Genomic DNA, 57,671 nt, shown 5'->3' with positions numbered 1-57,671 from the left:
GCCATTTCGTAGCATATGTGATAACAACATCTAAATAAGCAAGCATTTGAAGGGAAAGTCCATAATAAACTTCAACTAAGTCAATGTCTCTGTCGCTTGATTTATAGTCAATAATCCGAAGAAGAAGGCCTTTTGAACTCATCGCTTTGTCGATCCTGTCAATTCGGCCAACAAGTTCCATTTTTGTTCCATTTGGTAATGTAATAGGAAGCGATGGTAACGTTTCTTTCGGACCAAAAGCAAGCTCAAGTCCTATCGGTGCAAATCCGCTTGCTTTTGCATGTTCACTTAAAATAATTGTTGCTCGCTCTACTGTTTGCTGAAGTTTTCGTTTTAAGTACCGATGACGATGCGAACTTAATAGAATCTCATTTTGCAAATTTAAGGAAAGCTCGTCAACGCTAAATGCAGCAAGCTCATGACATTCCTGCCTTGTAAGCTCACTCCACTCTTTTCCTTCATGCTGTAATCTCTCTGAGATCCACTTCAACGCGCCATGAAATAGTTCACCGATATCAGGAGCATTGAGTTTAAAAACGCGTCGTTCTTTTAATTTTAGCCCATGCGCCGCAAAGTGAGAGTATGGACATGCATTGAATTTTTCCATACGTGAAACGCTTGTTTTAATTTTTTGGCCATAAAGTTTTTTAGTAATTCCTTGTGAAAGCATTTTAGCTTCATTTTTATAGAATAAACTGCTTAAAACTTGGAGGCTGTATAAACGATAATTTTCATCTTTTATAAAATAATTATAAACATCCCACCATATTGGACTAATCGGGTAGCCATTCCTCCACGCTTGCAGTTGATATGCTAAGTTTGCAAGGGATGTATAAGGACTCTGAATATAAGCGAGCTGAGCCTCTTCAGGAAGCTCTGCTGGATTTGCTGCAAGCCACTCTTCCTTTAAAAGTGGGAACATTTCACGCAAATGATTAATAACCCTTGATGGAAGCAACGTTTTCCCTTCTTCGTTTGCAAGAGGATAGGTAATGTAGAGGCGCTCTTTTGGTAAAACAAAAGCAAGATAAATTAGGAAATCTTCGTCAAAAAGCTGATCCCTTGTACTTGGGGCAAGAGAAGCACCCATCCGCTGCAAATTTTCACGCTCAGAATCTGATAAAAGGCTGTCTTCTACAGGAAGTGCCGGAATAACCCCGTCATTTGCTCCAATAACGAAAACAGCTTTTATATTTGTTAAACGAGAACGCTCAAAGTTCGCTACCATCACTTGGTCAATTGCTTGAGGAACAAGCGCAAATTTCAGGCTATCAAATCCCGTATCTAAAATAGAGCTAAAGAGTGTAAAAGATAGCTTTTGTTCTCCCATCATTTCTACAAATTGATCAAGTAAGTGAATAACTGCTTTCCATACTTGATGATGCTCATCAGCACGCTGTAAGTCTCCATTTTCATTCGCTTCTTCTCTAAGCTTCTCCATCTTTTCAGGAATATTTAAAGAAAGAAGAAACTCATAGATTGCTTTTCCATATTCGAAACCTGTTTTTGCTTTCTTTAAACTTTTTTGCAATGAATAGATAGGATGAACAACAATGTCTCTTAATTCATTTAACTTTTGTTCTATCTCTCTTTCTTCGTCTGTTTGTCCTGTTTTCACATCTTCAAGGGAACGATAACGTCTATAGGTCCATTTTTCCTCACTTGTCCACCTAGAACCTTGAATACCATAAGAGAGCACATAGTTCTCAAGCTTGTCCATCTCTTCTCTTATCTCATTAAGAGAGACGTGGATTGGAAAAAGCAGGTCTGTTTTAATTGCTCTAAAAATAGGTTCGTAGCGCCATGAACCTCCTGCTATCTCAAGGCTTGAACGCAACAATTCGATAAGCGGATGATGGGCCATTGCTCGTTTTTGGTCCATAAAGTGCGGAATGTCATAGTCTTGAAAAAGCGCTCTTATCGTATCTTCGTACTCATTTGGATTACGGACAATAACAGCAATATCTCGATACCTATACGTTCCTTGTGAAACAATCTTACGCACCTCTCGTGCAACACCTTCTATTTCAGCTCTCCTATTTGCGCTCGGAAAAAGCTTAATATCGTCTACTTCTTGCTCGAAAGTTGGGACAGGGCGATGCTCAAAAAATTGTTCAAGATGACGAAGTGATGAAGAATTGTTGTACCTTGCCCCACCTTTTAAAACGAGGGGATCTATAATTTCGATGCTTTCTTCACCTGCTCCATTTTTTAGCGTTTGATATGTTTCAGCTGTTGTTCTAAAGAGATAAGAGCTTTCCTTCTCTCCTGTTAAACAAATCTTCACATCTTTGGCTTCCTTCATTAAAGAAAATAGAATGTTAAGCTCTTGAGGAGTAAAAGTATAAAAACCATCAACATAAACAGTTGCATTTTTTACATAAGAAGAGTAAGGAAGCTTTTCTGCTAAAAGTTGCAAATAGTCTTCCGAATCTACGTATTTTGTGAACAAGTATTCTTCAAAGCTCTTATAAATGACAAGCAAGTCTTGAAGTTTCTCACCTAGTGCTCCTTCTTCCGATTTTGTTTCCTCAACTAATTCTGTTAATGCTTCTGGTTCTAAGCAATATCTTTTAAGTTCAATAATCATACTTTCAAGCTTATCCACAAACCCTTGCTTCTCAGCAGCATTTTTAAAAATAGATAGCTCGTCTCTCTTTTCTTCGATAATCCGGCGAAGCAACATATGAATTCCAGTATCATCAAGATGTAAACGCGTCATGCCTCCTACTTCTTGTAATACTTTCCATGAGAGACGTGTGAAACTTAATACTTGCGCTCTAATCATCCCAGCTAATCCTTTAGTTGAGACAAGATTGTAATCTGATTGGAACGTCATTTGTTCCGGAACTAAGTAAATAATAGGATCTCCAAGTGGATCTGAACGGAGTTCTGAACGAATTTGATCCAAACAGTACGATGTTTTTCCACTTCCAGACCGACCAATTATAAATTGAAGTGCCATTGTTCTCCTCCTACCTTCTTCTAAGCTGATTATGTAATTTGTAACCGGCTCTTTTTCTTTATTATAACATCGAAGCCATCACAAAACATCCGTTCGGTTTTTGCTAATGAATGAATTTTTTTCTTTAGCAATTTCTTCTGTTTTCATTTTAAAATAAAAAAAAGTGCCTTAAAAAAGGCACTCCCTTAACCAAAATTCTTGAATTTTACTACATCATAATCCCACCATCAACGTGCAGAGCTGTTCCGTGAACATATCTTGCTTCATCAGAAGCAAGATAAAGATACGCATTTGCAATGTCTTCAGGTTTTCCAAGCTCCTGAGCTGGAATTGTTTTCACAAGATTATTAATGACCTTTTCGGGCATGCTCTTGACCATATTTGTTGCGATAAATCCAGGCACAACAGCATTCACATTAATTCCTTTTCGAGCAAGTTCTTTTGCCCATGTTTTGGTCATTCCAACAACAGCTGCTTTTGATGCGGCATAGTTTGTTTGCCCAATATTTCCATACACCCCTGATACAGATGAAGTGCTAATGATTTTTCCTTTTCCTTTTTCAATCATGTAAGGCACAACAGCTTGAGTACAATGGAAAACACCCGTTAAGTTCACATCAATAACTTTTTGAAAGTTTTCTACAGACATCTTTGTTAACATAGCGTCTCTTGTAATACCTGCGTTATTAATCAAAATGTCCACTGTTCCAAACTTGTCGACTACGTTTTTTACCATGGAGTCTACGGAATCACGGTTTGCGACGTCTACTTTAAAAAACTCGACAGTACCGCCTTTTCCTCGAAGTATTTCAACACTCTCATGCCCAATTTTTTCATCAAAATCAGCGAGTGCTACCTTTGCTCCTTCTTCCATAAAACGCTTGGCTGCTTCAAATCCTAACCCACTTGCTGCTCCTGTAATGATCGCTACTTTGTTTTCTAATCTCATTCTTATTCACCCCTCTTTTTCATTTAGAAAGTGATTCATTTGATGGAGAACTTGATCAAGTGCATCGACAAGTGGAGAATGTCCACACTTATTTAATTCCACATATGTGCCAAATTCACCTAGGTCAACAGTAATTTCCCTTGTCATTTTTTGTGTAATGACATAATCCTTGTCTCCATAAAGGATTAAAACAGGTATGTGAATTTTTTGAACTTCATTACTTCCTTCCTTAAGCCCGTTATGATCGTTACTTAAATTGAAGGAATTTAAGCTATAATAAATGTCTGCTAAATTGCGCTGTGTTGTCATATCTTCTAAATAAGATTGATACCGCTCTTCTTCCGGTTTCTCATATACATAAACGAGCGAATCCCATACAGCTCGGAGAAATGGATAGTTTTTTGTCTCATAAGCTGTTACCATTGGAGCAATCCGACTATCTCCCTCAACTTCTTCTCTAGTTGAAAGACGATGATTCACATTAGGCCTTCCTAACTCGTCCATCTCATACAGTGGATATCCTCGAGTCGAGACCGATGATATTAAAATAAGATGATGACAGTCATCTGGATAAAGTGCCGCATACTGCAAGCAAACTCCTCCACCAAGTGACCACCCAAGAAGTGCAAAATCTTTCAGATGAATTTTATCAACAAAAAGTTTTACATCTTCCGCAAAGTCACGTATATCTTCAACTCGTGTATTATAAGTGGATTCACCAAACCCTCTTAGATCAAGTGCATAAATCTTATATTTCTCATCCGCTTTTTCTAAAAAGGTATCAAAATGCTTCGATGATGTCATATTTCCGTGGATGAGTAATAAAGGTACGGATCCTCCTTCCCGCTCTCGGTATCCTAGTGTTTCTCCATTCGAAAGCGTTATCTTTTTCAGCAGTACTTTCTTCATAAGCATCCCCCTATATTCCCATATAGTTAATAGGTTTATACTTTTGTTTACCCCTTTCCTCGCCCTTTGAACTAGTTTTAATAGCTAAAGCTTCACTTTTTCTGCAGAAGACCTTCTACTTTTACATTATTCAATATTCTTCCTTTTCATGATTGCAAGATTGATTTAATTTGTTTTTTGAACAAAAAAGAACTGTCATAGGACAGTTCCTTCAATGCTTAATATTTTACAAGTATTTTATCCTCTTTCTCGCTTTCGTTGCTTATATCCCGTTTTCGTATTTAGATGAATTTCAATTCGCTTTCCTATAATCCACAGTATTACGATAACAGCGAGTACAATAATTGTTTTAAGAGGCTCTCTAAAAAATGATCCGATATCTTCTCCAATATAGCTTATTGCAAAAATCATAACCATTTTTCCCGCCATAACGGCTAAGGCAAACTGAGCCATACTAACGCGAGATAGGCCTGCAACGACATTGATGGCTGCTGAAGGAGTAAAAGGAAAGCATAGCATAATAAACAAAGGACCAAAGCCGTGACGCTCAAGCCAATCCATGACGCGGCGCACTTGCTGATGGCGATGTAGAAAATTAAAAATGCGTCGCTGTCCATATTTCCTGACAAGTAAAAACACGCAAAGTGCTCCTCCTACTGCTCCAAGCCATGATATAAGAAACCCTAGCCACAGTCCAAATGCCGCAGAGTTAGCTACAACAAAGACAAACAGCGGCAAGATTGGAATAAAAGCTTCAAGGAAGGGTAGCAAAATACCAGGTAAAAGACCAAATGACTGATACTTATTAAGCAAGTCTAAAATGTTCTCTAGTGTAAAAAAATGCTCTACTTCATTCAATGCCCAAGCTTCCTCCATCTCTTCATAACTTTCATACTTGTTCTTATTTTATCCCATTATAGATTTTCTTGTACAGTTTGTCCTCTTTTAAGGATATAAGCCTGTTTTAATTCTTTTTTAACCGGGTAAAGATTATCAAAATAAAAGGCTTGGTTGCTCTGTTACAGTACAGAACAAATAATTTTTTCAAAAATTATAAATTCTAGTTGTATTTTCGCTTTTTCGTTTATATACTAAAAAAAAGGCGCAGGGGTGATTCTCATTAAAAACGAAAATTCTTACACTGAGATGATGAAGTCGCTAGCCCATTCACGGAGAAACAGAAAGGACGAAAACCTGTTACAGATGTACATCCAAATGGTTATTGATGATTCCCTTTTCAAACGCAAAAAAGAGATTTTGGAAACAGAGATTAATAATGCTTTAGACACAGGTGATCAGCAAACGTTCTACAAGTTAGCCGATAAATATGCAGACCTTATGAAAAGCACAACATAACGTATAAAGCCCTTCATTTCTTGAAGGGTTTTTTTATATCTGTTTTCACATAAAAAGAGGAGAAGCGTTAACGCTTCTCCTCTTTTTTATGCTTCAGTAAACTGTGATTCTTCTGTTGATCCTTTTAAGGCTGTTGTTGAAGACGTACCACCTGTAACAACCTGAGATACTTGATCAAAATATCCTGTGCCAACTTCACGCTGATGTCTTGTTGCACTATAGCCATGTTTTTCACTTGCAAATTCTGCTTGTTGAAGCTCTGAATATGCTCCCATACCGCGCGTTTTATATTTTCGCGCTAGCTCAAACATGCTGTGATTTAAAGAATGGAATCCTGCAAGAGTCACAAATTGGAACTTGTAGCCCATTTTTGCAATTTCACGCTGAAACTCTTCAATTGTTTCTTGATCTAATTTCTTCTTCCAGTTGAAAGATGGCGAACAATTGTAAGCAAGCATCTTACCTGGGAATTCTTCATGTATTGCTTTTGCAAATTTTTCTGCTTGTTCTAAACTTGGTTCAGATGTTTCACACCATACTAAGTCAGCATATGGAGCATATGCTAAGCCCCTTGCGATTGCTTGATCAATGCCTGCTTTTGTGCGATAGAAACCTTCTGGTGTTCTTTCTTCGCTCGCAATAAATTTTTGATCAACAGGGTCAATATCACTCGTAATTAAATCAGCTGCATCTGCATCTGTTCGTGCAATAACAAGCGTTGGTACTCCCATTACATCTGCTGCTAAACGAGCTGATATTAAATTTTTCACAGCTGTTTGAGTTGGAAGGAGGACTTTTCCACCAAGGTGGCCACATTTCTTTTCTGATGAAAGTTGATCTTCAAAATGAACGCCTGCTGCCCCAGACTCAATCATTCCTTTCATCAATTCGAAAACGTTTAATTGTCCACCAAATCCTGCTTCTGCATCTGCTACGATAGGAGCAAAGTAATCAATTTCCCCTTCTCCTTCAAGATGTTGGATTTGATCTGCACGCTGAAGAGCTTGGTTAATTCTCTTCACAACACTTGGTACACTGTTTGCTGGATATAAACTCTGATCTGGATACATATGTCCTGAAAGGTTTGCATCAGCAGCAACTTGCCAGCCGCTTAAGTAAATAGCTTTCAATCCTGCTTTTACTTGCTGTACAGCTTGATTTCCTGTCAAAGCTCCTAAAGCGTTAATAAATTGTTCTTCATGAAGACCTTTCCAAAGCTTTTCGGCTCCGTTCTTTGCAAGCGTGTATTCAATATCAATTGATCCTCTAAGCTTAATAACATCTTCTGCTGAATATGGGCGTGTAATACCTTCCCATCTTTTATCGTTTTTCCAGCTTTGTTCTAATTTTTGTACGCGTAAATCTTTCATTTCTCCATCCCCTTATTGATGAATTTTTCATAAAAGCATCTGCGACATTCCAAAACGAAAAGCTGTTCACCTTCTGTTATACTACAGTTTGTATTTATGTTAATTATTATATAACAACAGATTAAAAAACGGAACTACTTTTTTGAAATTTTTTACTGTCTATAGCTTCTTTTATTTTTCAAAATTTATCATACTTATTTATGTTGTTGAATATATTGCATCCTTTCTAACATTGGAGGATGTGTGTACTGAAAAAATTTCACAAGAGATGGTGGATTAACTTGGCTAAGACCTGCTTTTGAAAGCTTTTGAAACGAACTTACGGCCGCTTCTTTATCTTCAACAAGTTCGATAGCGTACTCATCTGCTTTCTTCTCGTGAACTCGTGATACATAGTTTGTTAAAGGACTTGCAGCAAAACTAAGCATCGAAATAATAAGAAGAAGTAAAGGAACTGTTGCCAGCGAACTAAGAGAAGAAATCCCTGCTTTCTTCTTATAACGCACGTACAAACTCCCCATTATTTTGTGGACAAGATACAATCCAACAAGCGATAAAACGAGCGATCCAAGCAACCCGTAATAAACATGCTTCATTGTGTAATGACCCATTTCATGTGCCATAATAAATAAAATTTCATCATCTGTTAAACGTTCTAGCGTTGTATCCCATAACACAATTCTTGAGTTAGAGCCAATCCCTGTGACATATGCATTAAGAGCATTTGTTTCCTCAGATTTATTCACCTCATAAACATGATCTGCTGGAATATTTACTTTGTCTGCTAATTGGAGAATCTTTTCTTCTAATTGTTTATTTTGAAGTGGAGAAAAGTCATCATAAAGAGGAGCAATAACAACCGGTTGAATAAAAGTTAAAAATAATGTAAATGGAATTGATAAAACCCACGTGTAAAACCACCATCGTTTTTTCGTATAACGAATAAGCATATAGATGACGTGAATAATGATAATCATCAAAACATAATTAAACCAAAAATCAATAAATTGCTCTTTGATCCAATCATGCAAAGATTGAACAGAAATCCCGTATTTTAATGACAGTTTATAGCGAATCCATTGTAAGGGAGCACTTAAAATAAGTGTTGCAAGTGACAACCAGAAGAGATAAATAACCGTTTGCATAAAATTGCGTTTACTTATCTTTTTCGCCCAAACATTGAACGTCCTTGACCACCCACACATAAGCAAAAAGAGCATAATAAGCCATTCATATGGTGCTGATAAAAGTGATAAGAAATTGCGGATTGTTGAATATTCCTCGCTTAACAGCAGTTCTTTTGATGTCATAAATGTTTGAGGATCAGCGCTTGTTCCTTGTAACTCACGTGGAATTTCTGCACTTGCTCCATACAGATACCCCCACAGAGCAAGTCCGTAAACAATAAAAAAAAGAAAAACAATAATAAACTTTTTTTTCACAAATATGCTCCTTCCTGTCCAACTTTCTATTATTTAGTTTAAGTCTTTTTTTCTATTTTAGAACTACAACTCCTTTCTGCCTTTTTCCATAAAAAAAGCCTTCGCCAAGTGGAGAAGGCTGAAGGGTAGAATTATAAATGAGTTGCTTCCTCTTCTGAAAGCTTCTTTTTTAAAGCTCTTCGTAAAATCTTTCCTGTCGTATTCTTAGGCAGTTCATCTAAAAATACAATATTCCGTGGAACTTTATATGGAGCAAGATGTGTTTTGCAAAATTCTAGAATTTCTTCTTCTGAAACGACTTTTTTCGTTACAACATACGCTTTTACAACTTCGCCATATGTTTCATCTTTTTCCCCTATAGCAGCGGCTTCAACGACAGCTTTATGTTCGTACAAACGTTCTTCAACTTCTCTTGGATAAACATTATATCCACCAACAATAATTAAATCTTTTTTACGATCAACAATATAAATATATCCATCTTCATCCATACGGGCTAAGTCACCTGTATATAGCCAGCCATCTTTTATAATGTGCCTTGTTTCTTCTTCAAGCTTATAATAGCCTTTCATGACATTGGGTCCTTTCACAACAAGCTCGCCTATTTCCCCAAATGGTACTTCTTCACCTTGTCCATCTACAACTTTATTTTCTACATTTACAATACTAACTCCGACAGATCCTTCCTTTTGTATGTTGCTTCTAGGAGGGTTAAAACAAGTTACAGGCGAAGCTTCTGAAAGTCCATATCCTTCTCTAATCGATATTTGAAACTTCTCTTCAAATTCACGTAGCAAAGCACTAGGCATTGATGATCCTCCAGAAACACAGAGACGTAGACTTTCCAATGCTTCTCTTGTGCCATTTTCATATTGACATAGAAAGTTATACATTGTTGGTACTCCCGCAAAGATGGTTGCTTTTTCTGCGCTAACATACGAAAAGACTTGAGAGGGACTGAATTTTGGAAGAATCAAAATTGTAGCACCCGCTATAAGCGGTGCGTTAATGCAAACTGTTAAACAGAAAACATGGAACATTGGTAAAACGGCGATAATACGATCAGCCTTCGCTATATTTAAGTATGTGGACGTATCTCTCGCATTGCTGTAGATATTAGTATGGGTGAGCATCGCTCCTTTTGGTTTCCCGGTTGTTCCAGATGTATACAAAATCATTGCTACATCTTCCCCATCGATTGGAACAGGCAGCAATGTACGTTCAAGCAGATGCAGAACTTCTGTGAACGTATGTACCTTTCCCTTAAGTCGTTTAGATACATGAAAAGAGTCAGCTTCTGCAAGTCTTTCTGTTGGACAAACAATGATATTCTTCAAGTAGGGTTCTCGCTCTAAGGAGTTCAGTAAACTATCGATTGAAATCACTGTTTTTACATCACTGTCTTGTAAGATATATTGAATTTCACTTTTCGTATAAAGTGGATTAATAGGCACAGCAACAGCCCCTGCCCGAAGTACTCCATATAGTGACACAATAAAATGATATGAATTATTTAAAAGAAGTGCTACATGGTCACCTTTTTGAACTCCAAGCGTTTGAAGGCCTGAGGCAAACTTTGTTGCTTGTTCATCTAACATCTTATACGAAACAACATAATCTTTATATTTGTAAGCTGTTTTCTCGCCATCTTCTTGTGCTTTTATTGATAAATTTTGTAATATATTCATTTTCTCCCTCCCTTAAAATAAGTATTCTTACCTCTTGGTCTCTCCCCCTGTTACTCATCCCCCACTTTTTTTATTTTATAATTAATTTTCTCAATTTTCAAAATAAAAAAACCTAGAAGAAACAAAATGTTTCTTCTGGGCTTTTTAGTACACAAGATCAATAAATTCTTCTTTTGTTACATTTCCAAAATAATGTTTAATATCAACGTCATCGAGCACTTTAGCAACCTCCTGACGCTCATAACGGATCCCTGTTAGCTTCTCTTCAATTTCCTCCACATTTCCAACGCCAAAGAAATCTCCAAAGATTTTACATTGCTCAACTTGGCCTTTTTTCACTTCAAGACGAACATCAATTTGTCCAATTGGAAAACGGTTTGAATGTTGAAGGTTGAACTTTGGTGATTTGCCGTAGTTCCAATCCCAATTTTGGTAACGTTCTTTTGATATTTCGTTAATTTTTTTCCAATCTTCTTCAGTAAGTTCATAGCGCTGTATGTTCTCTTCTCCATCGAAAATATAGTTTAGAATAAGCTGTTTAAATTCTTCCGTTGTTAACTTTTTCTCTAAAAATTCACTTATATTCGCTACTCGACTTCTGATGGATTTGATTCCTTTTGATTCAATTTTATCTTTTTTCACCTTTAATGCAGAAACAACGTTTTCAATCTCTGAATCTAAAAGAAGTGTACCATGGCTAAACATACGTCCTTTTGTTGAGAATTGGGCATTCCCAGAAATCTTTCGTCCTTGAGCAATAATATCATTACGACCGCTAAGCTCTGCATCTACACCTAATTTTTCTAACGCTTGGATAACAGGCTCTGTAAACTTCTTAAAGTTATGAAAGCTCTCTCCATCATCTTTTGTAATAAAGCTAAAGTTTAAGTTTCCTAAATCATGATACACAGCACCGCCACCAGATAAACGACGAACAACATGTAAGCCTTGTTCCTCCACATATTTAGTATTAATCTCCTCAATTGTGTTCTGGTTTTTTCCGATGATGATAGATGGTTCATTAATGTAAAATAGAAGGTACGTTTCTTCGATATCTAAATGTTTTAAAATGTACTCTTCAATAGCTAAGTTAATTCTTGGATCTGTAATATTGTTATTATCAATATAAAGCATACAAATATCTTCTCCTTTTATGTATTCCATGTGAATCCGCTATAAGCAAGCTCTACATTTCCTTCAAATACCTCTTGAGCTTCTTTTTTCAAACAGTTAATATCTCCAAAATGAGGGAGATGAGAGAGCAGTAGATGTTTAACGTTCGCTTCTTTTGCGATAAATCCAGCTTCTTCACTTGTCATATGCCCAGGACCTTCTCCATTTTGTCCCTTATAAAAGTTACATTCACAAATAAGCAAGTCAGCATTTGTTGAAAAGGGAATAAACTCATCTTGATAGCTTGAATCAGCTGTAAACACCACTGTTTTTTCTCCCGCTTGAATTTTCATCGCAAAGCATGGAACAGGATGTTTTGTTTTTAAAAACTCAATGTGAAAAGGTCCAATTTGCAATTCTTCTTCTGGATTATATTCTTTTCCAACTGTATCTCCTTCACTTGTTAAAGAATGAAACCCATCCATATTATAAGTATGTCCATAAATCGGCAATGGATTGCGTTTGTTTCCAAGACTCCCTTGAATCTTTAAGGCATATTGTAAAACACCAACATCTGCAACATGATCATGATGATAGTGTGAAATGATAACAGCATTAAGCTCAAATGGTTCTATATAGTTTTGAAGCTGTGCTAATGCTCCGCTTCCACAGTCTACAAGAAGATTAAAGCCATCGTGTTCAAATAAATAAGAGGTTGTTGCTTCTCCTTTAGCAGGATAACCACCCCAATATCCAACTGTTGTTACCTTCATTGCGTTAAAGCCCCCTGTTCATTTTCTGTATTGAAAGGTTACACGGAATAGAAATTTCCCATTCTATTATACCCGAAAAATCATGCTCTACCTATTCAGAAAGCTTCTTCATTTATAAGCTAGGCCATTTTATCATTTTTATATATTGTTATAAAACAGTTGACATTTTCTCTTCTGTTATAATACAATGATATTAACAAAATTCGTGTTAGGGGGAGTTAAAATGATCGAAAAGATTACTGAATTTTTCAGAAATTTACCACCTAAAAGATGCCGAGATTGTGGAAATGCAATAGAAGAGCAGCATGAATGTTACGGAAATACGTGTAATAAATGTTTAAATATCAAATAAAAAAGGAAGGCTAATGCCTTCCTTTTTTATTTGATATTTAAGAAATTTATGGTTTCTGTAGTAGATTAAGCACCTTTTGAACAGCTGTTTCACCTTGATCAATACAGTCTGGCAAACCTAGTCCTTCATAAGAACTGCCTGCTAAAAATAATCCTGGCATTGTATGCTCAAGCTGATCATAAATGGTTTCAATTGTGTTTTTATGGCCAACTATATATTGGGGCATTGCTCGTTTCCAGCGTGAGACAATAGAAAATTCAGGAAGACCTTCAACATCCATAATTCGATTTAAATCTTCCAGTACAATCCGCACAATTTCTTCATCAGATAAATCTACAACAGCTTCATCACCTGCTTTTCCAACATAGCAACGAAGCAATACTTTACCTTCTGGAGTTGTGTGCGGCCATTTCTTATGTGTCCATGTGCATGCTGTTATAGTATAGTCACCATTTCGAGCTACAACAAACCCTGTTCCATTAATGTCTTGTTTGACAGCTTCTTTTGGAAAAGCCATTGCAACTGTTGCAACGCTTGTGGCAGGCATGTCCTTTAATGGCTGTAAAAGAGAACATTGAGGAAGAAGTGATTGAGCAGCATAGTGAGGTGTTGTCACAATAACGCTATCTGCGATAATTTTATCTCCGTTACTTAATGAAAGATGAAATTTACCATCTGACTCATGCATGGAATCTACTCGGACTCCTTTTTGAACAGCAGTAGGCTCTAAATGTTCTTCGACTGCATCCACAAGAGATTGCAAACCGGTTTTTAATGTTAAGAACTGCCCTTTTGCTTTTCCACCATGTGAAGATGGCTTTTGACGGAGATCTTTGATTTTTTTCATTCCAAAAATAAGACTTCTGTGCTCTTGCTCTGCATGATAAAACTGAGGAAAAGTCGACATAAGGCTTAGTCGATCAATATCTCCTGCATATATACCAGATAAAAGCGGTTCAATTAAATTTTCCACAACTTCGTTTCCTAAACGACGTCTAAAAAAGTGACCAAGCGACTGATCTCCTTTTTCTTTTGTTTTAGGCAGAATGAAATCTGCTGCAGCTCTTACTTTTCCCATTGGACTGAATAATCCTGTTGTAAGAAATGGAGAAATTTCAGTTGGAATGCCCATTACAGCTCCTTGTGGAATAGGGTGGAGCTTCTCCCTTGCTAAAACGTAAGATTGACCTGTAGAGTTATTTGTAAGTTCTTCTCCAAGACCTACTTCTTTTACAAGTCTTGCTGCACTTTGCTTTCTCGCTAAAAAGGAATCAGGACCTCTTTCAATCGTGAAACCATCTCGCTTCATCGTCTGGATTTTTCCGCCTAGGCGATGACTTGCCTCTATTAAACGATAATCTATCGGTAATTTTTTATCTTTAATCTCTTTCTGCAAATAATAAGCAGCTGTAATGCCGGTAATTCCGCCACCGATAATTACAACTTTTTGGCGTTTTTCGCTCAATTGTATCATCTGCTTTCTTTTTTATTGTTATTGTATTATTTGTAGTCTAAATTATTTCTAACATATTTGCGAACTTCTGTAACCGGACAGTTATGACAGTTTCGTGACACCCAAAAAGAAACTACGCAAATATATGCGTAGCTCCGTTTGTGGTTTTTAATTATTTTGGTTGCTTTACTTTGTTTAAAACAACTGTTGCTAAGCTATCAATAAACTCATCTTGAGCGTTTGGCATAGCTGGTCTGTAGTACTTTGCACCAATTTCATCTGTCACAACTTTACATTCATAATCATTGTCGTATAGAACTTCAAGGTGATCCGCTATAAATCCAACAGGAGCATAAACAAAAGATGTGTATCCTTTCTCTTCATAAAGTGCTCGAGTTAAATCTTGCACATCTGGTCCAAGCCAAGGATCTGGCGTGTTTCCTTCGCTTTGCCAGCCAATCTCATAGTTTTTAATTCCCGCTTCTGTTGCGATGAGGTCAGCTGTTCTTCGAAGCTGATCAGGATAAGGATCACCTGCAGCGATAATTTTCTCTGGCAAGCTATGAGCTGAAACAATTAATACAGCCTTTTCTCGTTCTTCCTCGCTCATATTACTGAAAATATCTTTAATGCGTTTCGCCCAATAGTTGATGAATTTTGGCTCATCATACCAACTTTCAACTGGGTGAATTTGCGGTCCTCCTAGTTTTTCTGCTTCTTCCACTGCCCGTCCATTGTAAGATTTCACACTATAGCTTGAATAGTGAGGAGCGAGCACAAGACTGATTGCTTCCTCAATTCCATCTTCATGCATTTTAGCTACTGCATCTTCAACAAAAGGTTCAATATGTTTTAAACCAAGATATGATGTAAACTCCACTTCTTTTTGAATACTATTTAAATGCTCTTCAAGCTTTTTCGCTTGTTCTTCTGTAATGCGAGCAAGTGGGGAGATTCCCCCGATTGCTTTATAGCGATCAGTAAGATCCTGTAGCATTTCAGGAGTTGGTTTTCGACCTCTGCGAATGTGAGTATAGTAACGTTCAATATCTTCCTCTTTGTATGGCGTTCCGTAAGCCATTACAAGTAAACCCATTTTTTTTGCCATTTTTCTGCACCTCATTAAAACACTATATTTTAAAATAATTATCTTTTAATAATAACTATTATCTATTTTCCCATGAATACAACATAATTTCAAAAGATAAGGTGGCTTTTTTCATTATTTTTGGCTCGAGTACTCATGAATGAACGAAGTTAGTCGCTTAAGCGTATCAGGATTTACATCTGGGAATACACCGTGTCCTAAATTGAAAATATAGTTTGGCGTTAACATTCCTTGATCTAAGATTGCTTTTACACGCTCTTCAATAACAGGCCATGGAGCAAGTAAAATCGCTGGATCTAAGTTTCCTTGTACTGTTTTATTTACTCCAAGTGCCCGAGCTTCGTTAATAGATAAACGCCAGTCTAGACCAACAACATCAAGAGGCAAATCGTTCCACTCATGAACAAGATGACTTGCTCCAACACCAAACATAATAAGCGGAACACCTTCATTTCGAAGCGAACTAAAAATCTTCTCCATTGTTGGTTTAATAAATGTCCGGTAATCTTGGACATTTAAGGCTCCAACCCATGAGTCAAAAATTTGAATAGCTTTAGCTCCTGCCTTAATCTGTGACTTCACATATGTGATCGTCATATCAGCAAGCTTATCCATTAGAGCAAACCATGTCTTTGGTTCAGCATACATCATTGCTTTTGTTTTATTATAGTTTTTAGAAGGGCCTCCTTCGATCATATAACTTGCTATTGTAAAAGGAGCTCCAGCAAAACCAATAAGTGGAACATCGAGCTGTTCTGTTGTGAGTAACTTAATTGTTTCTAACACATAAGGAACATCTTCTTCTGGATGAATTTCTCCAAGGTTTTCAACGTCCTTTAGGGCACGAATTGGATTGCTAATAACAGGGCCAATGCCTGTTTTAATATCAACGTCAACACCAATCGCTGGAAGCGGTGACATAATATCTTTATAAAGGATTGCAGCGTCTACCCCGTATTGCTCAACAGGCAGTCGTGTGACATATGCACCGAGTTCTGGTTGATGCGTAATTTCAAAAAGAGAGTACTTTTCTTTGAGTTTTCGATATTCAGGCTGTGAACGTCCCGCCTGTCTCATATACCACACAGGGACATGATCTGTTTTTTCCCCTCGACATGCTTTTAAAAATGTTTCATTCATAAATTCCTTCACCTTCCCTATCCATAATCCGGTATGTATATTAGCCTCTTATCCATAAGAGGCTAATTTTCTTCTCCTTTTGCCACTATACCGATTTTTACAACGGTTGTATACTTAGAAGCTTCAGTTGTCAAAAAGATGTGCGATTCAGGAAGCTTGAAATCCAAAAAGAGACGGAGATACTTTATTTGACTTCTCTCCACGTTCTTTCGTTTGTGTGTTATAAGGCATAACGTAGAATGTTGAAGAACTAAAAACATTAGCTCCCTCCACTTCATATTTGCCCTTTCCTTTTACTTTGCCAACAAGCTTTGTTTCGCCTTCTTTTTCTTCATAAATATAGTAAACAACACGTTTATCTTCTAAAGGAGTCCATTCTAATGTTAAAGAAAACACGCCTTTATCACCTGTTAAGTCATCGATTTTCTCTAACCGAATCGGATCTTTTAAATCTTTTGTCTTCTTAGGTTTTTTAAAAGACTCTTTCTTTTCAATAGAAGATTGCGACAAAATGTCTTTAAAAAGAATGGTTGGCTTTGAGCTTCCTCCTGTTAAATAATGAGAAGAGTTTGTCTTGTCATATCCCATCCATACTGTCCCTGTATACTGTGGGGTATATCCTGCAAACCAAACATCTTTATTAGCTCCCTTGACATTTGGAAAGGTTGTTGTACCTGTTTTCCCTGCGAGAGCTCCTGAGAACGTTCCGGCTGTTGCTGTTCCATCTTCCACAACTGCTTGAAGCATTTTTGTCATATACCATGATGTTTGTTTGGAAAATACTCTTTCTTTTTTTACTTTTTCAGTTTTTTTCACCGTTTCTCCGTCTGCTGTTTGAATTTTAGTAATAAAATGAGGCTCAACGTGAACACCTCCATTAGCAAATGTTTGATATGCTGAAGCAATTTGTAGAGGTGTTACTCCCTCTCTTAAACCACCAAGCGCAATAGCAAGGCCATTATCTTCAATAGGCATATGGAGTTTCTCTAAATATTCCTTACTTTTTGGGACCCCAAGTTTGTTTAATGTCCATACAGCAGATGTATTAACTGAATCTTTTAATGCATCATACATAGTGATTTTCCCTCGGTACTCTTCATGAGCATTATGTGGTTCATAGCCGTTATATGAAACAACTTCATCTCTTAAAAGTGAATATGGCTTAAATTTTTTCTCTTCAAGAGCAGGTCCATAAACCGCTAACGGCTTAAAAGTAGATCCTGGCTGACGCTTAATATTGAGACGATTAAGGCCTTTTTGAACATAATCTCTTCCCCCAATAGCAGCGGTGACTCCACCTGTTTTGTTATCAAGAAGGACGAAAGCGCCTTGTACGCTATCATCTGTCCCTGGAAAATAGCTTCCTTCTTGAAAAAGTTCATATGCTTTCTTTTGCACGCTCGTATTTAACGGTACTGTAATTTTATAGCCACCTCGTAGAAGTTCTTCATTTGATAAAGAATACCTATCTTTGGCTTCTTCCATCACCATATCAAAATACGTAAAATAGCTAGGCTCTTTTGCACGTGTCACAACATCTGTTCCAAGCGTTTTTCCTTGAAGCCGTACCGTTTCCTTCGCTGATAAATATCCTGATTTCTCCATAAGGCCAAGAACGACATTGCGTCTTTCTAAACTTTTATCAGGATTTAGAATTGGAGAGTATGTTGTTGGTGCTTTAAGCATAGCAGCTAAAACTGCACTTTGATCTGCTGTTAATTCTGAAATGTCTTTATTAAAGTAAACATGTGAAGCTGCTTGCACTCCATATGCTCCTTGTCCTAAGTACACTTGATTTAAATACATTTCTAGGATTTTATCTTTGCTGTAGCGATTTTCGAGATTAATGGCAATAATGGCTTCTTTTCCTTTACGCAAGAATGTTTTTTCATTTGATAAAAATACATTTTTAGCAAGTTGCTGTGTAATGGTGCTTGCTCCTTCCGCTTTTCCTCCTGCTAAAATATTTTTGTATACCGCTCTTGAAATCGATTTTAAATCTATTCCATGATGTTCGTAAAAACGAACATCTTCTGTTGCAATAAATGCTTCCTTTACATGGTCTGGAATGTCTTCAATTGGAATGGGATCTCGGTTTTCTACGTATAGTTTCGTAATTTCCTTGCCGTTTTGATCCACAAGTGTTGTGGCAGAATTTAAAACAAGCTTTTTCTCGTCGATAATGTAATCTCCTAAAAGAATAATAATAAAGTAGCCGATAACACCTACTAACAGGAGTCCAACAACGATTCCACCTGCAACAATTCCTTTCTTATACATTGTTTTCACCTCTTCTTTGTGCCAAAACCAATTAGGGGGTTCTAAAACACTTCCTTCATGATAATAGAAAGTGTTGGAAATCTCCAGACATATAAGGTTAACCTTTTTCTTTGCTCCACAAGAGAAAACATTCTATACTTTTAATATGAGTTTGGAAAAGCTTTCATATGCATAGTTTTGTATTTTTTTCCATAACTAAGCAAACCTATAGTGAGAGGTGATTTGATGAAGAAAGTTTATATTACACATGGAACTGAAAATTATTTAGGTAAACTTGCAAATGAACATCTTCAGGAAAATACGCTTTTACTTGTTTCTCCTGACAATGCTGCTCTTCTTCACGAAACAGAAGGAGACACTTTTTTTAAAGAAGGACGAAATTACGAAGTACTAGATTCTGTTGGAGAGATTGTCAAAAATGGGTTTGCTGTTTTTAACAACATTCCTGTTACAGAAGAAGGGCGCCCTCTTTTTGAACACCGCTTCAAAAACCGAGCAGGAAAAATTGAAACAGAACCTGGATTTTTAGCTTTACGCGTACTGCGTCCAACAAATAGCGACACATACGTGATTTTTACTCTCTGGGAAGATGAAAAAAGCTTTCTTGATTGGAAAGAATCCAATTCTTTTAAGAGTGCTCATAAGAAACAAGGAACATCTGAAGGCCTTGATCAGCAAAAACAAGTCTTTCCAAAACCATCTTATATAACATCATTCAGAGTAAAAGAAGCATAAAAAAAGCCTTCCGAATTTTCGGGAGGCTTCTTTTATAGGTGTTTATCACAAAAACCTCTCTATCACATATGCTATATTACGTTAGGACGCAGGAGGCATAATGATGGATATGGGATTGACGCTTATTCACTGGACATATGTGCTCTTCATTTTTCTTATTATCGGATTTATGGTCAAAAGACTTGATACAACCATTTTATGTATTGTAGGAATATTTCTTGTTTCTTTTATTGCTCATCCTTCTTTACCAAACGCTATTAGTAATGTCTTTAATAGCTTTATTTACGCCATTACAGAGCTTTTACCAACCATTTTAATTATTTGCATTATTGTGGCGATGAGTAAATCGCTTACTGCCACAGGAATTCACGATACAATGATCTCTCCTTTTGCAAAACTCATCAGAACTCCTACGCTCGCCTATTGGATCACGGGAATTCTCATGATGAGTATTTCTTACTTTTTCTGGCCCTCTCCTGCTGTTGCTTTAATTGGAGCTATTTTGCTCCCTATAGCACTTCGAGTTGGTTTACCTGCAATGGGCGTTGCTGTTGCAATGAACCTTTTTGGCCACGGTATTGCCCTTTCAGGTGATTTCGTTATTCAAGCAGCACCAAAACTTACGGGTGATGCTGCAGGTATTCCTGTTCATGAAGTTATCCAAGCAAGTGTTCCACTTGTAATTACAATGGGTGTTGTAACAACTTTTACTGCTTTTTTTCTGCTTAAACGTGATTTGAAATTAGGGAAGATTTCCGTTGAACACCCTTCAGCTAATAATGCGCAAACGCACGGACAGCTTCTCTCAAAGAAAACAAATATCATAATGGCCGCTATCATTCCGCTCCTCTTTATAATAGATATCTTTCTTATGTTTAAGCTAAATCTTCAAGGAAGTGATGCGACAGCATTAGTCGGTGGTACCGCGCTTTTTATCCTTCTAGCCATTGCCCTTTTAGGTCATAAAAGAAAAGGACTTGAGAAAACCACATCATATCTTGTTGATGGTTTTCAGTTTGGTTTTAAAGTATTCGGTCCTGTTATTCCAATCGCAGCCTTTTTCTATCTTGGAGATGCTGGATTTACTACGATTGTAGGGGATTATTTGCCACAGGACTCCAATGGAATTGTTAACGATCTTGGAGCTGCTCTCTCCGCTTCTGTACCGCTTACGAAAGAAGTTGCAGCGGTTACTTTGACAGCAGTAGGAGCTATTACAGGGCTCGATGGATCTGGATTTTCAGGTATTTCTCTTGTTGGATCTATTGCTAAAATTTTTGCAGCTTCTATTGATGGCAGCATTGCTACCTTGACTGCACTTGGCCAAATAGCTGGAATCTGGGTTGGCGGAGGCACTATTATTCCTTGGGCCCTTATTCCTGCAGCCGCAATTTGTAATGTAAGCCCTTTTGAGCTTGCTCGCCGCAACCTTCTTCCTGTTGGGATTGGTTTAGTTGTTACAACAATTGTCGCAATTATCCTTATGTAAAAAAAGATCTAGCATTTACGCTAGATCTTTTCTTCCCTTTCTGAAGGCAGCAAGCGCAAACGATATACATTCATTGCTGTCTCCCCTAGATGTTCGACAAGGCGGTAGTTTACAACAGCTCCAACAACAGCTCCTACTCCTGGAGCAAGTTGGAGTAGTTTGGCTAAATCTAAATAATCTCGATACTCCTGTTGAAAAGTGCGCCAATCAATTTCCTTTTCAGGATTCTCTTCCCACTCTTTAATATTTTGTAAAACACTGTTCTTATGATCATCGCGACAAAAAGCAAGATGAAAAATGTGAAGAAGATAAATTCGTTCTTCATATTTTTTAAGATCCAGTCCGTAAAGAAGCGCAATTTGAAACAAACACTTCATTTTGATGGATAAGAAAAGTGGGAAATCTGCCATTCCTAAAAATATTCCCCCTGCTCCTGTTCCCGCTCCTTCAAGCGATGCTGTTTTTTGATATCGTTTAATTGCTGCTTTTACTTTTTCCTCTCGCTCTTGGAAAGATGCTGGGAGTGGCTCTTTTAACTTTGTTGTATAATCAGAACCTGTCAAAACAGCACTCACCATCTTTTTCATTGCTTCTGTAACAACAAGATGAAAGCGCTCTGGAATTTTGTTAGCAATTCCTATTTGTGCTCTTTTAGCCGCTCTTTCAAACATTGAAGGCTTTTTATTCAGTTCATGTTTCCACATTTCTGCCATATAGAGAACGTCTTGTTCATAAGTCATCTTTTTCTCCCCCCTTGTTTACTATACGACTCAAAAAACAGTAAGTAGCACATTACTTTTAAAAAAAGCGCTAAAACAATTGTTTTAGCGCTTTTTTCTCATCTTCGCTCTCACATACTGATACGTGAACAAATAAAACACAATTAGAGAGGAAATAAAAGCAAGTATTCCTGCTAATGGAGTATGAAAAACTCCAAGTAAAACACTTAGTGCAAAAGCTTGCCCAGCAAGAATGATGAAGAAGAAACGCAAAAACGTTGCTTCCTTAACCTTCTCACTAATTGGGTAAAGATTTATCCAAATTTTGTAGTGATGATGCTTCCATAAAGGCATAAGCTGAATAGCTGTCATATATACAAAAAGGAGAACTGTCACAATATTTCCAAGTGTAAATGGCAAGAAATATAAACAGAAGGCTCCAACAAAGGTTAATCGAATAACAAGCCCTAAATAGCCTCCAGCTCTAAGGAAAGTTCGTGCATAAAGATGGTGATATGTTTCATTTTGTTTATAAGGAATAAACTGTACTAAAACATCTAAATAGCGACGACGTTTTGGTTCATCTCCAACATTAGGGATATCTGTAAATGAATTAGCTAGTCTGTAAAAAAGCATCATTCGCTTCTCTTCAAGAGAGATTAAACCTTCCCAATAAAAAGGACGCTTTTTTGTATCATTATAAAAGTACGCTGTTAAAATGAGCAGAATGAAGAATGTAGCAATCCAAAAAAGCGGATGTGCGTCAACAAACAAAAAGTAAGAGATTAAGGCATTCAAAATATAGCGGAACACTACGCTATAAACATGAATCCCTTTCTCTGGATAGCGTGAAATAGCCCATGTCATAAATAAATTAAGACCTTTCACGATCGTTAGGATAAGCAAAATAAACAGAACGTTTTTAAATGTATTGTTCCCCATTGCTAAGTAGAGAGGAGCAAGCACCCCGACAACAATTAATAAAACGTAAAACTGAATCATATACGTTAACCAAAAAGAATTTCTTATATATGATGAAAGCCGCTTTTCCATCGGCAACAGGAATACTAAATCTCCATGTTTAAAAAACGTATATACTGTGCCTCTTGTTAAAAAGAAAGCAACAACAATTGCGATAAATGGGGCTCCATTAAAGTTTTCTGGCAATCCTTCAAGAAATTGCTGATAGTAGTAAGCTCCAATCAAAATAAAAAAGATTAAAATATACTTTAAGTGATCGTTTAAAATATAGCGTCCATAACGCCGAATTTCTTTAGCATTTTCTTTGAATCTTTGTCTCCATAGCGCATTTATGTCATTCATAGCCATCTTCCTTCGTAAGCGCTACGTAAATTTCATCAAGGCTTGCCTTTGGCATACTAAATTGCATTCTAAGCTCTTCAATTGTTCCTGATGCATGTACTTTTCCATTATGTAAAATAATAAATCGATCACAATATTTTTCAGCAGTTGCTAAGATATGGGTGGACATTAAAATAGCTGCCCCTTGGTCTTTCATTTCCACCATTAAGTCTAAGAGCGATTGAATACCAAGTGGATCAAGCCCCAAGAAAGGCTCATCAATAATGTAAAGTGAAGGCTGCACTAAAAAAGCGCACATGATCATAACCTTTTGCTTCATTCCTTTTGAGAAATGAGCCGGAAACCACTTTAATTTCTTGTCCATACGGAACTCTTTTAGTAAAACCGGCAAACGCTTCTCATATGTATTCTCATCGATGTTATAAGCCATAGCTGTTAAACGTAGATGTTCTTCTAGTGTTAACTCTTCATATAAAACAGGTGTTTCAGGGATAAAGGTAAACTGTGATCTGTATGTTTCCATATCCTGTTTTAATGTTTTTCCATTAATAGAAATTGTTCCTTCACGCGGCTCCATTGTACCAATCACATGTTTGATTGTTGTACTTTTCCCAGCTCCGTTCAATCCGATTAATCCAACGAGCTCTCCCTTTTTCACCTCAAAAGAAATATCCTTTAATACAGGATTTCTCGTATATCCTCCTGTTACATTCGAAAGTTTTAACAGTGCAGTCATAATTAGACTCGCTCCCTTCCCTAAACAGTATAGCTCATACTTTCTTCTTTATAGTATCAAATTTTACTCTTTTGCACATTTCATCTCCCTTTTTGAAAAAAAAAAAAAGAATTGATTGCATATATTTTTTTAAACTGCACATTCTATATAACGAGGAAGGGAAACAAACAGTTTTTTCATCACACTGGTGAATGAGGTGTTTATCAAGGACAATTTACTTGTTCTATAAGGTATTTAAAGATGCGGATATAAAACAAGGGGATGGTCGTGATGGAGCATAATCGTTGAGATTAACACATGAACAAGATAACCGTATATAGAGACAGAATCCATGATTCTAACTTATATACACATTTATTTTGTAAATGAGGTGTTTATCAAAGGCCAGGTAAGAAATTAACCTACGTTAAAAAGAACTTGTTAAATGAGGTGTTTGTGAACGACAAGTACCGGATTACCAAGTAGCTTGTATCCCTAAGAATTTGACGTATTAAAACCTTTTCCTTCTTCAAAAGTGGCAGGACCTTCAACCGTTGGTCCTGCCCTTTGTTTTTTTCTCTTTTTGACTTTCTTATGATAAAATAATCATATAAAACAGTCAGAAAGGTGTTGTTTAGGAATGAAGCATGATGATCAATGTATCTTCTGCAAAATTATCAACGGAGACATTCCAAGTGCGAAAGTATTCGAAAATGAACATGTGTATGCTTTTTTAGATCTTAGTCAAGTAACAAAGGGTCATACGCTTGTTATTCCAAAAGTACATACAAGAAATATCTTTGATTTAACACCTGAAGTGGCGTCACACCTATTTGAAGCAGTTCCTAGTATTGCTACAGGTATTAAAGAAGCTTTTTCAGCAGAAGGTCTCAATGTTTTAAATAACAATGAAGAAATCGCAGGACAAACAGTTTTCCATTATCATCTCCACCTTATTCCTCGCTATGGAAAAGGAGACGGTTTTGGAGCGGTATGGAAGACGCATAGCGAAAAATACTCTAATGAAGATTTGCAAGAAATCTCTCAAAACATTGCAGATAAAATCAATTTATGACTCAATACCCGAATTATTTGATTATCAAAGTCAATATAGTTCGGGTATTTTTTATTTTAAATAATTATTAGAATTGTCCTCCATCTTCATCAAATTGTGATAAGATGAAATTATTATTTTTCATAAAGGAGAGTTTACTTATGGTACGCGCACACAATTTTAATGCTGGTCCATCTGCTTTACCGCTTGATGTATTAAAGAAAGCTCAAGAAGAATTGATTGATTTTAAAGGAACAGGCATGTCTGTTATGGAACTTTCCCACCGAAGCAAAGAGTTTGAAGACGTTCTAGCAGATGCAAAAGATCGTCTAAAAAAATTAATGGAAATCCCAGATACACATGAGATCCTCTTCCTACAAGGCGGAGCAAGCTTACAATTTTCGATGCTTCCTATGAACTTCCTTCAAGAAGGAAAAGTTGGAGCTTATGTTGTAACAGGCTCATGGTCTAAAAAGGCTCTTAAAGAAGCTAAAAACTTCGGAGAAACAGTTGTAGTTGCTTCAACAGAAGACGATTCTTTCACACATATTCCAGAAGTAACTGTAAACACGTTGCCTGAAAATACAGGGTATCTTCATATTACAACGAATAATACAATTTATGGTACACAATGGCAGGACTTCCCTGACTTTGGAGATGTTCCTGTTTTTGCTGATATGTCAAGCGACATCCTGTCAAAGAAAGTTGACGTATCTAAATTTGCTGTTATTTATGGAGGAGCTCAGAAAAACCTTGGTCCTTCTGGTGTAACAATTGTGATCTTACGCAAAGACCTTCTCAATCAGCAAAATAGCGGACTTCCAACAATGCTTGATTATACAACACACATTAAAGCAAATTCGTTATTCAATACACCACCAACGTTCGGTATTTATATGCTTTCTCTTGTACTAGAATGGGTTGAGCAAAACGGCGGTGTTGAAGGCATCCAAAAAAGGAACGAAGAAAAAGCGGCTCTTCTTTATGATTTAATGGATGAGTTTCCTGAATTTTACACACCTCATGCACAAAAAGACAGCCGTTCTCTTATGAATGTGACGTTCACAATGCCTAATGAAGAATTAACAAAAGACTTTCTTCAAAAAGCAAAAGCAGAAGGATTCATTGGACTAAATGGACATCGCTCTATTGGCGGATGTCGCGCTTCTATTTATAATGCTGTACCAATTGAAACATGCCAAGCATTAGCTGAATTTATGAAGGCTTATCGTGAAGCACATCTTCAATCAGTAAAATAGTTCCTTTTATTGTAACCTCGCACGTATTTGTTATAATAAAAGATAGTTAGGTAATTAGTTTAGAAGCTTTAGAGCTGAGTAGAGGAGAGATGAGAAATGAATACAAAAGTATTAGTATCACTAGCTTTATTAGTCGGGATGGGTGCTGTACTGCATGCCGTTATTCCACCTATTTTTTTAGGTATGAAACCTGACATGATGTTAACAATGATGTTTTTAGGCATTATGCTTTTTCCACAAGCAAGAAATGTTCTTGTTCTTGCAATTGCTACGGGAGCAATTGCAGCTTTAACAACTTCTTTTCCAAATGGGCAGGTTGCAAACATGATTGACAAACCTTTAACAGCGTTCTTATTTTTAGGATTATTTTTAGCTGTTCGTCGCTACAAACAGTCTGTCGTATCAGCAGCCGTTTTAACAGCTATCGGAACAATTGTTTCAGGAATGATTTTCCTGGCAGCTGCTCTTGCACTAGGATCTTTCTCAGCAGCACAGTTCTTTGGATTTGTCGCAGCCGTTGTACTACCTGCAACAGCTGTTAATACGTTTGCTATGATTGTAATTTACCCAATTGTGCAAACCATTGTTAAACGCTCTAAGATTACTTCTCAGATGTCTTAATGAAAAGAGCCCAGGTTTTATAAAACCTGGGCTCTTTTTAAACTAATAAATGTTTAAACAGACTTATTTAGGTTACATAATATAGTAAGAGTGCCAGCAGGAAAACTGTAAATGCTGTTCCCCCTTCAACAACAGCCCGTTTTCTAAGAACTCGTTTGGGAGGGTATGAAGCTGATTTCTTCAGATCCATAAACCTCTTTCCTGTAATGGCGAACAAAAAAAAACTTGTTAAGAATAAACAAAAGATTATCCATGCCATGCTCCTACTTCCCTTCATTACAAATCGTTTATTTTAAAGGTATGCAAGGCATGTTTCTCTTATGTTGAACAAGGATAAGGAGCGTGTAAAAAATGAAAAAAGCAGCATCATTTTCATTAGGAATTTTATTCGGAAGTGTCACAGCAGGAACAATTGCGTTATTAACAACTCCATGTTCAAGTAAAGACATGAAGCTGCGTGTAGCAGATTCTCGTGATACGCTTAAAGTTCAGCTGAAAGACATTAAAGAAAATGCTTTAAATGTAAAAAACGCGATTCAAAATGTTGTAAAAGAAAGCAAAGAAACGTTTTCACAGCTTGCGCCTGAAGCAAAAGCATCGATTGCAAATTTTCAGGAAGATATCGCCCCACATCAGCGCTCAATTCAGAACCACCTAGCTGAAATTGAGCAAAATATAAAAGGCTTAGAAGATAAACTCGGAAATCAACAAAAAAAGGAAACACAAAGCAGTTAACTATCTTTTTATGACAAGCTAACAAGCTTGTCATTTTTTTATCCATTGCTTAGAAAAGTTTTCTCAACATATTGTAATAAGGAATGAATATTCATTTAATGTCATGAATATTCATTAATTGTTTGCGCTTACATCCCCTCTCCTTATAGAGGTCATACCTCTCTAAAGCAATTTTAACTCCTTTTTTTAAAAAATTTTGTTTTTTTGCAAATTTATATCTTTATAATTTATTATTTTATTGGCATAATAGAATATAAATAAAAAGTTGATTGAAAAGTGGGTGGAGAGATGAAATTACAAAATGAGAAAGAATTCACAATGAAGGAAGCTTTAGTGTTCAGCCAACGCATGGCTCAGCTTAGCAAAGCTCTATGGAAAGCGGTCGAAAAAGATTGGCAGCAATGGATCAAACCGTATGATTTGAACATTAACGAGCATCATATCCTGTGGATTGCATACAATCTTAAAGGTGCTTCAATCTCAGAGATTGCTAAGTTTGGCGTTATGCATGTATCAACTGCATTTAACTTTTCAAAGAAGTTAGAAGAAAGAGGATTACTTCAATTTTCTAAAAGGGAAAATGATAAAAGAAATACGTATATTGAGTTAACAGATGAAGGAAACGGCATTTTGACAAATTTAATGGAAAACTACAACCCGACTGAAAGTACGCTTTTCCAAGGTGCTCTTCCCCTTCAAGAATGTTACGGAAAATTCCCTGAATTTATTGAACTTATGACAATCGTACGTAAAGTGTATGGAGATGACTTCATGGAAATTTTTGAACACTCTTTCCATAACATTGATGAAGAAATGGACGAAGAAGATGGAAAGTTAAGAAAAAAAGAAAATATTGTTGAAATCGAAAAAGCGGTTGTTCAATAGACCATTCTAACTAAGCTTGCTAGTTTGTCCATAAGACCAGGATACAGCTTTTGTTGTTGTAAAGCATAAATTGTCTCATGTGGATTTAATTTATAAGGTAGTTGTCCGACGAACTGTGTGAGCAAAGGAACGAAGTCAATAAGTCCTTGTTTCTTTTGCTCCTCATATTTTTCAGCAAGTTCTTCACAAATTGAATAAACTTCCGCAAGTTCTTTTTTATTGAGATTCTTACTTATCACAAGCTTATAAAACGGCTGTGATTCAAGATCTGTTACTTTTAACAATAGCTCTAAATATAACTCCAAACGTTCAATGCGATTTTCCAAAGATTCCATACCCCTGCTCCTTTGACAAATTGAGACGATATGTAAAGCTAACTCCGTTTATTTCATACCTTTATTTTACAGCATTCCTTTTAATCTTCAAGCGCTTTATGTACTAGCTAACTTACGATTTATGTGCTCTCTTTTATAGTAAAGGATTTAACTGTTCAAGACAATTCTAAAGAGGGTATATTATAAAGATATCCTAGTTTTGTAATCTGATAACTTTTGTAAACTCCTTAACAGTGTTAAGATAGAAAAGGATGATTATACGGCTAGCATATATAAAAAAAGCTTTACGAACAATGCTATTAGTTTTAATATAGGCTTTTAACTTTGGTTTGGGGGAATGTTTGAAAATGGGTACGATTTTTATCGTTTTCGCAGTGATTATCTTATTCTACATTAATGCGCTCACGAACTCGCTCTGTATTCAAAAAGAAATTCCAGCAGAGCGTCAGCCTAAAGTGTTTCGCTTCATTAATGTGATGATCACTATTCTACTTGTCTCGTCATATGTTGAACTGTTATACACATAGTTTACGAGAAAAAACGCATAAAAGAAGGTGCAGAAATGCAGCTCCTTTTATGCGTTTTTTCTTCTTTTAGGGAAAGTCCTCTCGGATAAGAGAGGACAAATAATTATATTACATTATAATATTTTAGAACCAAGCAGCACCAACGATGATTAAAAGGATGAACAATACTACAATTAACGCAAAACCACTTCCATATGCGTTACCCATAACAGCACCTCCTTTGCTTGCTAATACTGTATTCTATGCATGAAAAAAAAAAGCGGGATGGGCATTTTAGCTATTTTCACTTATTTTCTCCAAAGGACTTAATATCCATTAAATGGATATACTTACAAAAGATTTCACTTTTTCTTTTCTTTTTTATTTTCTTTCGATACAATGAGAAAATGGATATATATTTTGGACATACTGTAAATAAAATCAAAAAGTGGGAGTGTATAATTTTATGAAGAAAAGTTTTGTTGCGCTCACAGCGGCAGCCACAATTTTAGGATTAGCAGCATGTAGCAATGACGGAAACTCCGCAGATTCCAAAACAATTGTTGAAACAGATGCTGGAAATATAACACAAAACGATCTTTATGAAATGATGAAAGATCAAGTTGGAGATCAAGCAATCCGCGAACTTGTCGATGAAAAAGTATTAAGTTCAAAATTCAAAGTGTCGAAAAAAGAAATTGACAATGAAATTGAGACGTTAAAAGATTCGTATGGTGCTCAATCAGTTGAAACAGCTATGTCTGAAAATGGTGAGAAGACATTTAGAAATGCGGTTAAAATTAACTTACTACGTAAGAAAGCTGCAACAGCAGACATTAAAGTATCAGATAAGGAACTAAAAGAAGCTTATAAAGCGAAAAAGCCTGAACTTAAGGCAAGTCATATCCTTGTTAAAGATGAAAAAACAGCACAAGAAGTAGAGAAGAAACTAAAAGATGGAGAAGATTTTGCTAAGCTTGCAAAAGAATATTCTCAAGATGGTTCTGCTCAAAGTGGTGGTGATTTAGGCTACTTTAAGTCAGGACAGATGGTAGCTGAATTTGAAGAAGCAGCCCAAAAATTAAAAGTAGGCGAAATTAGCGATCCTGTAAAAACTCAATATGGCTACCACATTATTAAATTGACCGATAAAAAAGAAGTGCCTTCTTTTGATAAAATGAAAGATGAACTTGAACAAGAGGTCAAACTTTCTAAAATCGATGAAAACGATATGGAAAATGCGGTGAACAAAATTCTAAAAGAAGAAAATGTCGAAGTGAAAGACAAAGATTTACAAGATGCAATTAATCTAGAAGACAGCTCTTCTAAAGAAAGTGAAAAATAATATTTTATTGACAAAAAAGGATGAGCATAATTGCTCATCCTTTTTAGCTTGATGATGAAATTGTTTTTCTTCTTTCTTTTTCTTCCTTCAATCTTTCCATATATGCTTCGCCTTCTTGAGCAATAAATCCTTGCTCTTGTTCGTGATCTTTTCGAGCTGCTCTTATTGCCATAAAGCCACTAAAGAAAATACCAGCTACAACAATATAAATCCAAAATGGTAATGAGATCATCTTATCCCTCCTGCCCTGTTTAGCAGTTCTTTTTCTAAAATCTCTGCTACTAGTCATATATGTACTATTGTCCATAAATATGACACAGGAAGATTAGTTTTAAGATGAAAAAGGTTTATAATAATTACCAATCGGATGTATTTTATGTATCTCGCCTTCTTGCTTATCATGCAAACCATGAATAATCATATTAATCCGGCTATCCATCATATCAATTTGGTGAATAATTTCTGCTTCTAACGTATGTGCTAGAACAGGTGAACCATATTCAAGCTTGCCGTGGTGAGCTAATACTACGTGCTGAAGCTCAATTACTTTTTGAGCATCTTCTTTTGTGATTTCTCCTTGAGCCTTTAACTCCTGTAGCTTACGATCAATCAAGATGGCTACAATTGTAATGTGGCCAAGGAAGTTACCTGTTAAAGTATACTGCGGAGCAACAGCATCTGAAAGTTCAACAACTTTTCCTAAATCATGAAGCGCAATGCCGGCATATAAAATATCTTTATCTACTTGTGGATATTGTGAGGCAATACTTTTTCCAAGACGAAGCATTGAAACAGTATGATAAAGAAGGCCTCCAACAAAACTATGATGAAGAGACGTTGCAGCTGGAAAGTTAAGAAAGCGCTGTTTATTTTCTTCATAAAGATCTGTACAAAGCGTTCGGATCACAGGATGATGGATTTCTGCTAAAAATGCTTCATATTCATTTTGCAAATCTTCCAATGATTCAGGAGCTGTTTCAATAAATTCTCCTATATTTACTTCAGTTTCTTCTGCTTTTCTAAAATTCGTAATCGCCATCTGTAAATTTCCTCTAAATTCAGATACGCTTCCTTTTACATAGACCATTTTCCCTGGTACAAATAGAGCTTTAAGTTCTTCGATACTTTTCCCTGCAAACTTATTTTCCCAGAGCTTGCAGTCCATCGTTTTCGTTTTTTGCGTAAGCGTAATATTGAAATAAGGCGAACCATTTGAACTTGTGGCATCCCAAGCATTTTTTACAAGTGCATAGCCCTCAAATCCTTTTGTTGATTTATCAATATCCAATAAGCGAGATGTTTGCATAATATTCCCCTTCTTTCTTTATTCTTTTCCCTTCACTTCTACTATAATCGAAACTGGTAACGAATAGAAATCTTCTTTCATTTTAGCATTGTTCCTCTAAACTTTCATGTTGAATAAAAATTTTCCACAATAATAATAAAGCTTTTTTAAAAATAAAAATAAAAATAAGCCATTTTTTCATTTCTCTCTTATTTCAGGTAGTTTAACAATACCGTCATATCGGGAAGTAAAAATACATACATAAGAAAAAAGGAGGAATGTTATGAAAGCCTATACGCTAACCGTTTATGAGTCTTCTGGTGAGAAGATTCTTGATGAAACCTTTGAAGCAGAAAATGAAAAAGAGGCGAAGAAAATAGGAGTCCTACGTCTTCAAGACATGAACTATCAGCATAAAACATACAGATGTGTTTCATCCCTTGGTAAACTTGTGCTATTTAATCGCTAAAAAAGTCCCTCATATAAAGAAGGGACTTTTCTTATTTTCTATCAAAGAGTTCGTGAAGCAAACGAATTTTTTCGTCTGTATAATGCGCATAGCTGTCATTATATGATTTTGGATCTTTTGGGTTTGCAAACCTTGTAATTTTCCCTGTAGTAGGATCAACGAATTTACTTGATGCCCCACAGCCAAGGCCGATAATGGACTGCTGTTCTTCCATGATCATAATATTATAAATGCTTTCCTGTCCTTTAAATGCATAGCCTACGTTTTCTAAATTTCCTAAAATATTTTTTTGACGATAAAGGTAATATGGCTCATATCCATTTTCGTTTGTCCAGTTTTCTGCCATTTTCATCATCTCAGTAATTTCATCTCGATCCGCTACTCTATAGCGCTGCTTGTTCTTGGTCATTTCAGAAGCTCTTTTAAACGATAGTGTGTGAACGGTAAGAGATTCAGGTAAAAGCTTTTTAGTTTCCTCGAGTGTATGTTGAAACTCTGCTGTACCTTCTCCAGGAAGCCCAATAATTAAATCCATGTTGATATTTTTCATTCCTAATGAGCGAGCAAGGTGAAACTTATCAATTGTCTCTTCTACTGTATGATGACGTCCAATTGCTTTCAACGTCTCTTGTGTATATGACTGTGGGTTAATACTAATTCGGTCAATATTCCATTTATTTAACACATCGAGCTTATCTTCTGAAATAGTATCAGGTCTTCCTGCTTCAACAGTTACTTCACGAACAGATTTTAAGTTTGGGAACGCTTCGTACATTTCTTCATAAAGCATGTCCATCTCAAGAGCTGTAATACTCGTTGGTGTTCCTCCACCATAATAAATGGTTGTAATGGGAATATTCTGCTCTGTAAGCCATGCGCCCACTTTTCTCATCTCATAATGAAGACCTCCTAAAAATGAATCAACAGATCCTTGACGGCCGTTAATCGCATACGCCGGAAACGTACAGTAGGCACACTTTGTTGGGCAAAACGGAATACCAATATAAATACTTACTTCCTTTTTTAATTCATATAAATCAGGCACAATAGATAGCTGACGATCAACAATACGTTGCATAAGCTGAATTTTTTCATCTGTGATGAGATAGTCTCGTCTTAGCTCTTCATGTGCCTGTTCTTTTGTCATCCCTTCTCGAAGCTTGTTATGTAAAAGTTTTGTTGGACGAATCCCTGTTAAAATTCCCCATGGCTGTTCAATTTCCGTAATATGCTGCAAAAGCATTAAATAAACGTAAGAAACAGTTCGTTTTACAATTTTAAAACGCTCTTTTTCGCTTTCTTCTTCAAATTTATTTTCAAAAGAAGCAGAAAAAGTTTTTTCATTTCCACTTTCAGAAATTGTTCCTTCTACGCTCACTTTGTCATCTGTTTTAATGGCAAAAAGAATCTTGTACTCAGCTTCTTTTTCTTCTTCAAATGTTACAAAACTTTCTTCGAAAAACAAGTCGCTAATAAGTTGCAAAGGACGCACAAAACGCTCATCATCAAGGCCTTTAATTAAAATGTTCAAAGTAATCACCTTTCATTATAGATAGAAAAAAGTGGTACAATATGCACCACTTCTGCTCTCTTTATTAAGCTTCTTTCAGTTTAGCGAAAGAGTTATGAAAGGTCAATGCTTATCAAGAGAACCAATCTTCTCTAGATAGCCGATACGGTGCTGCTTACGGAACAATTCTTTTACCATATAAGCAACTCCATTTTCATTATTTGAACGCGTTACCCACCCTGCAGCTTTTTTTACTTTATCTGGTGCATTCCCCATTGCTACTCCGAGACCAACAGACTCTACCAGACCGAGATCATCATAGCAGTTTCCAATTGCCACAACTTCTTCAAGCGAGATGCCTAGCTGTGTTGCAACATGATAGACCCCATGTTCTTTTGAAGTCCCTTTCTCAACTATATATGCTCGAGGCTCATTTGGATATGAAATCCATTCAATATCAAAAGCCGACGCAATCGTACGCTCTGCCTGTTCTTTTTCATACTGACTTTGAAAATAAAGCTCGATTTTAGGTGCGGAAACTGGATTGTCTCGAAGTGTTTCTCCTAGTGATTCTACAAATTGAATAGGATAAAAAAGTGGTTCATTACTTTTTAATACAGCCTTTGCCATCACTTGATTGTGAATTTTCACTCGGTTTCCGAGTGAAAATTTCTCATGTAAAATTCTCGTATGGCAATCAAAGTTTTCAAGCACTTGAACAAGGTTAAACGTTTTATTTTCGGATATTCTCCGCTCGTATGCTGGTTTATCGACATTTGAAGCAATGAATGCTCCACTGTGAGTTATAAGTTGATTTTTATGAAGACGCAATGTTTTAGCGATTTTTTTAGCGGATGAAAAATGACGATTTGTCACAACTGTTACGTAGACTCCTTTATCCTTAACATAATCAATAGCTTCTTTAGTTTCCTTTGTCAAACGTCCTTGATTGTTCAAAATCGTTCCATCAATATTCAATGCTAATAAGCGATACATCACTACATCTCCTTCTTTCCTCGGTGTCTGCTTGCTTACTGATTAGTAATGAATATGATGTATATGGCGTGTTTATGCTTCATAAGAAAAGAGGAGCCGCTCCTGCGACTCCTCTTTTCTATTATTGAACAGAATTTGACTCTTCTGGATTACCATAAAGCTCTTCAAGTGGCTTCATAATAACTTTGTTTAGCTCTTGAACAAGAACGCTCATGCGTTGTTCTGCTTCCATTAATTTTGAAATTGCTTCATGCTGTTGAATGATTGCAACAGTTTGCTGAGCTTTTTGAACTTCTTCTTCAGAAATTTCTTGGCCAGTCATTTGCTTTTGTTGTAATTCAAGTTGCATGTTACGGAAGTTATCGAAAAGACGTTTTGCTGATTCGTCCGCATTCACTTCATCATATAATTTTTTTAGGTTTTTGTAATCGTCACTCTCACGTACTGCTTTTTCTAATTCGTACGCTACATCGTATACATTAGACATAAAAAATCCTCCTACCTTAGTTTAGGCTTTCGTTTACCTTCTCTACTATAACAAACTATTGTATACATTTCAGCCTTTGAGGGTTTTTTCCCACTAAACAGTGAAAGGAAGAAAGGAAATTGCTCCTTTTTCCTTTCTTCTTCTCACCGACAGTTTGTTTTATTCATACGATATATCAACATTCGCCTAATTTCTTTTTAAATGAGGATTGACAATGAAACCAATAACTGTAGCGATTCAATTATTATCAACAAAAGAGCTTCAAGATACGGTTTGGATACCAAGCCATATTGCACAACAACAGCAGCTATCTAACTATACAAACGTTTACGTAGGAAAGCAGAAAGCAAAAGCACAGGTGGCTGTTTATGAAAGTACAGAAGATACGGTCTATTTCTCTTCTTCCCTTTTTACAATGCTTCGTTTGCCAATTAATTCTCTCTCTCTTCAAATAAAAATTATCAATGAAGAGATTTTCTTTGGTCCTGTTATTACAGTTGTGACCAGCTTAACAAAGGAAGGATCTATTCCGCCTTCTCTATCTGATTTTTGCGAAGAAATGCACGATTATTGCAGGGAAATCGGTGGGTTGTTTTTTGTGACTACGTTTAAACATTGGCACAGTCAAGAATGCTTTGGCTATGTAATGAAAGATGGAGATTTTGAATATGACCATGTTCCCCTTCCAAACGTTATACACAATAGAGTTCATAGTCGAAAAAAAGAAAATGGCGCAGAGTTTGAAAAATTTGAAGAAGACATCTTATCCCTAGGCATTCCTTTTTTCAATCATCGCTTTCTTGACAAATGGTTTGTACACGAGCATTTGTCACAATATGAGCATTTAATGCCTTTCCTTCCTATGACTTATTATCTTCAAAATAAAGAGGATTTGATGAACGCTCTTAGTGCTCATCGGTCTCTATTTTTAAAACCTATTAATGGAAGTCAAGGGAAGAATATTTTTAAAGTACAAGAAAGAAGCGGCACATACCTTGTTGATTGTGCTGAAACAGGTGAAAGAGAAATATATGATAATTTCACTAAGTTATATAAAAATTTATATCCAAAATTCAAGAAGAGAAACTATTTACTTCAAGAAACACTTTCATTAAAAGAGCTGGATAACCGACCATTTGACTTTCGAATCTTGTGTCATAGAAAACAAGAAGATAAATGGGGTATCACTTCAATGGTAGCTCGTGTTTCTAAAAAAAGCGGCTTTGTTTCCAACCTTTCACAGGGCGGAGATCTTATGCCGATTAAAGACCTTTTACAAACCTTTTATTCTCACCGTGAAATGAAACATCTGCTTGAGCTTTTACGCGAACTTTCACTTGAAATTTGTCACTGTCTCTGCGCTCAAAATGAAGGGTTGTATGGAGAATTCGGTCTTGATTTAGCACTTGATGAAGATGGATCGCTTTGGCTTATTGAAGTAAACACAAAGCCTTCGAAGCGCTTTTTTCTAACCGAAAACGGGCAAACAAGACCATCTACAAAAGCACTTGTGCGCTACTGCTGCAGGTTAAGCGGTTTTTAGCAAAAGGAGTGAAGACGATGACTTCATTAGGGTTTATCACATTATCTCTTCAACAAGAAAAAGACTACGCCTATAAGCTTGCTAAACGTGCTCACCTTCACAACATCACCTTTTATCGCTTTACGCCTGACAGCTATTCGATAGAAGACAAGAATGTTCATGGACTTCGATATGACCATTTAGAACAGGATTTTGTTGAAGACGTATTTCCTATCCCCTCTTATCTTTATGACAGATGCTTTTATAAAAATGACAGAAGTTCAATGAGAGCTAAACGAAACATGAGAATGCTAAAAAATCAACATGATATATTATTTCTTGGCTATGGTCTCCCAAATAAAAAGGAGGTTTTCAGCGCTTTACAGCAGCATCAAAGCCTCTCTTTTTATATTCCATATACAACATTTCCAAACACACCGACTGAGGTATATGAGAGATTGAAAACAGACCGAGAGATTGTGTTAAAACCGCTTTGTGGAAGCGGTGGAAGAGGGATTTTGTTTATTACACTCCAAGAGAAAATTCACGTTTATACACAAGATAGTGGCAAAGTGAACGTGAATTCTTTTTCAGCACATGATGAGTTTATAAGTTGGCTATACGGAAAACTTCTTACAGACAGTTATCTTATTCAACCATACCTTAATATGCAATGGAGCGGTTCACCATCTGATATACGCCTTCTCGTACAGAAAAAGAATGAGACCTGGATTGAGAGTGTGAGAGCTATTCGAAAAGGAAAAAAAGGAACGCTGTTAACAAATTTAAGTCAAGGTGGAGAGATTTCGTCTTTCATTGACAGCCTCTACCTTTATGACCATAAAACTAGACTATCTGTGCAAAAAGCATTAGAAGATATTGTGGAAACTTTGCCTAAGACGCTTGATTATGCTTTTGGCCCTCTTTTTGAACTTGGAATTGATATTGCATTTACAAAAGATGGTCGCCTTTTTGTAATTGATATAAATTCAAAACCAGGCAGAAAAATTTCTTCAATTTTACAAGAAAAAGAACTTGAGCAAATTTATGATCGACCATTTGCTTATATTTGCTTTCTAGAACAGAGAAAAGGAGTTGAGCAGCGTGCCTGAAAAAGTAGATATTCATCTTACAACAGCTTCCTCACAAATCGTGTATGCTCCTATACGTTTTAAAAAGAACGATATTAAAAGAATTGCATACGGAACAAAAATGGTATCATGTCAAATTCGTTTTCATGAAAAACCTACTTTATTAATTTCACAAGATCTTGCAACAGCTTTGTCCTTCCCGAAATCAAAAGTAACGCTTCATCTTTTTGTGAAAGATCATGTTCTATATATCGGTCCTCTCGTCGGTATTTTCACAGCTGGATTCACCTCTTCTATGCTTCGTCCAGTTGCTCAACGTTCACTGTTTTTTGCCAAACTCTTAACAAGTGCAAAGGAAAAAGGGTGTTCCGCTTTCATTTTTAGTCATTCTGATTTAGACTTCACCGAAGGAACTGTAACAGGGTACTTTTACGGTAGAAACGGATGGATCAAACATAAGGTTCCATTTCCAAATGTTATATATGATCGCCTTCCTAATCGTAAACTTGAACAAGACAATACACTTCTTAAAGTAAAAGAAAAACTTCAAAAAGAATATGATATTCCTTGGTTTAACCCGACCTTTTTTAACAAATGGGATACGTATCAATCGTTAGGAAAATTAGAGAGTCGATGGCTCTTGCCAACAAGGCTTTTTTCAACCCCTTCTGATCTAAAAGTAATGCTTAGCTCTTATGGCCATGTATATGTAAAACCTATTCATGGCAGCTTAGGAAAAGGAATGTTTGTTATTGAAGCAACAAGTGAAGGATATCATTGTGAAAGTAAGGATTTAGATCAAAACAAAGTTTTTTCTTCTTTCCAAAAGCTCATTAACTTCTTGAAAAAGCATAAACAAGCACAACCTTATATTATTCAAAAGAAAATGTCATTATTATCTTACAATAATAGTCCTTTTGATTTTCGAGTTCATACAAACCGAAATGAGGATGGAAAGTGGGAAGTTACGGCAATAGCAATTAAAGTAAGTGGAGAAGATGCAATCACAACACATCTTAGAAATGGTGGCTATGTGAAAAAACTAGAAGACGTTTTTAAAGATCGCACTGAAGCGGTCGAGAAGAAACTTACAGAAGCTGCTTTAACGCTTAGTAAACATCTTCAAAAAACGTTAGATGGAACGATTGGGGAAATTGGGTTTGATTTTGGAATGGATGCAAATGAAGAATTATATCTTTTCGAAGCAAATTCGCGACCAGGGCGCTCTATTTTTAAGTATCCTATCCTTCATGAGCAAGACGTGAAAACACGCCAAATGCTGTACGCTTTTGCAATTTTCTTAACGAAGGAATCTTTGGAAAGAACAGAGGCTGTAATCCTATGACTTTCCTCTATTATAATAAAGAGAAAGAATGCTTTTTCCACAAAGAAGCTTCTTCTCTTTTATTTGGTAAAAAGATGTTACAAAAAGCATATGATAGTGACCCTTTTTCCTACTCTTTTTCTGTTAAATTGTATCAAAATCGTCTCGGTCCTCTTATCGGTATTCTAATCTCGCCTCGCCAACTTAAAACAAATAAAGAAGTACCATATGAATATTTTCTTCATCTTCATACCTTTCTCACTAACAGTCGTGCATTTCCATTCTTCTTCACTGCCGAGTCTTTTAAAGACGACTATATTTCTGGCTATATTCTCTATCAAGAAAAATGGAAAAAAATAAAAGTGCCGCTCCCTGACGTTGTGTATAACCGTATTTCTTCTAGAAAATATGAGCAGAAAAAAAAGGTTCAGCGCTTATTTAAAACTTTAAAGAAATATAACATTCCATTCTTCAATAAAGCGTTTTTTTCAAAGGAAGATATGCATGACATTTTAAATTCTCATCCTTTTTTAAAACGTCATATTCCTCCTACTTTGTTCTTTACGTCAAAGCACGAAGCACAACATTTTTTAAAAACTCATAAGAAAATTTATGTAAAACCAATTCACGGCCGAAAGGGAAAAGGAATTTTCATAGTAGATGTAAAAGAAAATTTCTATGTTGTTGAAGACTTTATCGAAACACGAACATATCAAACTTTTAACGATTTTTATGAAACAGAGCTTGCTCATAAACATAACAAAGTCATTCTGCAACAAGCACTTCCTTCGGCTTCTTTTCAAGACAAACGATATGACCTCCGCCTTCTTATGCACCGATCAGCTGATAAGTTTCTTATAAGTGGAATTGGTGTTAGGCAAGCTGGAACTCAATCTTTGACAACGCACGTTCCAAAAGGGGGGAAAATTATTCCATTTGAAAATATTCACCAAGAGATTAACATGAAGCAGGTAGAGGAAATTGCTCACTACTGTGGAGAACAGCTTATAAAGCTTCACCCTTTTGTTGGAGAATTTTCAATTGATATGTTAAAAACACCTGACAATCGGTATTATGTACTTGAACTAAATGCAAAACCAATGATTTTTGATGAAGAACACATCCGAACAAAAGGTGCTGAAAACTTGCATAATTTATTTATCGAACTTTCATTTTTGTAATTTTCCTCTTCATATTTATGTTAGATAACAAAAGCTAAAAGAGACTTTTTTCTCTTTTAGCCTCTACATAGATAACGGCTCTAAAATTAGAGCATATTTACAAACAATATGCACAACATATAAAAGTTGTAAAAAGCAGGATACCCCTCTCTCTGGTGCCTATACATATAGCAATAACCCAACGTGGAATAAAACTGTAACTGATAAAAACATTTCTTTTTATTTTGAAAGACATGTTCTGTGTGAAGAAATATTTCTTATCGCCTTAAGGACAAGCTTAACGTCATCCTGCAAATGTAAACAACACTAAGAAGTTATTTTCTATGTGGAAGTATGATTTGTTTAATGTAAAGTGTGCTTTAACCTAAAGAAACACCTTTTGTTCATGATTACAATTTTCACAATAAAGAAGATGACAGCATGCATGACTTACTTTTCCGTCAACATTTTTAGTATCGTCAAAGTCTACGTATGCACTGTATTCATCTAAATAATCTGTTGTTCTTCCCATATCTTTTAAAAGATGACCACATGTTGAACAAATATAATCACATTCTTTAAATCCATTACAAAGTGGACACATCATTTTCCCCTCACTATTCCTTATTTACCTCTAATATGTTCGAAAATGTTTCGCATTACTCTTAGTAAAATCCACCCTTTCATTATTGTAATATTTACCAAATAAAAGATATGCATAGTATTGTTTATAGTCTCTCATACTAGGAGTACAAACTTACAGAAACAAACATTTACACACTGGGTTACAGGAAGTTGGTTCCTCTATCAGACTGGTTCAATTCCAGTGAACCCAACCATTTTAAACAATTTTAAGGAGATGAGTAATAATGCCACAAAACCAAACTCGTAACAACAATACTAATCAACTGGTTGTACCTGGTGCAGAATTAGCTCTTGAACAAATGAAGTACGAAATCGCTAGTGAATTTGGCGTACAATTAGGTGCAGACACAACTTCTCGTGCTAACGGATCTGTTGGTGGCGAAATCACAAAACGCTTAGTACAAATGGCTGAGCAACAACTTGGTGGAAGCTACAAATAAATTTAAAGATTGATTTCCCTCTACAAATGAATGATATTGGATATGGAGCCCTAAGGTTGCTTAGGGCTCTTTTTGTTTTTTACTTATATTGGATTTCCCGTTAATCGTCAATTTTCAGCCCCCCTAAAAATGTACAAAAAAGTAACAAAGTAGTACAATCTTAGTGTAGATTCGACACCAGTATACATAATAAACATTTAACTTCTAGAAAAGAGCCTTTTCTTTTACAACATTCTTCTTGGCTGTATGATAAGCTAAAAAACATTAAATTTAAGTCAAAGAGGTGAATAAAATGAAAGTTGCCTTATTCGGAGCAACTGGTCGAGTTGGTTCTTCCCTTCTTAATAGACTTCTTGAAGAAGGACATGAAGTTACTGCACTTGTTCGAGATGAAAGTCGCATAAAACAAGCTCATAAGTCTCTTACAATAGTGAAAGGCGATGCTAAAAATAGTCAAGATGTAAAAAATACAATAAGAGATACTCATGCCATATTAAGTGCGCTTAACACAGATGGTGGTACAACATTAAGTGTTGCAATACCTCACATTATTGAAGCAATGTATGAATATGATCTTTCCAAAATTGTCACAGTTGGAACAGCAGGGATATTACAATCTCGCCTGCAACCTGCTTTGTATCGATTCCAATCAAGTGAGTCAAAACGGAAAACATCTCGAGCAGCTGAAGAACATCTGAAAGTATATAAAGCTCTCGCTGATACTTCTTTAAAATGGACTATTGTTTGTCCAACATATCTTCCAGATGGAGGAGAAACAGACCAAGTGATTCGAGCTGAGAAGAACATGCTACCAAAAGACGGAAAGCTGATTACAGCAGGAGATACAGCGAAATTCGTTTACAACGAGCTATTAGAAAGCAATTATCCTTACTGCCGTGTTGGTATTTGCTATTAAAAAAAGGAAAGCCAATGTGCTTTCCCTTTTTTTAACTTGCTTCTCCTTTTTGCGTTTTATACATCCCATAATAGATACCTCTTTTTTGCATCAGTTCCTCATGATTTCCATGCTCTACAATCCTTCCTTTATCTAAAACAAGAATCTGATCTGCTTCTTTAATCGTTGAAAGTCTATGAGCAATAATAAACGTTGTTCTTCCTTTCTTTAAAACATCAAGGCCATGCTGAATAACGCTTTCTGTTTCAGTATCAATATTTGCTGTTGCTTCATCGAGAACTAAGATAGACGGATTAAAAGCAAGAGCACGAGCAAATGATAGAAGCTGTCTTTCTCCTGTTGAAAACATTGTGCCCCTCTCTGCGACGCGTGCGTTCATCCCGCCTTTTAGCTTTCGTATAATACCTTCTCCCCCTACAGCTTCAATAGCAAGAAAGGCTTTTTTATCATCAATGTTTTGTTCATTAAGCGTGATGTTTTCCTTAACTGTTCCGCTGAATAAAAAGGGGTCTTGTAAAACAATAGCCATGTTTTTTCGAAGTTCTTGCTTTGAAATTGTTGATATATCCTCTCCATCAATGGTGATTTTCCCTTTTTGAACATCATAAAAGCGGAAAAGGATATTCATCATAGAGCTTTTACCTGATCCAGTGTGTCCAACAAGCGCCACTGTTTCTCCTGGCTGTGCTTTAAACGTAATGTTATGCAGCACTTCCTCTCCTTCTTTATAGCCAAATGAAACGTTATGAAAAGCTACTTCTCCTACATACTTCTTTCTTTTTCCAACTTCATACTTCTCCTCTTTTTCTGTTAAAAATTCGAACACACGAGAGGCAGAAACGCGGGCTTGCTCTAAATTAGAAAGCTGATTAACGATATCTGTAAGTGGCTCAAAGAGGCGATTAATGTAATCAACAAAAGCATATAAAATTCCAATTGTTATGATGCTTTCTCCATTAATAGATCCTCCCCCAAAATACCAGATAATAAGAACGAACGTAATATTTCGTAAAAAGCCCACAAGATTATACGATGTTAAGGCATTTAAAGAGTTGAGTTTGTTTTGATAAGTAAAATGATCTCTATTAATATGCTCAAATTCTTTTTGAAACGTCTTCTGTTTTCCGAAGGCTCTAATGATAGTCATTCCGTTAATTGATTCATTAATAGATCCATTTAATTCACTAATTCTTGTTCGGATTCGGTAATTGTAGAAAGAAGCAAACTTACGATAAAGAACAATCCAAATGAAAAGAATAGGGAAAATGACAAAACAGGCCAAAGCTAGTTTCGGATCTAAAATAAATAGCGCAACAAAAACCCCTATAATATAGACGATACTTGTTACAAACGTCGCAAGAACGGTCACATAAAGCTCTCTAATCGCTTCTGTATCGTTTGTGATGCGTGAAACAATCTGTCCTGCTGGAAAACGGTCAAAATACGATACAGGAAGCTTCTGAGTATGAAAGAAAACGTCTTCTCTCATCTTCTGAATGATGCGATGGGAACTAACCTGCAAATAGTAACGCTGACCAAAGTGGAGTACAGATGCTACAACAAGAAGGAAAAAATACATGCTCATTAACCAAACAATTGGTTTTGTTTCTTCCTTATAAAAAGAAAGCACTTCACTTCCTGTTAACTTTTCGGCTTTATATTGACTCTCTTCCTTATCACTCTTTACTATTAAGATTCCATCTTCAACAGAGCGAACGCCACCTTTTTGAACTTCTTCAGGAACAAAGTAATAAGAACGCCCAACTAATAGAACTTCTGCAACGTCACTATTTTTGTACTGTGGGACTCTGTCTCGCCTTTCATACCATGCATCATTATAGTGAACTGCTCCATCCTTTTCAGCTACTTCGACCCATCCCTTTTCAATTCCTAAGATATGATAATCAATCATTCGTTTAGCCAGAAATGGACCGCAAAGCTCACAGGAAACGGCTACAATTAGCATGAGGAGAGAAAGTATAATAAGTTTTTTTTGTGTTAACGCATAGTTCCATAAACGCCTTGCTGTTTTCATCCTTTCACCTCGCTTTCTTCTTTTAGATACTGCCTTATGTGCTGCTCTCTGTACCATCCTTCTCGTTGTTTCAGTTCCTTATGTGTTCCTTCTTGGACAATGCGCCCATCTTCAAGGACTAAAATATGATCAGCATGCTCAACTGCTGATAAACGATGCGTAATGATAAATGTTGTTTTTCCTTGTCGTTTTTTCGTTAGATTGCGAATAATTTGTTCTTCTGTCTTTGCATCAACAGCAGATAGAGAGTCATCTAAAATAAGAATTTGAGGATTACGCAAAAGAGCCCTTGCAATTGATAAACGCTGTTTTTGCCCTCCTGAAAGCGCCACTCCTTTTTCGCCAACGAGCGTATGAAGTCCTTTGCTTAAAAACGGGATGTCCTTATCAAAAGCAGCCAATTTTATTGCTTCTTCTACCTCTTCATCGCTTGCTGTCTCTTTACTAAGCAAGAGGTTCTCTTTTACTGTTTTTGAAAACAGAACATGCTCCTGTGGTACATATCCAATCCAGCTTTGCAAACGTTCTAAAGCAATATGCTGAATTGGTACATCTCCTATTAAAAGATCTCCTGAGCCAAGCGGGTATTGACGAAGAAGCTGTTGAATAAGAGCTGTTTTCCCACTTCCTGTTCGCCCAACAATCCCAACCGTTTCTCCTTTATAGACCGTAAATGAGATATGGTTTAAAACAGGTTTTTGTGATGTAGGATAAGAAAAAGATAAATGCTTGTATTCAATTGGAGCTGGCACTTCTACGTGCTGAAGAATAGCATTATTTTTTATATCTTCTTTCTGCTGGAGAATGTGATTTACACGATCAACAGACGCATTTCCGCGCTCCATTATGTTAATGAGTTCTCCAATGGCAAACATTGGCCAAATCATCATTCCAAGATAAACGTTGAACGAAACAAGCTCACCTAATGTTAACTCTCTATGAAAAACAAGATATGTTCCATATCCAAGCCCAATTAAATAGCTTACACCAACTAAAATTTTTACAAGCGGTGCCAAAAGGGCATCAATTTGAGCTACTTCGCGATTTCGGTTGTAAACTTCCTCTGTCATCTCATGAAATTTCTTTATTTCATGTTCTTCTTGAACATAAGCTCGAACGACCCGTACTCCTTCTACAGATTCCAGAACTTTATCATTCATTTTCCCAAAAGCATCTTGTGCTCTAATAAAACGATGATGAATTTTTGTACCAAGTTTGCTAATACAAAGAGCCATAATCGGTAAAGGAAGGACAGCAGCAATTGTAAGTTTCCAACTAATTGTTACACTCATCATGACAAGAACTGTAAGCATAAAAACGGTTGAATCAATAAGTGTTAAAATTCCATATCCAGCTGTTGCAGCAACTGCTTTCACATCATTTGTTGCTCTCGCCATTAAATCTCCTGTTCGGTTACGCTCATAAAAAGGAGGAGACATATTTAAAAAATGCTTCATAAGCTTAGTTCGTGAAACGCGCTCAAGAATATTAGCGCCTCCAAAAAGCTGACGCATCCAAATATATGTAATGATATAAACGATAATGGCAATGACCGTTAGAAAGACAATTCTATTTTCTAAAAAGGGAGCAGTTAATGTGCCTGCACCAATGCTATCGATTACGACTCCAAGTATTTTAGGTGGCAGGACATCTAAAATACTGGCTAAAAGCAGCAAGAGCAGGACGCTTGTATACCTTTTCCAATACTTTTTAAAAAACCATGATAGTTTACCTAAAACTGAAAACATACCTTCTCTCCTTTCTGTTATTTTATGGATAATATTCGTCATAAAAAAAGACATCGTCTTTTAAAGCGATGCCCTTACCTATCTTTCAAAAGAAAACGACTTTATTACTGTATGAGAAGATGATGACTTTTATCTCTTCTACAACAAAATCGTTTTCTAAATATAAGATAGCTTTATTCTAGATTTTTTTTAATTTTTAGTCAATTAATCTATCCAAAATAACGGTGATAAACTTTCTTTGCTTCCTTAATATCTTTCAAACCATGTAAAAATACGCGTCCATCTTTAAAAAGGACAATGCGGATGTCTCCCTCTTCAAAAGAAAGTAAAAATGGATTACGCTTTACGGTATGTGTTGAACTCAAGTCTTTCTCAATTCTCATTAAGTCTACTTCTTCTCTTTTCGGGACGCGAATCTGAACCGTATCTCTCCCACAAAGCACGGCTGTTTTAAGCTGGTTTTCATACTTCAGATGTGGATATAGTGGAGATACGCCGCAAGACGGGCAGTCATCTCTTTTTAGCTTGTCAACGGAAATAGCTGTTTGCTGGTTTTTCCATAAATCAAATGAAACAAGTTTACGATTAACGGCTTCAAAATCTTCTACAAGAATCTTCATTGCTTCTGCCACTTGATAAGCCGTAACCATCATAACAGCGGGAGCTATAATTCCAACTGTATCACATGTTGCGCCGCCAAGTGGAACAGTCTTCATTAAACAATGTAGACAAGGAGTCTCTCCAGGTAAAATAGTATATGAAAGACCATAGCTTCCAACACATGCTCCATAAATCCACGGAATGTTTTCACGCTGAGCCATATCATTAATAATAAAGCGAATATCAAAGTTATCTGTAGCATCCATAATTAAATCAACAGAATCTTGTTTTAAGAGATTTTCTAATTCAAGGGAAGTAACATCAAGCGTATGTGCTTCTATTTCTACTTCACTATTAATTTGTTCTAGTCGCTTTTTAGCAGCAATAGCTTTTGGCGTTTGCTCTTTCGCATCCTGCTCTGTGTAAAGCTGTTGACGTTGAAGATTACTCCATTCTACGTAATCTCGGTCAACAATGGTAAGTTTACGAATTCCTGCCCGTACTAGCGCTTCAGCATTGCCGGTACCAAGTGCTCCTGCTCCAATCATAAGCACATGTTTTTTTGCAATATTCCCTTGTCCTTTCTTTCCAATTGGAGCAAAAAGCTCTTGTCTTGAGTAACGAGTCATTAACTAACTGTCATCCCTTCCTTTGGGCTACTCGCTGTAGCATATCGCTTCGCTGGAATACGACCTGCTCTGAATGCTTTGTGCCCAGCTATAATACTATCTCTCATTGCTTCTGCCATCAAAACTGGATCATTAGCTCCTGATACAGCTGTATTTAAAAGAACCCCATCTGCACCTAGTTCCATTGCGCGTGCTGCATGAGAAGCTGTACCAATCCCTGCATCTACAATAACAGGTACATTTGCTTGTTCAATAATAAAACTTAAGTTCAGCTCATTAATGATTCCTTGTCCTGAACCAATTGGAGCTGCTGCTGGCATAATTGCATGTACTCCTAATTCCTCTAGCTTTCTTGCCAACACAACATCATCTGAAGTGTATGGTAGCACAGTAAATCCTTCTTTTAAAAGCTCTTCGCTTGCTTTTAATGTTTCTACAGGGTCTGGAAGAAGCGTTTTGTCACAGCCGATTACTTCAACCTTTACCATATCACAAAGCCCAGAAGCTTTGGCTAGTTTAGCAATCCGAACAGCTTCTTCAGCTGTTTTCGCTCCCGCTGTATTTGGTAATAGTGTATAATTTTTAACGTTAAGCTCTTCTAGCAAATCTGGTTGTGCCTGATCAAAGATATTCATTCTTCTAACTGCAAACGTCAAAATTTCTGTTTCCGAAGCCTCAACTGCTCTTTTCTGAATCTCATAGTTTGGGAATTTTCCTGTACCTAATAGTAAACGTGATTGAAATGAATAAGAACCAATTTTCAACATTATTATCCTCCTCCAACAAATGACACAATTTCAAATGTGTCTCCATCTTGAATATTTTCGTTTATGTGATCTTCTTTTTCTAAGATTGTTCCATTTTTCTCTACAACTAATATTTTGTTTTCCATTCCATATGCTGCTAAAAGTTCAGAAACATTACTAATATGTGGCTCTACCTTAACATTTTCACCGTTTATCTTGCAGTTCATCTTTTATCCTCCTTTCAAAGAGTAAGCTCTTTCCGGTGAGAAAGCGTTAAAAAAATGCTCTTTTGGCTGAGTACCGTTAATAAGATCTCTCATCAATTCTCCTGTTTTAGCACTGAGTAAAATGCCGTTTCGGTAATGTCCATATGCTAAAAAACAACCTTTCATATAAGGACTTTCCCCTAAGTAAGGCCATCCATCATCTGTTTGAGGACGTAGACCTGTCCACGATTTTAAGAAAACAGAGTGAGAAAGTTCAGGTATTAGCTCTTTCGCCTTTTCAAAAAGCTTGCTCATCCCTCCAAACGTAACATCTCTATCGAATGTATGCGGTGTTCTTGTTGCGCCAACTAAAAGCTTTCCTCCTGCTTTTGGAACGATGTAGAAAGCTTCTGGTGTATAAATGGTATGCTTTAATATCGGTTTGTTTGATTTAAGAAGCATACACTCTCCTTTAACAGGATAAACCTTTTTCTCTGTTACATATGGAAGTAGCTTGCTTGTCCATGCTCCTGTTGTGACAACAACAGATGAAGTTGCAAAAGTACCTTGTGACGTAGTAACTCCTTTAACAAACCCATTTTCTTCAATAATCTGAGAAACATGACAGTGCTCATAGAGATCTCCTCCATAAACAGCTGTGCCATATGCCAGAGCTTTTGTATATTTAAAAGCATTAAGCTGCCCGTCATTCGGTAAGGAAATCCCACCTTTAATTGTTGAAGAAAGCATTTTTTCTCTTTTTTTCAGTTCACTTGTTGTTAACCATTCAACAGACGGATCCCATTTTTTATATGTGCTAAATTTCCTCTTCAATTCTTCGAGCCCGTCCTCTGTCGTTGCTACTTTTAATACTCCTTTTTCGATAAGTTCTGCGTCAATGCCAGTTACTTCTCTCAGTTCGTTCACACGATTTTTAAAAAGTTCTCGGCTGCTTAACGCCAATTGCAAGAGAGGACCTTCTTCATCAATTTCAGCTTGTGCTCCTAAAATGCCCGCAGCAGCTCTTGAAGCGCCACTGCTTATTTCTCCTTGCTCCAAAACAGCGACCTGTTTGTGTTGTTTTGCAAGCTCATATGCAATGGAACAGCCTATCACACCGCCTCCAATGATTATTACATCATACTCTTTCACAATGCTCGCTCCCATTTAATAAATTCCAGCAAGCTCTAGCTGTTTCACCTGGAGCTTCTGTTTGAAACAAACCGGACATAAGTGCAATGCCTGCAGCATTCGTTTCTTTCACTTCTCCTATGTTGCTTATATTAATGCCTCCAATCCCAATAACAGGGATAGATAGTTCTTCAACAATCTGAGCTAATTCCTGTACGCCGCGAGGCTTTTTTCCTTTTTTTGAAGAGGTTTCATATAAATGACCGAAAACAACGTAATCAGCTCCATCCTGTTCACTTTGCTTTGCTTCTTCTAGCGAATGAACAGACTTTCCGACATAAAGGTGTGGAAAAGCTTTCTTCACATCTTTAACGCTTAAGCTATGATAAGCAAGATGAACTCCCCTTAATCCTCTTACTAACGCTATATCGACGCGATCATTCACAATTAATTTAGCAGGAGATATTCCTTGCTTTAGTATGGAATCAATAAGGTCATTAAGCTCATAAGCTGTCTTTTTCTTTTCTCTAATTTGAATAAGTTCTACGTACGGATCAATAGATTTAATATTTCGAATTATCTTCTCAAAAGGCTGTTCTCCAGATGTTACCGCATATAAAAACGCCACAATTTCACCTCTTTAGAAAACTAAAAACCACCCATACAAGCGTAAGGGTGGTTTGAATAAACATTTTTAGATTATTAAAAAACGTTTGCCACACTTCCCTACGCTGGTACAAACCAGATCCGGTTCAAAGAGTTCAGAAATATATTTCCGTCTCAGCTATTCACAATAGCACCCCTAGTGATGATGTTTTATATAATTTTCCTTCATTATAACAAACTAGTAAGAAATGACAAGCCTATTCTTCCTTGTATTCATTATTTTTTAATCTTCCAGCGCGTTTTACTGCTTCACGTAACAAAAATTCAATGTGGCCATTCACGCTTCGAAACTCATCCTGCGCCCAGCGCTCAAGGATTTTATGAAGTTCTGGGTCAATTCGCAGCGGAAAGTTTTTTTTCTTAGCCATAAAACTAGTAAAGACTACCTGTATTAATGACTGGCTGCGTTCCTCTATCAGAGATAATCGCCACCATTAAATTATTGACCATGTTAACTTTCCGCTCTTCGTCAAGCTCTAAAACGTGATCACGATCAAGCTGTTCAACAGCCATTTGAGCCATCGAAACAGCACCTTCAACAATTTTCTTACGAGCTGATAAAATAGCTGAAGCTTGCTGACGCTGTAACATTGCACTAGCAATTTCTGTTGAATAAGCAAGATGAGTTAGTCTTGTTTCAATTACTTCAACACCAGCAACAGATAAACGCTCCTGAAGCTCCCGTGCCATTTCTTTTGACACTTCATCAGCATTTCCACGCAACGTAATTTCTTCTGTTGTAAATGTATCATACGGATATTTTGTGGCAACATGACGTATTGCGGTTTCACTTTGAATTTCAACAAATTCTTCATATTGATCAACATCGAATACTGCTTTAGCTGCATCAACAACTTTAAATACAATAACAGCAGCAATTTCAATTGGGTTTCCTTCTACATCATTTACTTTTAAACGCTTGCTATTAAAGTTGCGTACGCGCAGAGAAACGGTTCTTCTTGTACTAAAAGGAATCGTCATGAATAATCCACTATCACGAATCGAACCCAAGTAATCTCCAAAAAAGATAATCACTTTTGACTGATTTGGCTGCACAATTGTAATGCCTGTAGCTAATACTGCTCCTACAGCAACAAGAATAATAGCAAGAATTACATTTTCTTCAGCAAATGAAACAACAGCAAAAGCTAAAAGAAGAAGAAGGACGACTACCCCTAGATATCCATTCATATACAATGCTTTCTTTTCCTTCATTTCACCACTCCTTTTTGTTAATATTCAATTTATATCATTATGATATCACTTTTGTATATAATTGTAAATGAAATCATTAAGCAAATCTTTTTTGTTTCTTCTCTTATTTGGTTATCCTAATATCGGAGGTGATGATAAGTGCGGAAAGGACAGCTAACAGATATCCCTGAGATCGCAGCATTAGCAAAGCAATCCATTAAAATGATGCATGCCGAAGGAAACAACCAGTGGGATGAAACATACCCAACGGAAGAATCTTTTAAAGAAGATATTCGTAGCGGCACTCTATATGTTCAAGAAGAAGAAGGAAAAATTGCTGGTTCAGCGACTATTGATATGGTTGAGGGAAAACCGTACAAACAAATAAAGTGGCGCTCAGATGAAAAGGCACTTGTCTTGCACCGTCTTCTTGTAAATCCAGAAGTAAGAGGAAAAGGCGTTGCTTCTGCTTTTATGGACTTCTTAGAACATCTTGCAGGAGAACAAGGCATTTCCTATTTAAAAACAGATACATCTTCTTTAAATAAGCCCGCGCAAAAACTCTTTGAGCGCAAAGGCTTTCAAAAGGTTGGAGAAATGTATTTTGAAGGAAAAGAAGATGAATTTTATGGATATGATAAATTTCTTTCACACTAAAAAAGAGCGGAATTCCCCCGCTCTTTTTACATGCCGTAAAATCCTAAATAAAAAAGCCCAATTGTTCCTGCAAAAGAAAGCAAAATATAAACAAAAAACAAAGAGTATGCTTTCTTTTGAAGAAGACCCATTGCCTCAACACTAAATGTTGAAAAGGTCGTAAATGCTCCAAAAAACCCTACGGCTACAAAAAGATAGAGAGAGCTTGTTGAAGATAAAGGAAAAGCAAAATGATAAAATACGCCAAGTCCTAGTCCTCCAAGCGCATTCACAATAAGCATTGATAATGGCATCTTTGATTTTTTAGTCCAGGCTAGAAAAATAAGGCCAAGCCAGTAGCGACAAAGTGCACCAATGCTTCCTCCAACTATCACAAAAAGTGCACTCACTTACTTACACCTCGTTCCTCCACAAACTTTCTTACAAACCTAGCTCCTAAAAAGACAGCAAGAAGCCCGAATACAAGAGAAATACTAATGTAGAGAAGAAACTCCTCTGTACTTTTTAAAAATACGGCATCAAAAGCCAAGGTAGAGAACGTTGTAAACCCACCACAAACCCCTGTGCCAAGCCCTACCTTAATCCACTCTCTTGACGTTCGCAAACTAAAATAAGCTGTCAGCGCTCCTAATACAAAACTTCCAACTATATTTTGAAAAAATGTGTGATATGGAAAGCTGCTGTGTGGAATCCAAAGAGTTGTAACAAACCGCAAATATGCCCCTAAAGCCCCTCCAACAGCTACAGCTATAGAATTTTTCAATATGTATCACATTCTTTCTGTTATTTCATTTTTTATTGTCCTCTTTTTTATTTTCTTTGTAAACCATTCACATTTCTTCTTTTTCGTTTGTTCCTTTGCCATTCTTTTCTTATAATAAAGAAGAGATCAATAAAGGAGCGAAAACGATGAGCGAACATGAGCAAGAACAAACTCATTTGGATATTGATGAAGAAACGCTTTTTATCGTATCCCAAACATTCAAGGCTTTATCAGATCCAACCCGCCTACGGATACTACATCTACTTTTTCAAGGTGAACACTCTGTGTCAGATATCGCTGCAAAACTATCGCTGCTTCAATCTACAGTTTCCCATCAGCTTCGATTTTTAAAAAACTTACGCTTAGTTAAATTTCGTCGTGAAGGAACAACCCTTTACTATTCACATGATGACAAACATGTTATTGATTTGCTACAACAAGCAATTGAACATGCACAGCACCATTAAAAAAGAGAGGAAATTCTTCCTCTCTTTTTTAATTGCAGTGACCACAGATACCTTGGTGTTTATCAACTTGAATTGTCGTATGTTCAATATGAAAAGCATGACTCAATATATGTTTAGATTCTGTCATAATTTGCTCATATCGATTAAAATCTTCTACTACAATATGACAGCTCAAAGCTGGAAAATCTGAAGAAATTGACCATATATGAAGATCTTGCACCTCTTTAATTCCATCTATTGTTAGTAATTTCTCTTTAATTTTTTCAGTATTTAAGTTGGACGGCGTTCCTTCCATTAAGACATGAAACGAATCTCTCGTCACTCTTACCCCGCTAACAATAACAAGGCAAGCAACGATAATACTTGCAACAGGGTCTGCCCAGTTCCATCCAAATAGTAAAATAAGGACAGCTGCCACAATCGCTCCAATTGAGCCGAGCAAGTCTCCTAAAACGTGCAAAAATGCGCTTCTTACATTCAAATTATCATGATGATCTCCTTTCATTAACAGAAAGGCAGCTACAATGTTTACAACAAGCCCTACTGATGAAATGATGATCATTCCTGTACTCATCACTTCAGGAGAAGTCAAAAGACGATGAAAAGCTTCCCAAAGAATATAAAGTGAAATAAAAATAAGAGCAAGGCCATTTAAAAAAGCAACTAATATTTCAAATCGTTTATATCCGTATGTTTTTGTATTTGTTGCTTTTTTCTCCCCCACCTTAATCGCGAACAAACTAAGACCTAAAGAGACAGCATCACTTAGCATATGCCCAGCATCAGAAAGTAAAGCTAGACTGTTTGTCATGATTCCACCAATAACTTCTACTACTAGATAAAAAGAAATGAGAAAGAAGGATAGCGTTAACGCTTTCTTGTTATTTGTATGATGATGACTATGATCATGCCCCATATTTCTCTCTCCTCCTTTATATGATTATATGCTCATGTATTGATTGTCACATTTTTCTCTGCCTTCTTCAAGTTTCTATTCTCTCTCTTCTGAAAAGGATCCATACACATTTATTCTTTTCACTTTTTCGTTAAACATCTTGGCCACAAGTTTTCATTTGTCAGAAAACAAGGATTCAGAGATAATGAAAAAAGAGTCTTGCTAAGGAGGAATAGCTATGGAGAGAATACAAATTGCTGAAAATTTATCATTTTCTCGTATTATTCATGGATTATGGCGGTTAGAAGATTGGAAATACTCATCAAAAGAAACACTCGAACTTATTGAATATTGCTTAGATGAAGGTATTACAACGTTTGATCATGCAGATATTTATGGAAGTTACCTTTGTGAAGAAAGATTTGGGGAAGCCCTTTCTCTTAAACCTTCTCTTCGAGACAAGATAGAGCTTGTCACAAAGTGCGGGATTGTCTTACCATCAAAGCAACGCCCTCAACATACTTCACATTACTATAATACAAGTTATGAGCACATTTTATTATCTGCTCATAACTCATTGAAAGCCCTTAAAACCGACTATATTGACTTGTTACTCATTCATAGACCAGATCCATTCATGAATTCGGAAGAAGTTGCTGAAGCTTTTTCAACTCTTCATCGTGAAGGAAAAGTGCGTCATTTTGGGGTTTCAAACTTTAAAGATCATCAGTTTCGTATGCTTGAATCTTACCTTGACTTTCCACTTGTCACAAACCAGCTTGAACTGTCTCCTTCCAACTTAGAAAATTTTCTAGATGGAACACTTAATCTTTGCCAAGAGAAACGAATCCCCCCAATGGCTTGGTCACCACTTGGTGGTGGGAGCATTTTTACTGAACAGGATGAAAAATCACTCCGCCTTCACACTACTCTAAAAAAAGTCGGAGAAGAGCTTGGAATCACAGAGGTTGATAAAGTCATCTACTCATGGCTTCTTGCTCATCCTGCCCGCATTATGCCAATTGTGGGCTCAGGCAAGAAAGAACGGATTCATAACGCTGTAGATGCTCTAAATTATTCCATGTCAACTGAACAATGGTTTGAAATCTTACAAAGCTCAATGGGACATGAAGTGCCTTAATAAAAAAGCTAGCTTAGCAATTGCTAAGCTAGCTTTTTTAGAAGCGAATATATCCATATCCTATTGATACAAGAACTGCCACAAGAACAATCAATAAAATAAAGAAAGCACCTGTTGGTTCGTTTCTTCTCTTTCTTAAAATCGTCATTTCCATTAGTCCAATTGCAAGAACTGCAATAACAAGTTTTACGATAAATACGGTTTGCAATGCGCCAAGTGCAAGCATTCCAATACCTGATACAAGCATGATTACGTAAAATAAACGTAAAATCATATGTGTGATTTTCTGTTTACTAAAGATATAGCTTATAAGATAAAGTACAACAAGTACTCCCCAAGAACCCTGGTGTGCTTTAAAAAAGATTTCCCATAAATCCACGTTTTCTCCCCCCAACTCTCTCTTAAGTTTTACTTTTACATTAGGTTCATTTTAATTTTATAGAGGTTTCTATCTAGTGACAATGCTTTTATAGTATTTTTTACAAACTGTTCAAGAATTAAACTCTTTTTAAAAGAAGTAGAAACTCATCTATTTTTTAATCATATCAACATGAGGAATTCCCTCATCATCATATGGTAATGTAATGGCTTGGAATCCAAAGCTTCCATAGAATTTCTCTAGATGAGCTTGAGCCTGAATTTTTATCGTTGTTTCACAAAGCTCTTCTTCTAAAAATTTAAGAGCTCTTTCCATAACCTCATAGCCTAAGCCACTTCCCCTAAAATCCTTATAAACAAGCACTCGTCCAATTGATGCTTCCTTATATGAGACGCCTCTCGGTAAAATCCGTACATAGGCAGCAATGATCCCATCTTCTTCTTTAAATAAGTGGTAACACTCTTGATCTTTATCATCTGCTTCATGATACAAGCAGTTCTGTTCCACAACAAAAACGTCAATGCGTGCTTTTAAAATCGCATAAAGTTCCTTTGGGGTTAGGTTGTTGAATGGTTTTAGAGTAAAAGACATGATTAATCCTCCGTATTCTTTCGTAAAAAAAAGAGAGGATATTATTCCTCTCTTTTCTCTCCTTGCTTATTAATGACGATACTCAGCAGCAGTTTGGATTGCTTGATGATTTGTTAATTCTAAGAGTGTGTTGTCCATAAATCCTCCTGCAACTACAATTGATGCTATTACTGCAAAGACAGCTGTTAAAGCAATTTTCTTTTTCATAATTTTTGTTCTCTCCTTTTTATACCTTATATTTTAGTTCAATATATTTAATCAATAAAGCTTATTGATTACCAAAAAACTCTTCTATATCTTCTCTTACAACATCGGCATAAACGGTATTTGACTGCAGCCTAAAAAAGCTTTCAGAACGCTGAAATGCTTCTAAGGCTTGCTCTTTTTCTCCCAAAAACATTAGAACTTCTGCCTTCTCATACCAAAGCTCTGCAAAAAGATATAAAGAATTATTCTGCAAGCAAACATTCAGTCCTCTTTCAGCCTTTTCTAGCGATTTCTTGTATTCCCTTGCATCACCTAAAGATTTAGATTGGTTAAATAGAAGTTTTTGATAAATCGTAGGATCATGGACATAATCCAATTTTTCCCACTCTTCTATTGCTTTATTATGGAATGTTATTGCTTTATCAAGGTCCCCATTATGAGCATGAATGATAGCTAAGCTATTTAATATTTCACTTTTTCTATTAGAGGAACTCGGCTTAGCTAAATCTGAAAGTTCTAATGCCCCATTTAATAAATCTTGGGATTTTTTAAAATCACTAAAGACATGCTGCCTACAAATTCCCTCATGCCAAAGTAGGAATTGCTGATAATCTAAATCTTCTTTATACATTTCCGTTTTTTTCTCTTTTGAAATAATATCAAAAACCATCTTATAATTGGTTTCATCAGTATAATAACGGATTAATTTCTTAACAGGCTGAATATACTCTTCTAAGTTTTCTTCAAAAAAGTATTCCATCGGCGCCCCTAATCTTTGAGAGAGACGATATAAAATGATACTAGAGGGGATGCCTTCTCCTTTTTCAAACTTACTCACTTGTGATTGAGAACAAATGCCTTCAGCTAATTCAGACTGTCTTAAGCCCATTTTCTTTCTCAGATTTTTAATCTTCTGTCCAATATAATACTCGTTCATACGTTCATCCCCTTGAACTCACTCTATTACTATTCTACTACAGACTTATCTCTATTTTAAGGGAAAGAAGGAAAAGTATAACATAAAAAAGTATCGATAATTCAAAAATGATCCTTTTTACCTAAGTATATCCTTAAAATGTAAAATAGTGATTTTTATGTCCTTTTTATCCCCTTATTACACGTCTTGCATTAGAAATAAAGTATATTTCTCTC

The 57,671-nt window shown here is 36.3% G+C and carries 61 protein-coding genes and 1 riboswitch (1 of these 62 only partly in view); of the genes, 21 read left to right on the top strand and 40 right to left on the bottom strand.

Translation table 11 applies throughout. The features are described 5' to 3' along the window. The 4 genes from addB to BM012_RS14380 form a co-directional block, all read right to left on the bottom strand. Positions 1–2,965 carry the 5' portion of a helicase-exonuclease AddAB subunit AddB gene (gene addB, locus BM012_RS14395; protein ID WP_061803261.1) on the bottom strand. 503 nt of this gene lie to the left of the window's left edge, so the window shows 2,965 of its 3,468 coding nt (coding positions 1–2,965); its start codon is at positions 2,963–2,965; its stop codon lies beyond the left edge, outside the window. 208 nt (positions 2,966–3,173) lie between these two features. Beyond that, positions 3,174–3,914: a 3-oxoacyl-ACP reductase FabG gene (gene fabG, locus BM012_RS14390; RefSeq protein ID WP_061803260.1), complete on the bottom strand. Its 741-nt coding sequence runs from the start codon at positions 3,912–3,914 to the stop codon at positions 3,174–3,176. 6 nt (positions 3,915–3,920) lie between these two features. Continuing rightward, positions 3,921–4,823 carry an intracellular short-chain-length polyhydroxyalkanoate depolymerase gene (phaZ, locus tag BM012_RS14385; protein ID WP_082802511.1) on the bottom strand — a complete coding sequence of 301 codons (903 nt, stop codon included), beginning with the start codon at positions 4,821–4,823 and terminating at the stop codon, positions 3,921–3,923. A 237-nt stretch (positions 4,824–5,060) separates the two neighbouring features. Next, on the bottom strand, positions 5,061–5,699 hold the full coding sequence (locus tag BM012_RS14380) for a TVP38/TMEM64 family protein (protein ID WP_061803258.1): 639 nt from the start codon (positions 5,697–5,699) through the stop codon (positions 5,061–5,063). A 234-nt stretch (positions 5,700–5,933) separates the two neighbouring features. On the opposite strand from BM012_RS14380, the gene BM012_RS14375 reads away from it, so the two are divergent. Continuing rightward, the gene (locus BM012_RS14375) at positions 5,934–6,179 is read left to right on the top strand and encodes an IDEAL domain-containing protein (RefSeq protein ID WP_235606125.1); all 246 of its coding nucleotides are present in this window, start codon (positions 5,934–5,936) and stop codon (positions 6,177–6,179) included. An 86-nt stretch (positions 6,180–6,265) separates the two neighbouring features. On the opposite strand, the gene aceA is transcribed toward BM012_RS14375, so the two are convergent. The 5 genes from aceA to BM012_RS14350 form a co-directional block, all read right to left on the bottom strand. Continuing rightward, positions 6,266–7,549 (bottom strand): isocitrate lyase, encoded by a 1,284-nt coding sequence (gene aceA, locus BM012_RS14370; protein WP_061803257.1) that lies wholly within the window; start codon positions 7,547–7,549, stop codon positions 6,266–6,268. A gap of 194 nt (positions 7,550–7,743) precedes the next feature. After that, complete coding sequence (locus tag BM012_RS14365; protein WP_061803256.1) at positions 7,744–8,991, bottom strand: M48 family metallopeptidase; 1,248 nt, start codon at positions 8,989–8,991, stop codon at positions 7,744–7,746. Between the two features lie 131 nt (positions 8,992–9,122). After that, positions 9,123–10,679: a long-chain-fatty-acid--CoA ligase gene (locus tag BM012_RS14360; RefSeq protein WP_061803255.1), complete on the bottom strand. Its 1,557-nt coding sequence runs from the start codon at positions 10,677–10,679 to the stop codon at positions 9,123–9,125. 144 nt (positions 10,680–10,823) lie between these two features. After that, positions 10,824–11,813, bottom strand: coding sequence for a lipoate--protein ligase (locus BM012_RS14355; protein WP_061803254.1), 990 nt, complete (start codon positions 11,811–11,813; stop codon positions 10,824–10,826). Positions 11,814–11,830: 17 nt separating this feature from the next. After that, positions 11,831–12,565, bottom strand: coding sequence for an MBL fold metallo-hydrolase (locus BM012_RS14350; RefSeq protein WP_061803253.1), 735 nt, complete (start codon positions 12,563–12,565; stop codon positions 11,831–11,833). A 223-nt stretch (positions 12,566–12,788) separates the two neighbouring features. Here BM012_RS14350 and yhfH point away from each other — a divergent pair, with 223 nt between their 5' ends. Continuing rightward, positions 12,789–12,917 carry a protein YhfH gene (gene yhfH, locus BM012_RS14345; RefSeq protein ID WP_064504960.1) on the top strand — a complete coding sequence of 43 codons (129 nt, stop codon included), beginning with the start codon at positions 12,789–12,791 and terminating at the stop codon, positions 12,915–12,917. 46 nt (positions 12,918–12,963) lie between these two features. Here the strand turns inward: yhfH and hemY are convergent, their stop codons facing one another. From hemY to BM012_RS14325, 4 genes are all read right to left on the bottom strand, one after another. Then, the gene (gene hemY, locus BM012_RS14340) at positions 12,964–14,382 is read right to left on the bottom strand and encodes a protoporphyrinogen oxidase (protein WP_235606124.1); all 1,419 of its coding nucleotides are present in this window, start codon (positions 14,380–14,382) and stop codon (positions 12,964–12,966) included. 160 nt (positions 14,383–14,542) lie between these two features. Further along, positions 14,543–15,478: a ferrochelatase gene (gene hemH, locus BM012_RS14335; RefSeq protein ID WP_061803251.1), complete on the bottom strand. Its 936-nt coding sequence runs from the start codon at positions 15,476–15,478 to the stop codon at positions 14,543–14,545. A gap of 114 nt (positions 15,479–15,592) precedes the next feature. Further along, the gene (hemE, locus tag BM012_RS14330) at positions 15,593–16,618 is read right to left on the bottom strand and encodes a uroporphyrinogen decarboxylase (RefSeq protein WP_061803250.1); all 1,026 of its coding nucleotides are present in this window, start codon (positions 16,616–16,618) and stop codon (positions 15,593–15,595) included. A 147-nt stretch (positions 16,619–16,765) separates the two neighbouring features. Then, positions 16,766–18,898 carry a transglycosylase domain-containing protein gene (locus tag BM012_RS14325; protein WP_061803249.1) on the bottom strand — a complete coding sequence of 711 codons (2,133 nt, stop codon included), beginning with the start codon at positions 18,896–18,898 and terminating at the stop codon, positions 16,766–16,768. A gap of 225 nt (positions 18,899–19,123) precedes the next feature. On the opposite strand from BM012_RS14325, the gene BM012_RS14320 reads away from it, so the two are divergent. After that, positions 19,124–19,633 carry an antibiotic biosynthesis monooxygenase family protein gene (locus tag BM012_RS14320; protein ID WP_061803248.1) on the top strand — a complete coding sequence of 170 codons (510 nt, stop codon included), beginning with the start codon at positions 19,124–19,126 and terminating at the stop codon, positions 19,631–19,633. 103 nt (positions 19,634–19,736) lie between these two features. Beyond that, the gene (locus BM012_RS14315; protein WP_061803247.1) at positions 19,737–21,122 is read left to right on the top strand and encodes a hypothetical protein; all 1,386 of its coding nucleotides are present in this window, start codon (positions 19,737–19,739) and stop codon (positions 21,120–21,122) included. Positions 21,123–21,142: 20 nt separating this feature from the next. Here the strand turns inward: BM012_RS14315 and BM012_RS14310 are convergent, their stop codons facing one another. From BM012_RS14310 to BM012_RS14300, 3 genes are all read right to left on the bottom strand, one after another. Next, a complete protein-coding gene (locus tag BM012_RS14310) occupies positions 21,143–21,862 on the bottom strand; it encodes an EcsC family protein (RefSeq protein WP_061803246.1) in 720 nt (239 codons plus the stop codon). 84 nt (positions 21,863–21,946) lie between these two features. Further along, positions 21,947–23,164, bottom strand: coding sequence for an ABC transporter permease (locus BM012_RS14305; RefSeq protein WP_061803245.1), 1,218 nt, complete (start codon positions 23,162–23,164; stop codon positions 21,947–21,949). Next, positions 23,157–23,900 carry an ABC transporter ATP-binding protein gene (locus tag BM012_RS14300; RefSeq protein WP_061803244.1) on the bottom strand — a complete coding sequence of 248 codons (744 nt, stop codon included), beginning with the start codon at positions 23,898–23,900 and terminating at the stop codon, positions 23,157–23,159. The genes BM012_RS14305 and BM012_RS14300 overlap by 8 nt, the downstream gene beginning before the upstream one ends. Positions 23,901–24,519: 619 nt before the next feature. On the opposite strand from BM012_RS14300, the gene BM012_RS14295 reads away from it, so the two are divergent. The 5 genes from BM012_RS14295 (at position 24,520) to BM012_RS14270 (ending at position 28,433) form a co-directional block, all read left to right on the top strand. Further along, the gene (locus tag BM012_RS14295) at positions 24,520–24,954 is read left to right on the top strand and encodes an HIT family protein (RefSeq protein WP_061803243.1); all 435 of its coding nucleotides are present in this window, start codon (positions 24,520–24,522) and stop codon (positions 24,952–24,954) included. Positions 24,955–25,094: 140 nt separating this feature from the next. Then, complete coding sequence (gene serC / locus BM012_RS14290) at positions 25,095–26,192, top strand: 3-phosphoserine/phosphohydroxythreonine transaminase (protein ID WP_061803242.1); 1,098 nt, start codon at positions 25,095–25,097, stop codon at positions 26,190–26,192. A 96-nt stretch (positions 26,193–26,288) separates the two neighbouring features. After that, entirely contained in the window at positions 26,289–26,813 is a 525-nt protein-coding gene (locus BM012_RS14285) for a tryptophan transporter (protein WP_061803241.1), read from the top strand. Positions 26,814–27,164: 351 nt separating this feature from the next. Beyond that, positions 27,165–27,548 carry a YtxH domain-containing protein gene (locus tag BM012_RS14275; protein ID WP_061803239.1) on the top strand — a complete coding sequence of 128 codons (384 nt, stop codon included), beginning with the start codon at positions 27,165–27,167 and terminating at the stop codon, positions 27,546–27,548. Between the two features lie 288 nt (positions 27,549–27,836). Beyond that, complete coding sequence (locus tag BM012_RS14270; RefSeq protein WP_061803238.1) at positions 27,837–28,433, top strand: HTH-type transcriptional regulator Hpr; 597 nt, start codon at positions 27,837–27,839, stop codon at positions 28,431–28,433. Here BM012_RS14270 and BM012_RS14265 read toward each other — a convergent pair. Further along, positions 28,427–28,768, bottom strand: a complete 342-nt coding sequence (locus BM012_RS14265) for a DUF1878 family protein (protein ID WP_061803237.1) — start codon at positions 28,766–28,768, stop codon at positions 28,427–28,429. The genes BM012_RS14270 and BM012_RS14265 overlap by 7 nt on opposite strands. A gap of 347 nt (positions 28,769–29,115) precedes the next feature. On the opposite strand from BM012_RS14265, the gene BM012_RS14260 reads away from it, so the two are divergent. Further along, entirely contained in the window at positions 29,116–29,295 is a 180-nt protein-coding gene (locus BM012_RS14260; protein ID WP_040057191.1) for a hypothetical protein, read from the top strand. Positions 29,296–29,418: 123 nt separating this feature from the next. On the opposite strand, the gene BM012_RS14255 is transcribed toward BM012_RS14260, so the two are convergent. After that, positions 29,419–29,502: a YjcZ family sporulation protein gene (locus tag BM012_RS14255; RefSeq protein ID WP_019393916.1), complete on the bottom strand. Its 84-nt coding sequence runs from the start codon at positions 29,500–29,502 to the stop codon at positions 29,419–29,421. A 238-nt stretch (positions 29,503–29,740) separates the two neighbouring features. On the opposite strand from BM012_RS14255, the gene BM012_RS14250 reads away from it, so the two are divergent. Beyond that, positions 29,741–30,619 carry a peptidylprolyl isomerase gene (locus BM012_RS14250; protein ID WP_061803236.1) on the top strand — a complete coding sequence of 293 codons (879 nt, stop codon included), beginning with the start codon at positions 29,741–29,743 and terminating at the stop codon, positions 30,617–30,619. Between the two features lie 43 nt (positions 30,620–30,662). Here the strand turns inward: BM012_RS14250 and BM012_RS14245 are convergent, their stop codons facing one another. Beyond that, positions 30,663–30,851, bottom strand: a complete 189-nt coding sequence (locus BM012_RS14245) for a sporulation YhaL family protein (RefSeq protein WP_019393918.1) — start codon at positions 30,849–30,851, stop codon at positions 30,663–30,665. A gap of 99 nt (positions 30,852–30,950) precedes the next feature. Continuing rightward, positions 30,951–31,925: a 3'-5' exoribonuclease YhaM family protein gene (locus tag BM012_RS14240; protein ID WP_019393919.1), complete on the bottom strand. Its 975-nt coding sequence runs from the start codon at positions 31,923–31,925 to the stop codon at positions 30,951–30,953. 262 nt (positions 31,926–32,187) lie between these two features. On the opposite strand from BM012_RS14240, the gene BM012_RS14235 reads away from it, so the two are divergent. Next, positions 32,188–32,373 carry a YhzD family protein gene (locus BM012_RS14235; RefSeq protein ID WP_061803235.1) on the top strand — a complete coding sequence of 62 codons (186 nt, stop codon included), beginning with the start codon at positions 32,188–32,190 and terminating at the stop codon, positions 32,371–32,373. 31 nt (positions 32,374–32,404) lie between these two features. Here the strand turns inward: BM012_RS14235 and BM012_RS14230 are convergent, their stop codons facing one another. From BM012_RS14230 to BM012_RS14220, 3 genes are all read right to left on the bottom strand, one after another. After that, the gene (locus BM012_RS14230; RefSeq protein WP_061803234.1) at positions 32,405–33,904 is read right to left on the bottom strand and encodes a coproporphyrinogen III oxidase; all 1,500 of its coding nucleotides are present in this window, start codon (positions 33,902–33,904) and stop codon (positions 32,405–32,407) included. Between the two features lie 102 nt (positions 33,905–34,006). After that, positions 34,007–34,882, bottom strand: coding sequence for a Cof-type HAD-IIB family hydrolase (locus tag BM012_RS14225; RefSeq protein ID WP_061803233.1), 876 nt, complete (start codon positions 34,880–34,882; stop codon positions 34,007–34,009). Positions 34,883–35,000: 118 nt separating this feature from the next. Next, positions 35,001–35,366, bottom strand: a complete 366-nt coding sequence (locus BM012_RS14220) for a YlbF/YmcA family competence regulator (protein ID WP_061803232.1) — start codon at positions 35,364–35,366, stop codon at positions 35,001–35,003. Positions 35,367–35,580: 214 nt separating this feature from the next. Between BM012_RS14220 and BM012_RS14215 the strand changes: the two genes are divergently transcribed. Genes BM012_RS14215 through BM012_RS14200 form a run of 4 tightly spaced genes read left to right on the top strand, consistent with a single transcriptional unit; the run spans position 35,581 to position 40,484 of the window. Beyond that, positions 35,581–36,909: a YheC/YheD family endospore coat-associated protein gene (locus BM012_RS14215; protein ID WP_061803231.1), complete on the top strand. Its 1,329-nt coding sequence runs from the start codon at positions 35,581–35,583 to the stop codon at positions 36,907–36,909. A gap of 17 nt (positions 36,910–36,926) precedes the next feature. Continuing rightward, on the top strand, positions 36,927–38,000 hold the full coding sequence (locus BM012_RS14210; protein ID WP_061803230.1) for a YheC/YheD family endospore coat-associated protein: 1,074 nt from the start codon (positions 36,927–36,929) through the stop codon (positions 37,998–38,000). Continuing rightward, positions 37,993–39,324: a YheC/YheD family endospore coat-associated protein gene (locus BM012_RS14205; RefSeq protein WP_061803229.1), complete on the top strand. Its 1,332-nt coding sequence runs from the start codon at positions 37,993–37,995 to the stop codon at positions 39,322–39,324. Before BM012_RS14210 ends, BM012_RS14205 begins: the two co-directional genes overlap by 8 nt. After that, a complete protein-coding gene (locus BM012_RS14200; protein ID WP_061803228.1) occupies positions 39,321–40,484 on the top strand; it encodes a YheC/YheD family endospore coat-associated protein in 1,164 nt (387 codons plus the stop codon). The genes BM012_RS14205 and BM012_RS14200 overlap by 4 nt, the downstream gene beginning before the upstream one ends. Before the next feature lie 364 nt (positions 40,485–40,848). Here BM012_RS14200 and BM012_RS14195 read toward each other — a convergent pair whose 3' ends face one another. Next, positions 40,849–41,067, bottom strand: a complete 219-nt coding sequence (locus tag BM012_RS14195; RefSeq protein ID WP_061803227.1) for a hypothetical protein — start codon at positions 41,065–41,067, stop codon at positions 40,849–40,851. 265 nt (positions 41,068–41,332) lie between these two features. Between BM012_RS14195 and BM012_RS14190 the strand changes: the two genes are divergently transcribed. Together BM012_RS14190 and BM012_RS14185 are read left to right on the top strand one after the other, a co-directional pair. Then, positions 41,333–41,548 (top strand): alpha/beta-type small acid-soluble spore protein, encoded by a 216-nt coding sequence (locus BM012_RS14190; protein WP_019393929.1) that lies wholly within the window; start codon positions 41,333–41,335, stop codon positions 41,546–41,548. Between the two features lie 292 nt (positions 41,549–41,840). After that, positions 41,841–42,464 carry an NAD(P)-dependent oxidoreductase gene (locus tag BM012_RS14185; RefSeq protein WP_061803226.1) on the top strand — a complete coding sequence of 208 codons (624 nt, stop codon included), beginning with the start codon at positions 41,841–41,843 and terminating at the stop codon, positions 42,462–42,464. Positions 42,465–42,495: 31 nt separating this feature from the next. On the opposite strand, the gene BM012_RS14180 is transcribed toward BM012_RS14185, so the two are convergent. The 9 genes from BM012_RS14180 to BM012_RS14140 all read right to left on the bottom strand — a co-directional run bounded on the left by BM012_RS14180 (position 42,496) and on the right by BM012_RS14140 (position 51,440). Next, positions 42,496–44,499: an ABC transporter ATP-binding protein gene (locus BM012_RS14180; protein WP_061803225.1), complete on the bottom strand. Its 2,004-nt coding sequence runs from the start codon at positions 44,497–44,499 to the stop codon at positions 42,496–42,498. Continuing rightward, positions 44,496–46,247 (bottom strand): ABC transporter ATP-binding protein, encoded by a 1,752-nt coding sequence (locus tag BM012_RS14175; RefSeq protein WP_061803224.1) that lies wholly within the window; start codon positions 46,245–46,247, stop codon positions 44,496–44,498. Before BM012_RS14175 ends, BM012_RS14180 begins: the two co-directional genes overlap by 4 nt. 209 nt (positions 46,248–46,456) lie before the next feature. Further along, entirely contained in the window at positions 46,457–47,476 is a 1,020-nt protein-coding gene (locus tag BM012_RS14170) for a thiazole biosynthesis adenylyltransferase ThiF (protein ID WP_061803223.1), read from the bottom strand. Beyond that, on the bottom strand, positions 47,476–48,243 hold the full coding sequence (locus tag BM012_RS14165; protein WP_061803222.1) for a thiazole synthase: 768 nt from the start codon (positions 48,241–48,243) through the stop codon (positions 47,476–47,478). The genes BM012_RS14170 and BM012_RS14165 overlap by 1 nt, the downstream gene beginning before the upstream one ends. 2 nt (positions 48,244–48,245) lie before the next feature. After that, positions 48,246–48,449, bottom strand: coding sequence for a sulfur carrier protein ThiS (gene thiS, locus BM012_RS14160; protein WP_061803221.1), 204 nt, complete (start codon positions 48,447–48,449; stop codon positions 48,246–48,248). 3 nt (positions 48,450–48,452) lie between these two features. Next, complete coding sequence (thiO, locus tag BM012_RS14155) at positions 48,453–49,580, bottom strand: glycine oxidase ThiO (RefSeq protein ID WP_061803220.1); 1,128 nt, start codon at positions 49,578–49,580, stop codon at positions 48,453–48,455. Next, positions 49,567–50,187 carry a thiazole tautomerase TenI gene (tenI, locus tag BM012_RS14150; RefSeq protein ID WP_061803219.1) on the bottom strand — a complete coding sequence of 207 codons (621 nt, stop codon included), beginning with the start codon at positions 50,185–50,187 and terminating at the stop codon, positions 49,567–49,569. The genes thiO and tenI overlap by 14 nt, the downstream gene beginning before the upstream one ends. A gap of 78 nt (positions 50,188–50,265) precedes the next feature. Further along, a riboswitch (TPP riboswitch) is annotated at positions 50,266–50,373 on the bottom strand. A 49-nt stretch (positions 50,374–50,422) separates the two neighbouring features. After that, positions 50,423–50,593 carry a type II toxin-antitoxin system antitoxin gene (locus tag BM012_RS14145; protein ID WP_064504959.1) on the bottom strand — a complete coding sequence of 57 codons (171 nt, stop codon included), beginning with the start codon at positions 50,591–50,593 and terminating at the stop codon, positions 50,423–50,425. Between the two features lie 4 nt (positions 50,594–50,597). Further along, complete coding sequence (locus BM012_RS14140) at positions 50,598–51,440, bottom strand: SPFH domain-containing protein (protein WP_061803218.1); 843 nt, start codon at positions 51,438–51,440, stop codon at positions 50,598–50,600. Between the two features lie 138 nt (positions 51,441–51,578). Here BM012_RS14140 and BM012_RS14135 point away from each other — a divergent pair, with 138 nt between their 5' ends. Beyond that, positions 51,579–52,076 carry a GNAT family N-acetyltransferase gene (locus BM012_RS14135; protein ID WP_061803217.1) on the top strand — a complete coding sequence of 166 codons (498 nt, stop codon included), beginning with the start codon at positions 51,579–51,581 and terminating at the stop codon, positions 52,074–52,076. A gap of 26 nt (positions 52,077–52,102) precedes the next feature. Here BM012_RS14135 and crcB read toward each other — a convergent pair whose 3' ends face one another. Together crcB and BM012_RS14125 are read right to left on the bottom strand one after the other, a co-directional pair. After that, the gene (crcB, locus tag BM012_RS14130; RefSeq protein WP_061803216.1) at positions 52,103–52,465 is read right to left on the bottom strand and encodes a fluoride efflux transporter CrcB; all 363 of its coding nucleotides are present in this window, start codon (positions 52,463–52,465) and stop codon (positions 52,103–52,105) included. Then, positions 52,462–52,839, bottom strand: a complete 378-nt coding sequence (locus BM012_RS14125) for a fluoride efflux transporter FluC (protein ID WP_061803215.1) — start codon at positions 52,837–52,839, stop codon at positions 52,462–52,464. The genes crcB and BM012_RS14125 overlap by 4 nt, the downstream gene beginning before the upstream one ends. 146 nt (positions 52,840–52,985) lie before the next feature. Between BM012_RS14125 and BM012_RS14120 the strand changes: the two genes are divergently transcribed. Beyond that, positions 52,986–53,306, top strand: a complete 321-nt coding sequence (locus BM012_RS14120; protein ID WP_019393943.1) for an ArsR/SmtB family transcription factor — start codon at positions 52,986–52,988, stop codon at positions 53,304–53,306. Positions 53,307–53,334: 28 nt separating this feature from the next. On the opposite strand, the gene BM012_RS14115 is transcribed toward BM012_RS14120, so the two are convergent. Beyond that, positions 53,335–54,222, bottom strand: a complete 888-nt coding sequence (locus BM012_RS14115; protein ID WP_061803214.1) for a cation diffusion facilitator family transporter — start codon at positions 54,220–54,222, stop codon at positions 53,335–53,337. 217 nt (positions 54,223–54,439) lie between these two features. Here BM012_RS14115 and BM012_RS14110 point away from each other — a divergent pair, with 217 nt between their 5' ends. Beyond that, entirely contained in the window at positions 54,440–55,342 is a 903-nt protein-coding gene (locus BM012_RS14110) for an aldo/keto reductase (RefSeq protein ID WP_061803213.1), read from the top strand. Positions 55,343–55,379: 37 nt separating this feature from the next. On the opposite strand, the gene BM012_RS14105 is transcribed toward BM012_RS14110, so the two are convergent. The 4 genes from BM012_RS14105 to BM012_RS14095 form a co-directional block, all read right to left on the bottom strand. Then, entirely contained in the window at positions 55,380–55,721 is a 342-nt protein-coding gene (locus BM012_RS14105; protein WP_019393946.1) for a DUF1516 family protein, read from the bottom strand. A 150-nt stretch (positions 55,722–55,871) separates the two neighbouring features. Then, positions 55,872–56,312, bottom strand: coding sequence for a GNAT family N-acetyltransferase (locus BM012_RS14100; protein WP_061803212.1), 441 nt, complete (start codon positions 56,310–56,312; stop codon positions 55,872–55,874). A 69-nt stretch (positions 56,313–56,381) separates the two neighbouring features. Beyond that, positions 56,382–56,519, bottom strand: a complete 138-nt coding sequence (locus BM012_RS26440; protein WP_161939285.1) for a hypothetical protein — start codon at positions 56,517–56,519, stop codon at positions 56,382–56,384. Positions 56,520–56,580: 61 nt separating this feature from the next. Beyond that, the gene (locus BM012_RS14095) at positions 56,581–57,456 is read right to left on the bottom strand and encodes a helix-turn-helix domain-containing protein (protein ID WP_061803211.1); all 876 of its coding nucleotides are present in this window, start codon (positions 57,454–57,456) and stop codon (positions 56,581–56,583) included. Between the last annotated feature and the right edge of the window lie 215 nt (positions 57,457–57,671).

The sequence above is a fragment of the Priestia endophytica DSM 13796 genome (assembly GCF_900115845.1).
Classification (GTDB): domain Bacteria; phylum Bacillota; class Bacilli; order Bacillales; family Bacillaceae_H; genus Bacillus_I; species Bacillus_I endophytica.
This window is presented reverse-complemented; position numbering and strand designations above follow the sequence as displayed.

Coding starts and splice junctions, on each gene's coding strand:
- fabG (WP_061803260.1), bottom strand. CDS start 3,914: ATGAGATTAGAAAACAAAGTAGCGATCATTACAGGAGCAGCAAGTGGG.
- phaZ (WP_082802511.1), bottom strand. CDS start 4,823: ATGAAGAAAGTACTGCTGAAAAAGATAACGCTTTCGAATGGAGAAACA.
- BM012_RS14380 (WP_061803258.1), bottom strand. CDS start 5,699: ATGGAGGAAGCTTGGGCATTGAATGAAGTAGAGCATTTTTTTACACTA.
- aceA (WP_061803257.1), bottom strand. CDS start 7,549: ATGAAAGATTTACGCGTACAAAAATTAGAACAAAGCTGGAAAAACGAT.
- BM012_RS14360 (WP_061803255.1), bottom strand. CDS start 10,679: ATGAATATATTACAAAATTTATCAATAAAAGCACAAGAAGATGGCGAG.
- BM012_RS14355 (WP_061803254.1), bottom strand. CDS start 11,813: ATGCTTTATATTGATAATAACAATATTACAGATCCAAGAATTAACTTA.
- BM012_RS14350 (WP_061803253.1), bottom strand. CDS start 12,565: ATGAAGGTAACAACAGTTGGATATTGGGGTGGTTATCCTGCTAAAGGA.
- yhfH (WP_064504960.1), top strand. CDS start 12,789: ATGATCGAAAAGATTACTGAATTTTTCAGAAATTTACCACCTAAAAGA.
- hemH (WP_061803251.1), bottom strand. CDS start 15,478: ATGGCAAAAAAAATGGGTTTACTTGTAATGGCTTACGGAACGCCATAC.
- hemE (WP_061803250.1), bottom strand. CDS start 16,618: ATGAATGAAACATTTTTAAAAGCATGTCGAGGGGAAAAAACAGATCAT.
- BM012_RS14325 (WP_061803249.1), bottom strand. CDS start 18,898: ATGTATAAGAAAGGAATTGTTGCAGGTGGAATCGTTGTTGGACTCCTG.
- BM012_RS14320 (WP_061803248.1), top strand. CDS start 19,124: ATGAAGAAAGTTTATATTACACATGGAACTGAAAATTATTTAGGTAAA.
- BM012_RS14315 (WP_061803247.1), top strand. CDS start 19,737: ATGGATATGGGATTGACGCTTATTCACTGGACATATGTGCTCTTCATT.
- BM012_RS14310 (WP_061803246.1), bottom strand. CDS start 21,862: ATGACTTATGAACAAGACGTTCTCTATATGGCAGAAATGTGGAAACAT.
- BM012_RS14305 (WP_061803245.1), bottom strand. CDS start 23,164: ATGAATGACATAAATGCGCTATGGAGACAAAGATTCAAAGAAAATGCT.
- BM012_RS14300 (WP_061803244.1), bottom strand. CDS start 23,900: ATGACTGCACTGTTAAAACTTTCGAATGTAACAGGAGGATATACGAGA.
- BM012_RS14295 (WP_061803243.1), top strand. CDS start 24,520: ATGAAGCATGATGATCAATGTATCTTCTGCAAAATTATCAACGGAGAC.
- serC (WP_061803242.1), top strand. CDS start 25,095: ATGGTACGCGCACACAATTTTAATGCTGGTCCATCTGCTTTACCGCTT.
- BM012_RS14285 (WP_061803241.1), top strand. CDS start 26,289: ATGAATACAAAAGTATTAGTATCACTAGCTTTATTAGTCGGGATGGGT.
- BM012_RS14275 (WP_061803239.1), top strand. CDS start 27,165: ATGAAAAAAGCAGCATCATTTTCATTAGGAATTTTATTCGGAAGTGTC.
- BM012_RS14270 (WP_061803238.1), top strand. CDS start 27,837: ATGAAATTACAAAATGAGAAAGAATTCACAATGAAGGAAGCTTTAGTG.
- BM012_RS14265 (WP_061803237.1), bottom strand. CDS start 28,768: ATGGAATCTTTGGAAAATCGCATTGAACGTTTGGAGTTATATTTAGAG.
- BM012_RS14260 (WP_040057191.1), top strand. CDS start 29,116: ATGGGTACGATTTTTATCGTTTTCGCAGTGATTATCTTATTCTACATT.
- BM012_RS14255 (WP_019393916.1), bottom strand. CDS start 29,502: ATGGGTAACGCATATGGAAGTGGTTTTGCGTTAATTGTAGTATTGTTC.
- BM012_RS14250 (WP_061803236.1), top strand. CDS start 29,741: ATGAAGAAAAGTTTTGTTGCGCTCACAGCGGCAGCCACAATTTTAGGA.
- BM012_RS14245 (WP_019393918.1), bottom strand. CDS start 30,851: ATGATCTCATTACCATTTTGGATTTATATTGTTGTAGCTGGTATTTTC.
- BM012_RS14240 (WP_019393919.1), bottom strand. CDS start 31,925: ATGCAAACATCTCGCTTATTGGATATTGATAAATCAACAAAAGGATTT.
- BM012_RS14235 (WP_061803235.1), top strand. CDS start 32,188: ATGAAAGCCTATACGCTAACCGTTTATGAGTCTTCTGGTGAGAAGATT.
- BM012_RS14220 (WP_061803232.1), bottom strand. CDS start 35,366: ATGTCTAATGTATACGATGTAGCGTACGAATTAGAAAAAGCAGTACGT.
- BM012_RS14215 (WP_061803231.1), top strand. CDS start 35,581: ATGAAACCAATAACTGTAGCGATTCAATTATTATCAACAAAAGAGCTT.
- BM012_RS14210 (WP_061803230.1), top strand. CDS start 36,927: ATGACTTCATTAGGGTTTATCACATTATCTCTTCAACAAGAAAAAGAC.
- BM012_RS14200 (WP_061803228.1), top strand. CDS start 39,321: ATGACTTTCCTCTATTATAATAAAGAGAAAGAATGCTTTTTCCACAAA.
- BM012_RS14195 (WP_061803227.1), bottom strand. CDS start 41,067: ATGTGTCCACTTTGTAATGGATTTAAAGAATGTGATTATATTTGTTCA.
- BM012_RS14190 (WP_019393929.1), top strand. CDS start 41,333: ATGCCACAAAACCAAACTCGTAACAACAATACTAATCAACTGGTTGTA.
- BM012_RS14185 (WP_061803226.1), top strand. CDS start 41,841: ATGAAAGTTGCCTTATTCGGAGCAACTGGTCGAGTTGGTTCTTCCCTT.
- BM012_RS14180 (WP_061803225.1), bottom strand. CDS start 44,499: ATGAAAACAGCAAGGCGTTTATGGAACTATGCGTTAACACAAAAAAAA.
- BM012_RS14175 (WP_061803224.1), bottom strand. CDS start 46,247: ATGTTTTCAGTTTTAGGTAAACTATCATGGTTTTTTAAAAAGTATTGG.
- BM012_RS14170 (WP_061803223.1), bottom strand. CDS start 47,476: ATGACTCGTTACTCAAGACAAGAGCTTTTTGCTCCAATTGGAAAGAAA.
- BM012_RS14165 (WP_061803222.1), bottom strand. CDS start 48,243: ATGTTGAAAATTGGTTCTTATTCATTTCAATCACGTTTACTATTAGGT.
- thiS (WP_061803221.1), bottom strand. CDS start 48,449: ATGAACTGCAAGATAAACGGTGAAAATGTTAAGGTAGAGCCACATATT.
- BM012_RS14145 (WP_064504959.1), bottom strand. CDS start 50,593: ATGGCTAAGAAAAAAAACTTTCCGCTGCGAATTGACCCAGAACTTCAT.
- BM012_RS14140 (WP_061803218.1), bottom strand. CDS start 51,440: ATGAAGGAAAAGAAAGCATTGTATATGAATGGATATCTAGGGGTAGTC.
- BM012_RS14120 (WP_019393943.1), top strand. CDS start 52,986: ATGAGCGAACATGAGCAAGAACAAACTCATTTGGATATTGATGAAGAA.
- BM012_RS14115 (WP_061803214.1), bottom strand. CDS start 54,222: ATGGGGCATGATCATAGTCATCATCATACAAATAACAAGAAAGCGTTA.
- BM012_RS14110 (WP_061803213.1), top strand. CDS start 54,440: ATGGAGAGAATACAAATTGCTGAAAATTTATCATTTTCTCGTATTATT.
- BM012_RS14100 (WP_061803212.1), bottom strand. CDS start 56,312: ATGTCTTTTACTCTAAAACCATTCAACAACCTAACCCCAAAGGAACTT.
- BM012_RS26440 (WP_161939285.1), bottom strand. CDS start 56,519: ATGAAAAAGAAAATTGCTTTAACAGCTGTCTTTGCAGTAATAGCATCA.
- BM012_RS14095 (WP_061803211.1), bottom strand. CDS start 57,456: ATGAACGAGTATTATATTGGACAGAAGATTAAAAATCTGAGAAAGAAA.